This window comes from Salinispira sp. (assembly GCF_059431795.1).
On sequence record NZ_JBXWXS010000014.1, the window covers coordinates 115343 to 173013 of the forward strand.

At 52.4% G+C, this 57671-nt stretch carries 50 protein-coding genes (2 of these 50 running past the window's edge); 22 read left to right on the forward strand and 28 right to left on the reverse strand.

The genetic code is table 11. From position 1 onward, the window contains the following. The 8 genes from AC52PS_RS05550 to amrB form a co-directional block, all read right to left on the reverse strand. A protein-coding gene (locus AC52PS_RS05550) for a 2-oxoglutarate dehydrogenase E1 component (RefSeq protein WP_495562049.1) crosses the window boundary here: on the reverse strand, positions 1-1405 show its beginning. It extends 1499 nt beyond the left edge of the window; only the first 1405 of its 2904 coding nucleotides appear in the window; the start codon lies at positions 1403-1405; its stop codon lies beyond the left edge, outside the window. Between the two features lie 97 nt (positions 1406-1502). Continuing rightward, positions 1503-2372 (reverse strand): succinate--CoA ligase subunit alpha, encoded by an 870-nt coding sequence (gene sucD, locus AC52PS_RS05555; protein WP_495562050.1) that lies wholly within the window; start codon positions 2370-2372, stop codon positions 1503-1505. A gap of 30 nt (positions 2373-2402) precedes the next feature. Further along, positions 2403-3530 (reverse strand): ADP-forming succinate--CoA ligase subunit beta, encoded by a 1128-nt coding sequence (gene sucC / locus AC52PS_RS05560; protein WP_495562051.1) that lies wholly within the window; start codon positions 3528-3530, stop codon positions 2403-2405. 74 nt (positions 3531-3604) lie between these two features. Then, entirely contained in the window at positions 3605-4402 is a 798-nt protein-coding gene (locus AC52PS_RS05565; protein ID WP_495562052.1) for a succinate dehydrogenase/fumarate reductase iron-sulfur subunit, read from the reverse strand. Between the two features lie 29 nt (positions 4403-4431). Further along, a complete protein-coding gene (gene sdhA / locus AC52PS_RS05570) occupies positions 4432-6162 on the reverse strand; it encodes a succinate dehydrogenase flavoprotein subunit (protein ID WP_495562053.1) in 1731 nt (576 codons plus the stop codon). 438 nt (positions 6163-6600) lie between these two features. Next, positions 6601-7656, reverse strand: a complete 1056-nt coding sequence (locus AC52PS_RS05575; RefSeq protein ID WP_495562054.1) for a radical SAM protein — start codon at positions 7654-7656, stop codon at positions 6601-6603. Then, positions 7653-8297: an AmmeMemoRadiSam system protein A gene (amrA, locus tag AC52PS_RS05580; RefSeq protein ID WP_495562055.1), complete on the reverse strand. Its 645-nt coding sequence runs from the start codon at positions 8295-8297 to the stop codon at positions 7653-7655. The genes AC52PS_RS05575 and amrA overlap by 4 nt, the downstream gene beginning before the upstream one ends. Next, positions 8287-9357: an AmmeMemoRadiSam system protein B gene (gene amrB / locus AC52PS_RS05585; RefSeq protein WP_495562056.1), complete on the reverse strand. Its 1071-nt coding sequence runs from the start codon at positions 9355-9357 to the stop codon at positions 8287-8289. The genes amrA and amrB overlap by 11 nt, the downstream gene beginning before the upstream one ends. A gap of 124 nt (positions 9358-9481) precedes the next feature. On the opposite strand from amrB, the gene AC52PS_RS05590 reads away from it, so the two are divergent. Genes AC52PS_RS05590 through AC52PS_RS05600 form a run of 3 tightly spaced genes read left to right on the forward strand, consistent with a single transcriptional unit; the run spans position 9482 to position 11674 of the window. Further along, positions 9482-9778: a hypothetical protein gene (locus AC52PS_RS05590; RefSeq protein WP_495562057.1), complete on the forward strand. Its 297-nt coding sequence runs from the start codon at positions 9482-9484 to the stop codon at positions 9776-9778. Then, a complete protein-coding gene (locus AC52PS_RS05595) occupies positions 9778-10263 on the forward strand; it encodes a flavodoxin domain-containing protein (RefSeq protein ID WP_495562058.1) in 486 nt (161 codons plus the stop codon). The genes AC52PS_RS05590 and AC52PS_RS05595 overlap by 1 nt, the downstream gene beginning before the upstream one ends. A gap of 22 nt (positions 10264-10285) precedes the next feature. Next, positions 10286-11674 (forward strand): MATE family efflux transporter, encoded by a 1389-nt coding sequence (locus AC52PS_RS05600; protein ID WP_495562059.1) that lies wholly within the window; start codon positions 10286-10288, stop codon positions 11672-11674. On the opposite strand, the gene AC52PS_RS05605 is transcribed toward AC52PS_RS05600, so the two are convergent. After that, positions 11601-12764 (reverse strand): DNA-methyltransferase, encoded by a 1164-nt coding sequence (locus AC52PS_RS05605; RefSeq protein WP_495562060.1) that lies wholly within the window; start codon positions 12762-12764, stop codon positions 11601-11603. The two genes, AC52PS_RS05600 and AC52PS_RS05605, sit on opposite strands and share 74 nt — an antisense overlap. 352 nt (positions 12765-13116) lie before the next feature. On the opposite strand from AC52PS_RS05605, the gene AC52PS_RS05610 reads away from it, so the two are divergent. Beyond that, on the forward strand, positions 13117-13956 hold the full coding sequence (locus AC52PS_RS05610) for a hypothetical protein (RefSeq protein WP_495562061.1): 840 nt from the start codon (positions 13117-13119) through the stop codon (positions 13954-13956). Here AC52PS_RS05610 and AC52PS_RS05615 read toward each other — a convergent pair. Beyond that, positions 13926-14468, reverse strand: a complete 543-nt coding sequence (locus tag AC52PS_RS05615; RefSeq protein ID WP_495562062.1) for a gamma carbonic anhydrase family protein — start codon at positions 14466-14468, stop codon at positions 13926-13928. The two genes, AC52PS_RS05610 and AC52PS_RS05615, sit on opposite strands and share 31 nt — an antisense overlap. 94 nt (positions 14469-14562) lie before the next feature. Here AC52PS_RS05615 and AC52PS_RS05620 point away from each other — a divergent pair, with 94 nt between their 5' ends. Then, complete coding sequence (locus tag AC52PS_RS05620; protein WP_495562063.1) at positions 14563-15048, forward strand: hypothetical protein; 486 nt, start codon at positions 14563-14565, stop codon at positions 15046-15048. Positions 15049-15126: 78 nt separating this feature from the next. Here AC52PS_RS05620 and AC52PS_RS05625 read toward each other — a convergent pair whose 3' ends face one another. Next, on the reverse strand, positions 15127-15924 hold the full coding sequence (locus AC52PS_RS05625; RefSeq protein ID WP_495562064.1) for an N-acetyltransferase: 798 nt from the start codon (positions 15922-15924) through the stop codon (positions 15127-15129). A 15-nt stretch (positions 15925-15939) separates the two neighbouring features. Continuing rightward, positions 15940-16914 (reverse strand): AraC family transcriptional regulator, encoded by a 975-nt coding sequence (locus AC52PS_RS05630; protein ID WP_495562065.1) that lies wholly within the window; start codon positions 16912-16914, stop codon positions 15940-15942. A 161-nt stretch (positions 16915-17075) separates the two neighbouring features. On the opposite strand from AC52PS_RS05630, the gene AC52PS_RS05635 reads away from it, so the two are divergent. Continuing rightward, positions 17076-18059 carry a beta-ketoacyl-ACP synthase III gene (locus tag AC52PS_RS05635; protein WP_495562066.1) on the forward strand — a complete coding sequence of 328 codons (984 nt, stop codon included), beginning with the start codon at positions 17076-17078 and terminating at the stop codon, positions 18057-18059. 151 nt (positions 18060-18210) lie between these two features. Here AC52PS_RS05635 and AC52PS_RS05640 read toward each other — a convergent pair whose 3' ends face one another. The 5 genes from AC52PS_RS05640 to AC52PS_RS05660 form a co-directional block, all read right to left on the reverse strand. Then, the gene (locus AC52PS_RS05640) at positions 18211-18732 is read right to left on the reverse strand and encodes a gamma carbonic anhydrase family protein (RefSeq protein ID WP_495562067.1); all 522 of its coding nucleotides are present in this window, start codon (positions 18730-18732) and stop codon (positions 18211-18213) included. Positions 18733-18850: 118 nt separating this feature from the next. Continuing rightward, entirely contained in the window at positions 18851-19750 is a 900-nt protein-coding gene (locus tag AC52PS_RS05645) for a tetratricopeptide repeat protein (RefSeq protein WP_495562068.1), read from the reverse strand. A 111-nt stretch (positions 19751-19861) separates the two neighbouring features. Beyond that, positions 19862-20569 (reverse strand): Pr6Pr family membrane protein, encoded by a 708-nt coding sequence (locus AC52PS_RS05650; protein ID WP_495562069.1) that lies wholly within the window; start codon positions 20567-20569, stop codon positions 19862-19864. Between the two features lie 66 nt (positions 20570-20635). After that, on the reverse strand, positions 20636-22315 hold the full coding sequence (locus tag AC52PS_RS05655) for an L-lactate permease (protein ID WP_495562070.1): 1680 nt from the start codon (positions 22313-22315) through the stop codon (positions 20636-20638). Positions 22316-22366: 51 nt separating this feature from the next. After that, positions 22367-23377 carry a 2-hydroxyacid dehydrogenase gene (locus AC52PS_RS05660; RefSeq protein ID WP_495562071.1) on the reverse strand — a complete coding sequence of 337 codons (1011 nt, stop codon included), beginning with the start codon at positions 23375-23377 and terminating at the stop codon, positions 22367-22369. A gap of 354 nt (positions 23378-23731) precedes the next feature. On the opposite strand from AC52PS_RS05660, the gene fabF reads away from it, so the two are divergent. The 3 genes from fabF to AC52PS_RS05675 all read left to right on the forward strand — a co-directional run bounded on the left by fabF (position 23732) and on the right by AC52PS_RS05675 (position 25628). Further along, a complete protein-coding gene (gene fabF / locus AC52PS_RS05665) occupies positions 23732-24991 on the forward strand; it encodes a beta-ketoacyl-ACP synthase II (protein ID WP_495562072.1) in 1260 nt (419 codons plus the stop codon). A gap of 117 nt (positions 24992-25108) precedes the next feature. Beyond that, positions 25109-25336 (forward strand): hypothetical protein, encoded by a 228-nt coding sequence (locus AC52PS_RS05670; RefSeq protein WP_495562073.1) that lies wholly within the window; start codon positions 25109-25111, stop codon positions 25334-25336. Further along, the gene (locus tag AC52PS_RS05675; RefSeq protein ID WP_495562074.1) at positions 25317-25628 is read left to right on the forward strand and encodes a YbjQ family protein; all 312 of its coding nucleotides are present in this window, start codon (positions 25317-25319) and stop codon (positions 25626-25628) included. Before AC52PS_RS05670 ends, AC52PS_RS05675 begins: the two co-directional genes overlap by 20 nt. A gap of 213 nt (positions 25629-25841) precedes the next feature. On the opposite strand, the gene AC52PS_RS05680 is transcribed toward AC52PS_RS05675, so the two are convergent. Together AC52PS_RS05680 and AC52PS_RS05685 are read right to left on the reverse strand one after the other, a co-directional pair. Beyond that, the gene (locus AC52PS_RS05680; protein WP_495562075.1) at positions 25842-26600 is read right to left on the reverse strand and encodes a 5'-methylthioadenosine/adenosylhomocysteine nucleosidase; all 759 of its coding nucleotides are present in this window, start codon (positions 26598-26600) and stop codon (positions 25842-25844) included. Between the two features lie 18 nt (positions 26601-26618). After that, on the reverse strand, positions 26619-27773 hold the full coding sequence (locus AC52PS_RS05685) for an iron-containing alcohol dehydrogenase (RefSeq protein ID WP_495562076.1): 1155 nt from the start codon (positions 27771-27773) through the stop codon (positions 26619-26621). Positions 27774-27921: 148 nt separating this feature from the next. Between AC52PS_RS05685 and AC52PS_RS05690 the strand changes: the two genes are divergently transcribed. Then, positions 27922-28548, forward strand: coding sequence for a hydrolase (locus AC52PS_RS05690; protein ID WP_495562077.1), 627 nt, complete (start codon positions 27922-27924; stop codon positions 28546-28548). A 28-nt stretch (positions 28549-28576) separates the two neighbouring features. Here AC52PS_RS05690 and AC52PS_RS05695 read toward each other — a convergent pair whose 3' ends face one another. Beyond that, a complete protein-coding gene (locus AC52PS_RS05695; protein WP_495562078.1) occupies positions 28577-29044 on the reverse strand; it encodes a hypothetical protein in 468 nt (155 codons plus the stop codon). A gap of 175 nt (positions 29045-29219) precedes the next feature. Between AC52PS_RS05695 and trxB the strand changes: the two genes are divergently transcribed. Next, on the forward strand, positions 29220-30203 hold the full coding sequence (trxB, locus tag AC52PS_RS05700) for a thioredoxin-disulfide reductase (protein WP_495562079.1): 984 nt from the start codon (positions 29220-29222) through the stop codon (positions 30201-30203). A gap of 16 nt (positions 30204-30219) precedes the next feature. Here the strand turns inward: trxB and AC52PS_RS05705 are convergent, their stop codons facing one another. Next, positions 30220-31413: a MalY/PatB family protein gene (locus tag AC52PS_RS05705; RefSeq protein WP_495562080.1), complete on the reverse strand. Its 1194-nt coding sequence runs from the start codon at positions 31411-31413 to the stop codon at positions 30220-30222. A 112-nt stretch (positions 31414-31525) separates the two neighbouring features. Here AC52PS_RS05705 and AC52PS_RS05710 point away from each other — a divergent pair, with 112 nt between their 5' ends. From AC52PS_RS05710 to AC52PS_RS05730, 5 genes are all read left to right on the forward strand, one after another. Next, the gene (locus AC52PS_RS05710; protein WP_495562081.1) at positions 31526-32560 is read left to right on the forward strand and encodes an amino acid--tRNA ligase-related protein; all 1035 of its coding nucleotides are present in this window, start codon (positions 31526-31528) and stop codon (positions 32558-32560) included. A gap of 140 nt (positions 32561-32700) precedes the next feature. After that, positions 32701-33474: a hypothetical protein gene (locus AC52PS_RS05715; RefSeq protein ID WP_495562082.1), complete on the forward strand. Its 774-nt coding sequence runs from the start codon at positions 32701-32703 to the stop codon at positions 33472-33474. A gap of 42 nt (positions 33475-33516) precedes the next feature. Continuing rightward, entirely contained in the window at positions 33517-35133 is a 1617-nt protein-coding gene (locus AC52PS_RS05720; RefSeq protein ID WP_495562083.1) for a methyl-accepting chemotaxis protein, read from the forward strand. Positions 35134-35392: 259 nt separating this feature from the next. Continuing rightward, entirely contained in the window at positions 35393-35956 is a 564-nt protein-coding gene (efp, locus tag AC52PS_RS05725; protein WP_495562084.1) for an elongation factor P, read from the forward strand. Positions 35957-36304: 348 nt separating this feature from the next. Further along, the gene (locus AC52PS_RS05730; protein ID WP_495562085.1) at positions 36305-36772 is read left to right on the forward strand and encodes an RrF2 family transcriptional regulator; all 468 of its coding nucleotides are present in this window, start codon (positions 36305-36307) and stop codon (positions 36770-36772) included. Positions 36773-36905: 133 nt separating this feature from the next. Here the strand turns inward: AC52PS_RS05730 and gdhA are convergent, their stop codons facing one another. From gdhA to pyrF, 4 genes are all read right to left on the reverse strand, one after another. After that, positions 36906-38249 carry an NADP-specific glutamate dehydrogenase gene (gene gdhA / locus AC52PS_RS05735; RefSeq protein ID WP_495562086.1) on the reverse strand — a complete coding sequence of 448 codons (1344 nt, stop codon included), beginning with the start codon at positions 38247-38249 and terminating at the stop codon, positions 36906-36908. A gap of 180 nt (positions 38250-38429) precedes the next feature. After that, a complete protein-coding gene (locus tag AC52PS_RS05740) occupies positions 38430-41588 on the reverse strand; it encodes a PEP/pyruvate-binding domain-containing protein (protein ID WP_495562087.1) in 3159 nt (1052 codons plus the stop codon). Positions 41589-41710: 122 nt separating this feature from the next. Beyond that, positions 41711-42895 carry a mechanosensitive ion channel family protein gene (locus AC52PS_RS05745; protein ID WP_495562088.1) on the reverse strand — a complete coding sequence of 395 codons (1185 nt, stop codon included), beginning with the start codon at positions 42893-42895 and terminating at the stop codon, positions 41711-41713. A gap of 69 nt (positions 42896-42964) precedes the next feature. Beyond that, positions 42965-44416: an orotidine-5'-phosphate decarboxylase gene (pyrF, locus tag AC52PS_RS05750; protein ID WP_495562089.1), complete on the reverse strand. Its 1452-nt coding sequence runs from the start codon at positions 44414-44416 to the stop codon at positions 42965-42967. A gap of 221 nt (positions 44417-44637) precedes the next feature. On the opposite strand from pyrF, the gene AC52PS_RS05755 reads away from it, so the two are divergent. Next, complete coding sequence (locus tag AC52PS_RS05755; RefSeq protein WP_495562090.1) at positions 44638-45399, forward strand: SIR2 family NAD-dependent protein deacylase; 762 nt, start codon at positions 44638-44640, stop codon at positions 45397-45399. A gap of 91 nt (positions 45400-45490) precedes the next feature. Here the strand turns inward: AC52PS_RS05755 and AC52PS_RS05760 are convergent, their stop codons facing one another. Both AC52PS_RS05760 and AC52PS_RS05765 read right to left on the reverse strand, forming a co-directional pair. Then, on the reverse strand, positions 45491-46387 hold the full coding sequence (locus AC52PS_RS05760) for an EamA family transporter (protein ID WP_495562091.1): 897 nt from the start codon (positions 46385-46387) through the stop codon (positions 45491-45493). A gap of 385 nt (positions 46388-46772) precedes the next feature. Next, positions 46773-47840, reverse strand: coding sequence for a hypothetical protein (locus AC52PS_RS05765; protein ID WP_495562092.1), 1068 nt, complete (start codon positions 47838-47840; stop codon positions 46773-46775). A gap of 93 nt (positions 47841-47933) precedes the next feature. On the opposite strand from AC52PS_RS05765, the gene AC52PS_RS05770 reads away from it, so the two are divergent. Beyond that, complete coding sequence (locus AC52PS_RS05770) at positions 47934-49229, forward strand: patatin-like phospholipase family protein (RefSeq protein ID WP_495562093.1); 1296 nt, start codon at positions 47934-47936, stop codon at positions 49227-49229. A 76-nt stretch (positions 49230-49305) separates the two neighbouring features. On the opposite strand, the gene AC52PS_RS05775 is transcribed toward AC52PS_RS05770, so the two are convergent. Continuing rightward, complete coding sequence (locus tag AC52PS_RS05775) at positions 49306-49746, reverse strand: SRPBCC family protein (RefSeq protein ID WP_495562094.1); 441 nt, start codon at positions 49744-49746, stop codon at positions 49306-49308. Between the two features lie 207 nt (positions 49747-49953). Between AC52PS_RS05775 and AC52PS_RS05780 the strand changes: the two genes are divergently transcribed. The 4 genes from AC52PS_RS05780 to nifJ form a co-directional block, all read left to right on the forward strand. Beyond that, on the forward strand, positions 49954-52431 hold the full coding sequence (locus tag AC52PS_RS05780; protein WP_495562095.1) for an ABC transporter permease subunit: 2478 nt from the start codon (positions 49954-49956) through the stop codon (positions 52429-52431). Beyond that, positions 52428-54779 carry an ABC transporter permease gene (locus AC52PS_RS05785; RefSeq protein WP_495562096.1) on the forward strand — a complete coding sequence of 784 codons (2352 nt, stop codon included), beginning with the start codon at positions 52428-52430 and terminating at the stop codon, positions 54777-54779. Before AC52PS_RS05780 ends, AC52PS_RS05785 begins: the two co-directional genes overlap by 4 nt. Continuing rightward, positions 54776-56656: a dipeptide ABC transporter ATP-binding protein gene (locus AC52PS_RS05790; RefSeq protein WP_495562097.1), complete on the forward strand. Its 1881-nt coding sequence runs from the start codon at positions 54776-54778 to the stop codon at positions 56654-56656. The genes AC52PS_RS05785 and AC52PS_RS05790 overlap by 4 nt, the downstream gene beginning before the upstream one ends. Positions 56657-56861: 205 nt before the next feature. Further along, positions 56862-57671, forward strand: the beginning of a protein-coding gene (gene nifJ / locus AC52PS_RS05795; RefSeq protein WP_495562098.1) for a pyruvate:ferredoxin (flavodoxin) oxidoreductase. The gene runs 2772 nt beyond the window's last position; 810 of the gene's 3582 nt are visible here — the first part of the coding sequence; it begins with the start codon at positions 56862-56864; the stop codon falls past the right edge of the window.

A 57671-nucleotide genomic window follows, 5' to 3' on the forward strand; every position in this document is an offset into this window, starting at 1 on the left:
CCAGATCCATGGCCCACACAACCCCTTCAGGGTCGTCGCTATTTGCATGGAACACCGGTATGGAAATGGACCGGGCGATGTCCGTGGCAAAAAACGTGGATCGGCTGTCCCGGCTTGCGGTGGTAAACCCGATCTGATTATTTACAATAATATGAATGGTTCCGCCGGTCTTGTAGCCCTTCAGCTGGGATAGATTCAGAGTCTCGGAGACCACTCCCTGTCCGGAAAATGCCGAATCACCGTGAATGAGAACGGGAATCACCTTTTTCCGGTGCCGATCCTTCCTCCGGCGCTGTACGCCCCGGGTTTTTCCTTCCACCACCGGGTTCACCGCTTCCAAATGACTGGGGTTGGCAACAAGACCAATGTGGAGGCACTCTTCACGATCTTCCCGTCGGTAATCTGCTGAAAATCCGAGATGATATTTCACATCTCCGCTTCCCCCGTAGGTATGGGGCACATAATTATCCACAAACCTGGCAAATATATCTTTTGCCGGCTTTCCCATGGCATTTACAAACACATTCAACCGGCCCCGATGGGCCATTCCAAGAACGGTTTCTTCAACTCCGTAATCAAGCATGTGGTCAAAAAGATAATGGAGGGCTGGGATAAGCACCTCCCCTCCTTCCAGGGAGAAACGCTTTTGCCCGATGAAGTTTGAGTGGATAAATCGTTCAAATTCCTCGGCCTTGATCAGATCCTGCTGAAACTGCATTTTTTCCCTGTTTCCCCAGGGGGAGCGTGCTTTCTCACCTTCAAGGCGTTTTAAAAGCCAATTACGCACAGCCTTATTCTGTATGTGCAAAATTTCAGAGCCCACAGTACCGCAGTAGGTTCTGCGCAGGCGCTCAACAATTTCTCTGAGGGGCAGGCTCTCTTCGGGCATAAAACGCCCGGTGAGAAACGGAGTATCCAGATCTTCTTCAGAAAGCCCGAACTCCTCCAGGGTGAGGGTCTCATAGGTTCCCTCGATGGAAAACATCATGTACCACAGATCCGGGGTAATGTATCCTTTCAGTGGATTGAGTTCTGCGTAGAGATAGCCGATGTCCCGGTATGCCCAGATCATGGCGTTTACCCGGGACTGCTTATATGCCTGACTGTTGCGGCTGAGAGGAAGGGGCGTTTTCACCCCGGAGCTTGTAAGCCCCCGGGCGCCGGTATCCGGATTCTCGGGACTCAGAATTGCCGGCTCCCCGGCACCTGCAACGGGTCCGCTGCTATGGTTCTCCCGGGTATCGGGGAAGCCTTCACCTTCCAGAGCCGCATCCAACTGACCGTTGTGCAGACGCTGAAAGTATCCTCTCCAGTGTTCATCCACCGAATCGGGATCTTCCTGCCATTCACGATACAGCTCATCGATGAAATCAGCGTCGCTCAGATGTAGATAGTTTCCAATCATACTGCCATCCCTGTTTTTGGAGGGGTGCGGCCGGATACGCAGGAGGACATCCCCGTTCCGGCCTCAGTTACACCCGTCTCCGGCGGCCGCAGGCCGCTCAGGCCAGTTTTTCCTTCAGAATCCCGGGTATTTCACTGGGGGTATTTGCAACCTTTACACCTGCATCTTCAAGGGCCTTCACCTTGGCATCCGGAGTTCCCTTCCCCCCTGAGATGATCGCTCCGGCATGTCCCATCCGCTTCCCCGGAGGAGCGGTTCGGCCGGAAATAAACCCTGCAACGGGTTTTTTCATATTGGATTTAATGAAATCCGCCGCCGCTTCCTCGTCTTCTCCCCCGATTTCTCCGATCATCACCACTGCATCGGTGTCCGGATCCTCATTAAAGAGCTTGAGAAGATCAATAAAACTGGATCCCACAACCGGGTCGCCGCCGATGCCCACACACGTGGACTGCCCCATACCGTTGGTGGTAAGAGCATGAACCACTTCATACGTGAGGGTACCGCTGCGGCTGATCACCCCGATCCTGCCTTCCTTGTGGATTTTCAGGGGCATGATTCCAATTTTGGATTTACCCGGACTGATCACACCGGGACAGTTGGGTCCGATAAGTGTGAGTCCTTTCTCTTTCACATAATGATAGGTATCCAGCATCTCGTTCACCGGAACACCTTCGGTAATGCATATAATAAGGGGGATCCCGTTATCCGCAGCTTCACGCACAGCCGCATTCGCGAATTTCGGGGGCACGAAGATCACCGTTGCATCAATTTTTTTGGCAGCCTTGGCATCGGCCACACTGTTGTACACCGGCACTCCGTCCATCTCCTGACCGCCCTTACCCGGAGTGACCCCCGCAACAATATTGGTGCCGTCCTTCAGCATGGTTCGGGCATGAAAGCTTCCGTCCCTTCCGGTGATGCCCTGTACCAGTACGTTTGTTTTTTCATGTATCAGTATGCTCATTAATATATTCCTCCATGGCTGAATGCCGGATTATATGGCGGCGACCACACTCTTCACCGCTTCGTTAAGGTCGGTGGATGCCTTCAGACCCGCATCCTGTAAAATTTTCCGTCCCTCTTCATCGTTGGTCCCGATCAGCCTGATCACCAGGGGCACCTTAATATCCACCTCTTTCATTGCCATCAGCAGACCGTTGGCAATATCGTCACAGCGGGTAATACCACCGAAAATATTGATAAGTATGGCATCCACCTTGGGGTTGTTCAGGATAATTTTAATGGCGCTTACCATTTTATTGGGATTGGAGCTGCCTCCCACATCCAGAAAGTTCGCAGGCTCGCCGCCGAAAAGCTTGATAATGTCCATGGTTGCCATGGCCAGGCCGGCACCGTTCACGATGCACCCGATATTCCCGTCCATGCTCACGAAGCTCAAGCCAGCAGCCTTGGCGTCCAGCTCATCCTGGCTGTTCTCCTCGGGGTTACGCATCTGTTCAATATCTGAATGCTTGAACAGACCGTTGTCATCGAAGTTCACCTTGGCATCCAGGGCCATCAGCCTGCCGTCGTCCACAATGGCAAAAGGATTGATCTCCACAAGGGTACAGTCTTTCTCCATATAGATCTGAAACAGTTTTTCAACATGTTCACCGGCCTGCTTTGCCAGATCATCAGTTCCGAACACTTCCTTCAGCACAGGATTCAAAGCCTTCCAGTCAATTCCCCGGGCGGGATATATAGGAAATTTCTTAATGGCATCCGGGCGATCAACCGCAAGCTGCTCAATCTCAACCCCGCCTTCCGCGCTCATCATCAACACCAGATATTTGTTGAAGCGGTCCATGGTCAGACCCATGTAAAACTCTTTTTTAATATCCGATGCGGGGACAATGAGAACCTTCTCAACCTTCAGCCCCTTAATGTCCAGCCCCAGAATATCCTTTGCCCTGGCCTCGGTCTCATCGGCACTCTTTGCAACTTTCACACCGCCGGCTTTTCCCCGGCCGCCTACCAGAACCTGGGCTTTCACCACCACAGTGCCCCCCAGTTTCTCATATGCCGCTCTGGCTTCCGCCGCAGTTGTGGCAAGATACTGGGGTCCCACGTCTATGCCGTAAGACTGAAACAATTCTTTTCCCTGATACTCATGTATGTTCATTCAGCTCTCCAAAATGTGTATTGAAAAGAGGGCTGTCTGAGTTGGGAATCAGACAGCCCCGTATTTCCATGTTCTTAGTTTGATTTTTCCCTGGCGGCCTTCCGGGCAGCTTTTTGAGCAGCATCCTGGCCGTCATCGTTGATGCTCTCACCCCGCTCTTTACGGTACGCCTTAATCTGGCGTTTCGTCTGGTTGATCAGTTTGGTAATCGGGATTTCCCGGGGGCAGACTTCGGTGCATTTGAAGTTGTTTTCGCAGGGCCACACACCTTCAGGACTGTCCAGAACTGAAAGCCGGGGCTCCAGTCCTTGGTCTCTGCTGTCGTTCACAAAGCGGGCCGCCTGTACAATGGCGGCGGGTCCGATAAAATCGGGTTTTTTATCCAGCACCGGGCAGGCCGAATAGCATGCGGAGCAGAGGATGCACTTGGTGGGATCATCGAATGCGTCACGTTCTTCCACCGTCTGGGGCTGCTCCGCTTCGCCCTGCAGGTCATCCACGGCGGGAATAAAGAAGGGCTTTACATCCCGGTACTTTTTGAAAAAATCGGTCTGATCCACCATCAGGTCCCGCTGTATTGTCTGATGATTTAAAGGAATGAGCTTCACCACATCCCCGTCTCCGGAAGCAACATCCTGCACCAGGGTTTTGCAGGCCAGACCTTCTTTGCCGTTGATGATCATGGCATCCGAACCGCACACCCCGTGGGCGCAGCTGCGCCGGAAGCCCAGGGAACCGTCCTGGTTCCGCTTTACATCGATAATGGCATCCAGAACCCGATCGGTGGGATTCACCTCCACATCATACTTTTGAAAGAAGGGGGCCGAATCCTGCCCCGGATTAAATCGCTGTATTTCCAATGTTATTTTCATGCTCTGTATCCTCCGGTTTTTCTCTATTCCTAGTATTTCCGGGGCTTGGGTTCCCAGATGCTGGTATCCACTTCCTTGTAATCGATCTTCACCCTGTCGCCCTCAATCCCCGCCAGGGTATGTTTCAGCCACTGCTTGTCATCCCGGTCGGGAAAATCTTTCCGGCTGTGTGCCCCCCGGCTCTCTCTTCGGTTCAAGGCGCTTTCGGCCGTTATGAGGCTGATATCCAACAGATTTTCCAGCTCAAGGATGCCGAGAATGTCCGAGTTGAACTCAGCGGCAGGATCTTCCACCCGGAGTTCATGGCAGCGGTCCCTCAGGGACTGCACATCCTTCACCGCCTGAGCCATTTCATCTTCTGTGCGGTACACCCCGACGTTTTTCATCATGCTTTCCTGCATATCGGTGAAAATCGGACCCGGGTGGGCACCCTTCTTGCCGTCTTTCAGGCGGGCGAGTTTTTCCCGGAAGGCATCGCCGGCACCCGAAGGCAGAGCTGGCATATCGGCGCCTTTCACATACTCCGCGATGTGCTGTCCGGCGCGCCGTCCAAACACCACCAGGTCAACCAGACTGTTGGTTCCCAGCCGGTTAGCTCCATGAACGCTCACACAGGCGGCCTCTCCGGCGGCGTACAGCCCCTCATAGAGCTGGGAGCCGGTGGTAACCTGCCCGTGTACGTTGGTGGGGATTCCCCCCATGGCATAGTGTGCTGTGGGTTGAACCGGCATGGGTTTCTCCGCCGGATCCACATCCAGATAGGTTCGGCAGAAATCGGCAATATCCGGGATTCGCTCTTCCACTACTTCCCGACCAAGGTGGGTGGCATCCAGATAGACATAATCATCAATGCCCCGGTCGCCCCGGATTCCCTTGCCTTCGGCAATTTCGGTCATAATGGCCCGACTGACCATGTCTCTGGGAGCCAAATCCAGCAGGGTTGGAGCGTATTTCTCCATGAAACGTTCGCCCTTGGAATTACGAAGGATTCCTCCTTCCCCCCGAACACCCTCAGTTATGAGAATTCCCATCTTATAAATTCCGGTGGGATGAAACTGGAAAAACTCCATGTCCATGAGAGGAATTCCCGCACGGGCTACCAGGGCAGGTCCGTCACCGGTATTAGCCAGGGCATTGGAAGTGGTCTTGAACATCCGGCCGAAGCCGCCTGTGGCGAACATTACCGCTTTGGATCGGAAAATATGGATTTCTCCGGTTTTCAGTTCAAGGGCTACAATCCCCGCCACTTTGTTTCCGTCCATAATCAGTTCCACGGCTTGAAACTCATCGAAAAACGACACATCATTCTTAATACACTGCTGATACAGGGTCTGAAGAATCATGTGACCTGTTCTGTCCGCCGCGTAACAGGACCGGCGAACCGCAGCCTCTCCGAAATTTCTGGTGTGACCGCCGAAGCGCCGCTGACCAATCTTTCCTTCGGGTGTTCTGGAAAACGGAAGCCCCTTGTTTTCCAGATCGTACACCGCATGCACGGCTTCTTCGGCAAGAATCATGGCGGCTTTCTGGTCCACCAGATAATCTCCCCCTTTGACCGTGTCGAAGGCGTGCCACTCGGGTTTGTCTTCTTCATAGTTCCCCAGGGCCGCACCGATACCGCCCTGGGCGGCACCAGTATGACTTCTGGATGGATAGAGCTTGGAAATCACCGCTGTTTTGGAAGACTTGCTTGCTTCCAGCGCAGCATACAACCCCGATCCGCCGGCACCAATAATTACCGCATCAAATTCATGTATCAAGACGTACTCCTTACCAATATCACCCGCCCGGAGTCCGACCGGCCCGCGGCGGGCTGGGATGTCCTACTATTCAGCATACGACTTCTGCCCGGCGACGGCCAGAAAAAAACTCAAAAGACGCCGAAACACGCCATATATGCACCCGGGAACATAATTGAACCGTCGTTCATTTCAGTCCGTTTTCCGTGTTAAACACCGAGTGTTTTTGTCAGATATTTCTACTATAGGACGACATTGTGAATCTGGCAAACAGAAAAGTGTAAGAATTTATAAATATCAGCGTATCGATAAAAAACCGTTGATTCTTGAACACCGTTCGTGAATTTTCGCTGAATCGGGAGGTTCCGCCGGCCCTTCTTCGGGTTTCCAACGGCAATTTTTCAAAACCGGCGTCAACCGGCCTGGTGTTCCACGGATCCGTCAGGCTGCCCATTTTCCTCATCGGTGAATACCGTAGAGGGTAGTGCCGCAGTCCGGGCAAACGGCCGAATCTCTACCGCCTCCCCCCCTAATCCCGACACGGGACCGGACGGAGTATCCCCGGCGGCTGATCAGCTCCCCACCGCAGCCGGAGCAGAGCGTATCGACGTATCCCGCCACCCGGGCATTTCCCAGATAGATATGGGGAATCACGCCCCGCTGCCGGAATTCATCTATTATATCCGTTACAAATTCAGGAGCGGTGGGGGGGATATGGTTCATTTTATAGGCGGGATGAAACAGACTGAGATGCCACACCTTGACTCCCGCATCTTCCAGCTGCTTTCCGAGCTCTGCGATCTGATGCCTGCTATGAAGTTCCTGAACCACCAGGGTTGTAACCTCCAGAACATGGTCGGGGGAACGGGCGATTCTCCGAATATTCTCCAACACGGGCTTCAGCGTGCCTCTGCAGTATTGGGAATAGAATTCCCCGGGTCCTTTCAGGTCGATATTGAAGGCGGTGATCTGATCCATAAGTCTGCCACAGGCTTGGGGGGAGTAAAACCCGTTACTCACCAGAATGCAGCTGCCTCCCCGGCCATTCACCTTCCTGGAGACGGCGAACATGGAATCCTGCCATACAGCGGGTTCTGAGTAGGTGAACGCAACAGGTATTTCCCCGGCATCCTCCCAGAGGGAAGTGATTTCTTCGGGACTGTAGGCCCGGTACTGGCCGGAATGCCGGTACTCCCTGTGCACCAGCTGATAATTCTGACAGAAACTGCAGCGGAAATTGCAGCCGAAGGCCCCCAGAGAGAGACAGAGGCTTCCCGGGTAAAAATGGTATAGGGGCTTTTTTTCAACAGCTTCGCTTCTGGGCGGGAGAAACTCCATGGGGTAACGGCTGAAAACTTCCCCGCCCCGGCGGATTCGTACGCCGCATCGGCCTTCCTCCCCGTCGGCAAGCCTGCATTGGAAGGCACAGAAATCACAGGCAATTTTCTCTTCATGTGCGCCAGTACCACGGATCTCCGGGCCTTGATCCGAATCTTGAAGCTGCTCCCGGGTCATGATGGTGCCCCCGGGGAGATATCAGGATCGGATTCTGACATATGAATGGAATAGAACAGCTGGAAATTCATCCGGGGATCCTGCCAGGCATCCGAAGGCAGTCCAGCTTTCAGACACAGGCGTTGAAGGGTATGCTCGGCATTCCAGCCCTGTTCAAGGGCAACCTCCGGCAGAAACACCGCAGAACGGCCGGAAAGTGAGATGATAATGCCGTGTTCACCCACCCGAAACTCTTCCGGCCCCGTTGCAGCCTTCGGAGGACTGAGAAGGGAAAGGGAAATTTCGCATTCAGGGAGTTCACTCGGCTGAAGCGGGGAAAAACGGCGGTCATGGAACGCCGTATTCCGGCTCACCGCCGCCAGGCTGCGCTCCAGGGGTTGGTCGCTAACAATCCGACCGATGCAGCCCCGCAGCTCGCCGGAAATTTTCAGGGTAACGAATACACCGCATTCAAGCGGAAGAAACGGCCGGAGAACCCGCTTTTCCTGGGGAGAGAACCCCCATGGCCGGGCGTGAACAGCCCCCTCCCGATCATCGGCGTACAGATCATGGCGGAGCACCCGGCGGATGTATGCCAGCAGAAGAAGCTTCTGCCGGGTATCCGGCGAGGGAAGACCAGCCGCAGATTTTTCAGGACTCATACCACACCCCGCTGCAGTAGGAGACGGAGTTCTCACTACCGTCGTAAAACGGCTCCAGAGCATCTTCATCCCTCAGATTAAATATTGGATTATGCGCTCCGTCTTCCCCGGACAGCTGAGCATCCTGTTCTTCCCCGGACAGCTGAGCATCCAGGGCCGAAAGGGTCGCCGAACTGTAATAGGCACAGAGTTTTCCCCCCAGGCCACGGATTTGGGCGAAGCGCGCGAAAGCGAGAATTCCTGCAATACCGCAGATGCTGGGAGGTTGATCGGCCAGCATCTGCTCCAGAGCATCCTCCCACCTCCCTTCTGCGGCCGCAGCGGCAACGGAAAGGTCCCTGCCCCTGAGTCCGCGGCGGGTTTCCCGGTTCCCCAGTCGTCCAAGGGGAGTATGGGAAAAGCGGGGACCGTAGTGGCTGAAATCGCTGCTGATAAATACACGGATTCGTCGCCCTTGGGCCTCCACCTCTCTGATTCGCTCATCCAGCTGACGCCCCAGCTCCAGAACCTGATTTCGGGCAGTTTCCCGGTCATTCAATGCAAGACGGGGGGTGAGAAGGGGTTCAATGGGTGCCGAAGCAAGCCCCCCCTCCCCTGTGGAATGGGCTCCCGGAAGCTTGCCGCTCAATACTGCGGCGATTCCCGGAAGCAGCAGCTCCACGGCATGTTCATCTGCCAATGCCCTGGGAGCAAGGGGATAGCGCACAATACCCGCAGGATTCCGGGGCAGCTCGACGTTCACGTTTCCGTAGGGGGTTTCCAGCGCAGAAATATCTGCGGTGAAAAACTCCTCACCCTGTAGCAGCTGATAATGACTGGGAGCAATAAGAATTATGTGGGTGTTCTCCAACCTGAATTGCTGAAGTGCCGAAAGCTGAGCGGCGGCAGAGTAAACGAGACCCGCATGGGGGAGCACGGCTCCAACCGCCGTGCCGCCCAACGCCGCCGGTTCACGCTCAAGCCGGGAGGATATCTGGGCCTTCTGCCAAATTCGATTCAGAGATCGGGTATCCGCCGGGTACCAGCGCCCGGCAAATTTCATAACACGAATTCCTCTCATACTTTCAGTCTAATCCTCACAAGGCCATGGCACAAGTTACAAAAATACAATATATTGAACAGTGACACCCCCAATTCCCGCCAGGGAAGCCGGGTGTCCAACCAGAACCATCCCAGGAGTTCATATGGATATGAGTATTTTCGAAATTATCATGCTGGTGTGTTTCGGCATGGCGTGGCCTTTTTCCATCTACCGGTCGTGGAAGTCCCGGCAAATAGCCGGAAAAAGCGTGGTTTTTCTCTTCGCCCTGCTCATCGGCTATATTTCCGGTATCTTTCACAAGATTTTTTATTCCTTTGATCCGGTAATCTTTTTCTATGCCCTTAACGGTACAATGGTACTTATCGATATCTCGTTGTATTTCAGAAATAAATACCTGTATATTAAGGAAACAGGCGCAGCTAAGGAGACGGGGGAATAATGGTACTCATAGTATTTTCAAGTCGCGGCGGAGCGACCAAAGAGATTGCATTAAGAATTCAGGATGAATTGCGAAGCTCGGGAATTAAAGCGGATCTGGAAGATGTGAAAAACAAACCTGACATTTCTCCCTACTCCACCGTTATTCTGGGTGCGGGAATTCGAGCCGGTTCCATATCCGGTGCAATGAAACGCTATTGGCAGAGAAATGAGGACAAACTCACCGAGAAAGCATTGCTTCTCTATGTCTCTTCTATGGCAACCGGAGAAAAGGGCAAGGAATATGCGGACAGCAACTTCAGTCCCCGCCTCCTGGCCCATTCACGCTTCGCAGGAACCTGCGGAGGACGAATTCGTCTGGAAAATTTGAGCGGTTTTTCCCGCTTTATTTTAAAGAAGGTTGCCAATATCACCGAGAACCAGGAAAGCCTGGACAACGGTAGCATAGAAACCATCATTCAAACCGCACGAAGTGCGGAAAGCTGACAGCCAAAGATAGGCAGGCACATTGTCCCAGGAAAGCTTTCTCAAACCGGGAACCGGTATAGACAGCAGTGAAAAGCGTGATGTATACCATCAGCTGCTGCTCATCGCCGGCCCCATCATGCTCACGAATTTCCTCCAGACCCTTTACAACCTTACGGATACCTATTTCCTGGGGCAGCTTGGAAGAAATGAAGTAAGCTCCCCGGCCACCAGCTTCAACATTATATTTCTGCTCATCCTCTTCAGCGGCGGCTTCAGTCATGCGGGAAGAACCCTCATCAGCCAGGCAAAGGGAAGAGGGGATCCGGAACGCAGCGATTTCTACCTGGGACAGATTACCGGCATGATGCTTCTTGGCGGTCTGATTATCACCCCCCTAATACAGCTCGCCATTCCATCAATACTGCGGCTGATTGCAGTGCCCGAAGTGATCTACGCGCCCACCCTGGGCTACCTGAGGGTGGTGCTTGCAGGGCTGCCCTTCATGTTTCTCACCTTCGCCCTTCAGGCGGCGTTTCAGGGCATGGGGGACAGCATGACGCCCTTTATTATCAATATGATATCCGTGGCCGTGAACATTCTTCTGGATTGGCTTTTGATATTCGGAATCGGGCCCTTCCCGGCCATGGCGGTTGCGGGGGCAGCCTGGGCCACCTTTATTGCACGGGCGTTGAACGCCCTCATCGCCCTGGCCGTACTTCTAATCCGGGACAGCGGTCTGCAGCTCAAGCCGGTCAATCTCCGTCCCGATGCAAAGGCGTACAAACTGATCGTTCAGATTGGACTGCCGGCCAGCCTGGGCCAAAGTGCCGCAGCTCTGGGTTTCACGGTGCTCCAGGGCATTATTAACAGTTTCGGAACTGCGGTGATCGCCGCATTCAATGTGGGGAGCAGGATTATCAATCTCTTTATGATGCCCGCCATGGGACTGAGCCAGGCTACATCGGTTCTCGTTGGGCAGAAACTGGGGGCCCGCCGGCGGGATCTGGCGTTCCTTGCTCTCCGTCAGGCAAGTCTCACCAGTCTGGTGTTTATCGGTATATCCATGACCATCACCTTCTTCTTCGGCAATTCGGTTACCGGATTTTTTGTGCCCGATCCCGAAGTAGTCAGGTGGGGGGCAATTCTATTCAGACTGGTGAGTCCGTCTGTGGTGTTTTTCGCCCTGTTCACCGTGTTCAACGGAGCATTTCAGGGAAGCGGAGACACCAGACCGGTTGCAGTACTGAACACCATGCGGCTGTGGGGAATCCGCCTTCCCGTGGCATTTGTTTTGGTGACAGTGCTTGGCTGGGGGCCCGAAGGAATTTGGGTCGGGATGATTCTCTCGAACCTGCTTACCGCTGTATCCGCCCTGATTCTTCTGCTGAAGAGGCCGTGGTACGCGAAACTTGATCCTGATGATATTTAGCCGACGGTGAGTCTTCGTACCGGGCCCGGAAGGTGAAGCGCGGTTCGCCTCCGCTGCTTTGAACCGCAAACAGCTCCTCCAGAATCTGGAGTTTCAGCTTACGCTCCTGTGCGGTCATTACCGGAAATCCGTAGTGAATATTTTCATATTTCAGCTCTTTTCCTGATGTTTGTCTGTTGCGCACAAACTGGAGATGATCCTGAAGCCGCTGATACTGCAGCCCCATGAGGTAATCCCGGGAATTGGTAAAATCATCTTCCATGCTGTTAAGAATTCTCCCGTCCACCTCAAATCCCACCGAGTTGCGGCCGCTGGCGGCGGCGGCCAGACTGCTGGTGCCGGTGCCCAGAAATGGATCCAGCACCGTATCGTTTTGTGCACTGAACATCTGAATAAGCCGGAAAGGGATCTCCATGGGAAAGGCTGCACTCCGGGTACGCATAAACAGCTTGTCGCTCCGGAATTCGGGGATGCTCAGGTGCTGCCGGGCCCCCCGAATCTCCCAGAGATCTGAGAACCACAGGTTCCGTTCCTCCCAAAAGTAGGCGGAACGGCGCCTCAGCTCCTTTTCATCTTCGCCGGTGAAGCGGCGGTTTCCGCCCTTCCTGGCAAGAATGATATGCTCATGCTCCAGAGTCACGTACGCGCCTCCGGGCAGCATACCGCTGCCCATGAATTTATTGGGTGCGTTGGTGGGCTTCCGCCAGATGATCTGGGGAAGAATATGAAACCCCAGTCTCCTGAGGGCATGGATAATGCGGCTCTGGTTGTGAAAAAGCCGGAAATGCGCTCCCAGTTTACGCGTCGCATCTCCGACATTTATCGCAATCATCCCGCCGGGGATCAGAACCCGGAAGCATTCCTCCCAGACTGAGTCGAGCATCATGTGCATGCGCTCAAATGCCTCCGGTCCCTTATCGCCGGCAAGTACCGACCCCAGTTCGGGGTCAAAACCGCTGAACTGTTCATCCCACATCTGAATCATGGGATACGGAGGCGAGGTCACCACCAGATTCACCGATCCGTCTTCCAACTGCCCCATGCGTCCCGAGGATGCGTGGAAAACTCTATGTTCTGTTGCCTCAATCATTGTGTATCCTGATGCCCGCCCTGCAGGAAGGCTGCCCCGCTCTCTCCAACTTCTGGTAGTATACGACTACCTTCACAGTATGTCTAGTCCTGAAAAAAAAGTCTAGCGATTTTTCTCCGTTTTTCAGATATGCTTCCCAATGCGCCCCAAAGAGTGTTGAAATACTCTTTACGCAGATATCGGGGCGGATGGTATCCGCAGTGGCCTGAAATTGCGAAGCAGCGGAAAACAGCTGTGGGGCCTGCCCGCCGCCCCGTTTTCCAAACATGCGGAGCAAATTTAGAAAATACAGAGTGGCCCCCGGGGTCAAAACCTTACCGTGGGAGCTCGCCGCCATACACGAGGAAATGAAATGTCACAGAAAACCGTATTACTGAAAAACAGAATGGAGCAGCTTGCTGAGTCCCTGCAGAGAAACGAGAATGTTTTGGGACTGTTGGGGCTGGGCTCTGTGGGCCGGGGAATTGACAGACTGGACGATTATTCCGACCTCGATTTTTTTCTCATAGTCAAAGAAGGAAGCAAGGCAGACTTTCTCAGAGATACCCGCTGGCTCGGTCTGGATCAGGCCCGGGTGAGTTGGATATTTCAAAATACGCCGGACGGATTCAAATTGTTTTATGAAGACGGAGTGTATGCTGAAAATGCCGTGTTCACATCAGATGAACTGAAAGCTGCGGATTACGCCCCCGGCCGCTGGTGGTTCCGCAGAGAGGAGTTGGATGAGAGCCTGGAGCAGCCGGCCGGAGCTTCACAAAACGGGACCGGGAATGACGTAAATCCGGAGGAAGATCCTTCCCCGGAGACAGTACAGAGAGACAGTGTCTGGCTCATGGGTGAAATTCTGACCTGCATCTATGTGGGAATGTGCCGATTTCAACGGGGGGAGAAGCTTTCGGCCTGGAGATTCATCAGCGGCCATGCATACTCCATGTTTCTGGAGCTTTTGGAAATGACCGCCGGCCGGCGGAAAACCGCCTATGATCCTGCGAGGGGCATCCGTGATCCCTACTCCATTGAACGGCGCATGGAATTCAGACAGCCGGAAATTGAGGACTGCAGTTCATCCATTCTCCTGGGATACGACCGCATACCCGAATCCGCCGCAAATTTCCTGGATATCCTTGAGGATCAGTTTGAAATTCCCCGGGTACCCGCCGATCAGATCCGTGGGCTATCCAGGCTTTTCTGAGCATAGGCAAAGTAGCGATCGGCGCTGGCCGGCAAATCCTCTATCTCCTCGGGTTTCAGATCCCTCACCACCTTCGCCGGTATTCCCGCAACCAAAGTGCCCGAGGGCACACGGAACCCCGGCTTTACCACCGCTCCCGCGGCAACGAAGGCGTGTTTCTCCACCACCGCATGGTCCAGGACCACTGCGCCGATCCCTATGAGAGAATAATCGTGCACCGTGCATCCATGAAGGGTGACCTGATGCCCAACCGTAACACCATCTCCAATATTAAGGGGAGCGGTATCGTGGGTAACATGGAGCATGCAGTTATCCTGGATATTTGTACGCTTCCCTATGCGAATGTAGTGAACATCTCCCCGGATCACCGTGTTGTACCAGATCCCCGAGTCTCCCCCGATCTCCACATCACCGATAATCCGCACACCGTCTGCAATAAAGACATTTTCCGCAATTTTCGGAATTGTATCGCCATAGCTGTATATGCTGTAATTTTCTGATAAGGTTCTCATATTCCGTGAGTATATGACGTTCTCCAATGAAGGGCAAACTCTACACGGCGTAGTATTACAGTAAGAAACCCATAAGGATATAGAGGAGAAAAAAATGCTGGACATACTGTACATCGCTCTCACGCTATTCGTCTTAATCAGCGGAGGCTATACCCTGACCCGTTTATTGCTCAGGCTGATAAAAGCTCGCCGAACACAGCGGGCTGCTCTGGCAAATAGATTCCACATCAGAATTATCAGCCCTGCAGAACAGGAAGCCTTCCGGACAGTGTACAAAAAGGCAATCCCGAGTCTGAAAGAGCTGAAAGTGTACTCGGTAACCGGCCCCCTGGAGAGCACAGGCTTCAGAAGCCAGGGAAGGGATTATCATTACTTTTTTGCTGGAGGGGTTCGTCTGCATCAGGGCGCCACCTCCTTGGTGATGGATGCCATGAAGCTCTTGGAAACCATGGCCTCCCGGAATCCGAACCAGCCCCTGCCTGCGGACAGCTTTGAAATCGTGTTTCCGGGCAACAACAGGTCTAAACCAGGCTATCTTCTCAAAGCCAATTCGGTTCAGCTGGCCCATTGCATCGGCTGACGAAGCAGAAAATAGGGTTCCTTTGGAATTCCGGCAGGCTCGATACCGGAAACAGCCGGTGAGCCTGCCGCCTGCCAATCAGCTCTTCAGGAATTTATCGATCCGGGAATCCATGCAGGCACTCACATCGGTGGTAATAAATTGCCCGTTATAATAGAGAGAAAACAGCGTAGCCGGGGTACATGCATTTTGTGCCTGCTCCCGGCTTTCTATTTTACTGATATGCAGAGGGATTCCCCGCTTCTCCGCACTCTCTTTCAGAGAACGGTTTACATGATAGTCGGTAAACACACATCGATGTGAATAGAGCACGGCGATCCCCTCCCGTGACGGCGGAATTCCCCGGCGAACCGACTCCCGAAATGCAGGAGCGGCGCTGCCGGCGGGAGCGAAAGCTTCATCGTCCACGGATGCAGGCCCATCCGCAGGTAAAACCAGCAGCTCAAACCCGTCTTCTGTGGAATCGGACACGGTAAATCCCCGGCGTTTCAGCCATGAACCGTCGCTCATGAAGTGGAACTTCTTTTTCCCGGCAATGGCGGCCAGCCCGGCTTTCCCCTGCTTCCGGGCATCCTCAAGCGCCGATTCCAGCAAAGCCTTACCATGCCCGCTCTTTTTAAAGCGGCCGGACACCCAGAAACAGCCCAGCATCATATAACCCGGGGCATCCACCGGCACCCAGGCATGCTCTGCAGGACCGTACTCAATAAAAACTTTCGCCCGCTCATCCAACTTGCGAAATACGTATCCTTCATCAAAACGATCCCCCAGCCACGCCTTCTTCATGCCGTAGCTCTCCCGGCATTTCTTGTCGGATATTCCGCAGCAAATATGCTCGTTCGCCACATTGTCTTTGTCCAGGGTGATGTAACTCATTCGGACCTCCTTATCTTACAGTTTCCGAACAGGAATGCAGATTTCCACCGTTGTGACTCCCCGCTTCCAATCATGGCAGTCTGGATCATAGCTTTCGTACGCATATCCGTCCCGGGGTTCCAGTCTTCGCTTCGGCAGGATATTTCGGTACACGTCGCTCCAGGCCGCTCCGTACTCAAGGTTTCCCAGTTCGTAGCAGGCACGAATGGAGAGACCTTCTCCCAGCCGGATGATATCTATGTCCGGGTCAGCAGCCGCCCCTCCATCAATTTCACAGCCCATGGATACCCTGAGCTGTTGTTCACAGGTGATTCCCAGCGGATTATGGTAGATAACATAGATCCGTTTCTCCGTCAGAGCATTGCCATGAGTATCTCCGGACCCTGCCGAGAGCAGGGGCTCACTGGGACGACTCAAATTCGCATACAAGTCCTTATACAAATCCTGGAAAAACTCCGCATCTGCGGCAAACGCTCCCTGCTTCCGGACATACACTATGCTTCGCGCCGATTCCTCCTTAAGGTCCACCCGAAGGGGCGTTATCGCTCTCTTCCCGTTCATCTTATTGGAAAAATTATAGGACGCTTGGGCCGTGACCGCATGATCAATCTTGCTCATTTCACCGATTTCCTGACCTTGTCGCTTTTTCTGTCTCCAGCGAGAAGGGCTAAGCCCCAGGTGCTTTTTAAACGCCCGCGAGAAGGTCGCAGCATCGTTGAAGCCGCTGCTGTACGCCGCTTCGGTTATAGAAATGCCGCTAGTGAGCAAACGGGCAGCGGCCCCTTCGATTCTCAGCCTGATAATGCAGGCGTAGAGGGATTCCCCGGTTACGGCCTGAAAAATTCTATGAAAATGATAGGTGGAAATTCCGGCAAAGGAGGCAATTTCATGAATGCTCAGATCCCGGTTAACGTGTTGTTCAATAAAATCCAGAGAGCGGTTTACTTTAGAATTGTAGTAGTCGGCGGTTTGCCGCTTTCGGTTTACCACAGGGCATCCAATTGAGAAATACAAATCCCAGAAACCCTAATTATATCGTTGTTTTTTGCTATGGGAAAAGCCCCGCTGCAGTTCCGGGAAAATGCAGGAGGTGACAAATCCACAGCTTTGACCTGTTGTAGCCCAAACCCCTCACACCCTATACTTGGGACATGAATATCGGAATCAGTGAACTCAGCTCATATGTACCGCCCCGGATTCTGAGCAATGAAGAGCTCAGTAAACATGTTGACACCAGCGATGAATGGATTCAATCCCATACGGGTATTAAGGAGCGCCACATCTCCGACGAGGGCACCTTCGCATCGGATCTGGCGATTGTTGCAGGAAATGAAGTGCTTCAGCGTCGATCTCTTGCCCCTTCAGATGTGGACCTGCTGCTGGTTGCCACGTCCTCCCCGGATTACAATCCATTTCCCTCCACCGCCTCTCTGGTGCAGGAGGGACTGGGCTGTGAAAATGCAGGCGCATTTGATCTTCAGGCGGGATGCAGCGGATTTGTGTACGGTCTGGAAACTGCGAAAGGAATGGTGGCCGGAGGCAGCATGAAGCGGATCCTGGTAATCGGCAGCGAAGTGCTGAGCAAGATCACCAACTGGAAGGACAGAAACACCTGTGTGCTTTTCGGGGACGGAGCCGGAGCCGCCCTGGTGGAAGATACCGGTCCTGAAGGACACGTTATCCTGGATTCCTGGCTGAAATCCAAGGGTTCCGACGCCCAGGCACTGAAACGGGAGGGGGGAGGAACCAGGGTTCCTGCGGATCCGCAAGCTCCAGATCCCGAGAAGTTTACCATCAGCATGAACGGAAAGAAGGTGTATTTATTTGCAGTTGATGCCATTGTCCGAACCATTAAAGCGCTGTGCGAACGGCAAGGCATGGCTCCGGAAGATCTGGATTGGATTGTGCCCCATCAGGCAAATGCACGAATTATTGAAGCTGCAGCAGGCAGGCTGAAACTTCCCATAGAAAAGTTTTTTATGAACCTGGACCGCTTTGCCAATACATCGGCGGCATCCATCCCAATTGCGCTGGAAGAGATGAGGGAAAAATCCCTATTGTCTTCGGGACAAATGGTGTTGACAGTGGGGTTCGGCGCGGGGCTGAGCTACGGGGGCAACCTGATCCGCTGGTAGCATGTTGGTAACAATGCCCGCCGCCCGCCAGGGGTACTCAAGCGGCAGGGGCACTCCGAGGTCACTCCAGCGGCAGCGGTACTCGGCCGGCAAGGGCACTCCAACGGCACCCTGCGGAACTCAAGCGGCAGTTACCCGATGGAAGGGCTCACTATCCGATTGCTTCACAGCCTTCCTGATGATCCCGGGCCATGGTCACATACGTCTCGGCGTTTTCCCGTATCTTCACCAGCATCTGATCATCCACCTTTTTCACAGCCTTTGCGGGGCTTCCCACAATAAGGGAACGGGGAGGAAACTGCTTCCCCTCGGTCACCAGTGCGCCGGCGCCCACCACTGAGCCTTCACCGATTTTTGCCCCATTGAGAACGATGGATCCCATGCCGATGAGGCAGTCGTCGCCGATACTGCAGCCGTGGAGAATTGCGCTGTGACCGATGGTGACCCCGCTTCCGATCTCCAGAGGCATCTGGGTATCCACATGAAGGACCGCATTGTCCTGAACATTCGTCCGCTCCCCCACCCGGATGGGGGCCATATCTCCTCGAATGCTCGCCGAATACCACACTCCCGTATCCTTTCCCAGGCTCACATCTCCCACCACCTGGGCATTCCAGGCAATAAACCGACTTTCTTGGGTCTTGGGGCGGACTCCCCGTAAACTCTGTACCATTCCTTCTCCGTTGTTCCTGCTGTGTGTTTGTGTTTTCTTGTTCTTGAATTCTTATTGATTGTACCGGCACCAAACTTTCTCCGCTTCAAACGCTGTGAATTTGACTTTTTAACCGGGATTACTCAAGAGACTGCAATGCCCGTTCCACGTAATCCTGATCTATCTCATTGGGAAAATCTCGCAGCCGCAGAAAATACCGTCGAGCTGATTCCCTGTCACCGAGATTATAATAGACCCGGGCAATATTATTGATCACGATGTAATCGTCCGGCGACAGAGCTTCCGCTTCAAGAAGATAGGGAAGCGCAGTTTTCAATTCGTTTTTCACCAGATGGGATAACGCCATATTATTGTATCCATACGGATGCTCAGGAAATTCCCTCATTTGGATCTCCGCGGTGGAACGTATTGCAGCTATCGCACTGTCTCCTCCGTCATTGAACCAGTGGCCATAGTAATCCTGAATATTGCCGATAAAAAACGCTTTCCCGTCCTGCACCGCCTCATAATCAGACCAAAACCATTCATTGCCAATATTGGAGGAAACTTCTATGGCATGTTGCAGCGCCCGGCTTTCGGCCTCATAATCACCCATATCTTCTAAGGTCTTGATCTTCCCGAAGTGAATGTCCAGACGGTCAGGATACAATTCCAAGGCACGGTTTAAATATGATATTCCCCGCCCGACCATTTCAGGTTCATAATCTGTCCTCTCATACATGTATCCGATAACATCCCCTGTATCAGGATCGCTTATCGCCATGGAGCTGCCGGCCGGTTGATTATCCCGCTTTTCCATCACCATACCGCTTGAGCGCCCGGAGTTCAGGTAATAGTTGAACCAGGCGATGAACATTTCCGGGTCATTGGGATTCCGGGATTCCCAATCACGTAAATGAAGCTCAAGCTCTTCAAAAGACTGGGTATCCAGGAGTTCCAGATATCGGGATTTGTCATCGGCACTAAGGGGTGAGACCAGAAAGAGCAGCACCAAACAGCACAGGCTTACACGTTTCATAGCATATCCTCCCGATCAATTGTACCACCAGGGGAAAGGCGGATTCAATTCAAGATGTCCCGGTTTTGATCAACGCACCGGCACCTTGTGGTATGCGTGGCCTGCAGCTGCTCAGTGGATGTGCAGTTCGGGAACAAGCCTCCGGTTTATAAAAATAATCACCCAGGCAGCAAGCACAAATATCCCCACCACAGAAATGATCTGGACGAGATAAGAGGCCGGTTCTTGCGTAAAGTCCAGAAAAAAGTATCGAAAGGAACCGCTCACCGCACCCTCAACGCTGGCAAACAGGGCATAGCCGATAGGATAGATGAGCCAGAATCCCAGCTGACGCCATTGATGGGAACACCGGGGGCGGTTTACCAGCCAGTCCAGAAAGAACAGAAGGGGTGTAATGCTGTGGTTCAGATGAATCACCAGAAAATCGTAGCCGCTGCTGTTAACCGACGGGGCCAGCATGGTATTGAACACCAGACCGGTTATGAGAATGTAGAGAAGAACCGCTCCATGAATCCCGGAGGGGAGAAAGGAAACGGCCCCGCCTGCCGGTTTTCCTTCACCCGACGATGCTGCAAGTGCTGCTGCCGGCGAGGCACCCCGTAATTCCACAGATGCTTTCCGGCGGCGGTGGAGCAGCAGTGCGGTTTCGGCCAGAAGATACAGCCACACCATAATATTGCTCTGCACGGTGAAATATCCAAACACATCGGCTCCGCCGGAGAACGCCTGTGAAAGGATCAGCCGGGAAAAGGTGCCCAGGGTTGCGGATGCCAGGGCGGCGGCCCTTATAATTATGCCTGCAGATCTCAGTTGTTTCATCATACCTCCCCGCCTGGTTCTATTGATTCAGCTTACTATTCGTTCAGCCTACTATAGCACGGCGGCTTACGCCATGAACACTGACATGAGAGCCGCCACTGCGGCGTACACCAGCAATGCCCGGGCAGTCCGGGTAAGAATGTACCCTTCGCTTCGCTTCAAAGCCAGCACTGAGGATACCGCAACAATGTTGTTAATACACACCATATTGCCCATGGCGCCCCCCACTGACTGGAGAGCAAGAATGGTGGTACGGTTGAGCCCCAGGTTGGAGGCGATGGAGTCCTGTATGGGACCGAAGGTGAGGTTGCTCACCGTGTTGGATCCACTGAAAAAACTGCCCACCGCACCCAGCAAGGCCGAAAAGTAGCGCCATGCATCTCCGGTTGTCCGAGCCAGGGCATCTCCGATGAGGGCCACCGCTGCTGTGTCGCCTCCCATCATCATCAGATTAACAAATACCAGAGCTCCCAGCAGGGCTTTGGTGGGATTGATCATCTGCCGGACACTCTGTGAAAATACTTCGGTGACGGTTTCCTTGCTGCTCCGGTACCAGAGAAAGGTAAGACCCGCAACCAGGGCAAAGGGAATAATGCTGGGAACATACAGGATTTTGTGACTCCAGCTTACCCCGGTCCCGAAAATATTGTTCAGCCCAAGGGTGAGGGACGGACTGATTGAGAACACACCCAGACTTCCAAGTCCGGCGAATGCCGCAGGATCGGTGAGATTCAAAAGCCCCTTGAGTCCAAGCTGGGGAATCCGGGTGACAACAAGAATAAGAATGGTACCCCAGAGAGGAAACGTAGCTTTCAGCAGTGATCCGGATTGCTCAAGCTTTTCCCGGGAAGCTTCTTCAATCGGCGCGGCGTTCTGATACGTTTCCGGTGACTGCGGGAGTTCCTCTCCAGGGCCGGCCTCCTCGGCATGGAGCACATCCAGGAGATGTCCTTCATGTTTATCCAGACCCCATCCCATCTTTGCAAAGACAACCGAAAGCACCAGACCAATTCCGCCCCCCACGAGGGCGGGGAACTCATAGTTGAAAAATGCAACCCCGATGTACGGGAGCACGGTTGCACCCACACTGAGGTAAATAAAGCCGAGATTTTTTCTGATATGCTTCCATTTTACCAGAAAACTCAATGCAATTATCGGAATAATGAGACTGGCCACCCCGTGGATTGCTGCGGATTTCACCCCGATTTCCAGAATTTCTGCGGAGCTTAAATCGATTCCCGCAAACCCGAACCATGTGGGCGTTCCAACCGCCCCGAACGAGACGGAGACCGTATTCATAATCAGGGCCATAATGGCAACCCGCATGGCAGGAAAGCCTAGCCCCACCAGAACCGGAGCAGCCAGCGCGGCGGGGGTGCCGAATCCGCTTGCGCCTTCAATTAAAAACGGAAACGCCCAGCCCACGATCATCAGCTGTCCCACCTTGTTGGGCGTAACGGTGTTCAGCCAGCTGCGAATGGTGTTCATTGCACCGCTGGCTTCCATGGTGCGGAACAAGAAGATTGCACCCCAGATTATGAGGATGGGCGTCCATGCGGTGAGAAGACCGTCAAGAACATTAGCGTGCACCAGATTTGCATCCCGCCTGAACACCACAAGCATCAGGACATAGGTGATCAGTGCCGTAACGGGCAAAGCCTTGTGGCTGGGGGTGTTGTTTTTCTTGGTCATGAGAAATATGAGAAAAACAATGGGAAAAAAACTGAGAATTGTTTGAAGTATCATAAGGGTTCCTGCTTCCATGTATTGTAAGATTTCTGCGAAAGATTAGACGGGTCAGCCGCCGTAGGCCTGTTGGGGAACCACAGAATTCCCGCACTCCCCGGTCTCTTCCAACTCTTTCAGGTTGTTCAGTGTTGTCTGGGCAATATTATCCACTGCTTCCTTGGTAAAAAACGCCTGATGTGCGGTGATCAGTACATTGGGGAAGGTTTGAAGGCGTACAAAGGTATCATCCTGAATCACCTGGTCCGAGAGATCTTCAAAAAACAGATCCCCTTCCTCTTCATATACATCAAGCCCCAGATAACCGATTTGACCGCTTTTCAATCCGCTAATAACGGCGTTTGAGTCGATCAGGGGACCCCGGCTGGTGTTAATCACCGTAACTCCGCTCTTCATGGATTTGATGGCGTATTCATTAATAATGTGATACGTCTCATGGTTGAGAGGACAATGAAGACTGATAATATCCGACTGTTCATACAGCTTCTCCAGGCTGGTGTATTCTATCCCCTCACCTTTGAGTTCTTCATTGGGATATTTATCGTAGGCCAGTATGCGGCAGTTAAAACCCTTCATCATTCTGCAGAAGATCTGTCCGATCTTACCGGTACCTATCACACCGATGGTTTTTCCGTGGATGTCAAAGCCCAGCAAACCGTCAAGGGAAAAATTTCCCTCCCGGATCCGGTTGTACGCCCGGTGATAACGACGGTTGAGCGCCAGGATGAGCCCAAGAGCGTGCTCAGCAATGGCATACGGGCTGTATGCGGGCACCCTCACCACATGAAGTCCTTCCTCATGGGCGGTTTTCAAATCCACGTTGTTGAATCCCGCACAGCGCAGTGCAATAGTTTCCACCCCGAGGTTTTTCAGCTCTTTGATCACCGGAGCATCCAGCACATCATTTACAAAGACACACACCGCATCATGCCCTGATGCAAGACTGACGGTGTTCATATCCAACCGGGCTTCCAAATAGGTAAATTGGAAGCGTCCTGATTCATTCGCCCCGTCAAAGGACTGCAGCACCCAATTTTTGGTGCTGAATACTGCTATCTTCATATATTCTCCTCCCGAGCAGGCAATCCCGCCTCTGGTCAGTAGCTTGCGTGGTAATTTATGATTTGTTGTTCATACCATATTTCCAGTCTCACGACTGCGGGGAAAAATGTCCAGAGTGATCGATGAAATATGATTTATTTAATAAGAATATATAGATATTTATTTATCCAATCAAGCGGAATTCAGCCTTTTCGTGTTTTTTCCACTTTCCCCTTGGCGATGGAAAGATATTCCCCATTTTTCCTGAACGCCATTTGATTAAACACGCTTTTTGATTCATAATAAGCAGATCAAATTGCTTTTGCCGGGTAACACCAGAATTCAGCGGCGAATAAGACAGTGGAGAAATCTGCAATGGAAAAAAAACGAGTAGTAATTACCGGTATGGGTACCATCAATCCCCTGGCTCACAATGTGAAAGATACCTGGGAAAAAATATCCACGGGAACCAGCGGAATTGACAGCATATCTCATTTTGATGCTTCCCAGATCAGTTCCTGGATAGCAGGGGAAGTGAGAGACTTCTCCATTGAGGGGTTGTACAGCGAGAGCTTCAAGAAACAGGCGAAACGGATGGATGAGTTCACCCACTTTGCCATGGCCGCAGCCAATCAGACAGTGAAGGATTCGGGTCTCGATATTTCTGCAGACCCCTTTGGTACTGGTGTGGTGATCGGTTCGGGCATCGGCGGTCTTCCCAGCCAGCAGAGCAATGCCGCCAGCCTGGCTAAACGGGGTCCCCGGGGCGTTGGTCCCATGTATATTCCCGCAACAATCGGAAACATCGCCGCCGGCGTTGTCAGCATGGAATTGGGAATTATGGGGCCCAATATGGCCACCCAAACCGCCTGCGCAACGGCCAACCATGCATTTGCCGTGGGGCTGATGATGATTCAAAGCGGATACTGCAGCTCTGTACTTGCCGGTGGCACCGAGGACTCGGTGGTTGAGATCTCCGTGGCGGGGTTCGCAAGAATGCAGGCCCTCTCCACCAATTTCAACGATACCCCCACCAAAGCCAGCCGCCCCTACGATGTGAACCGAGACGGGTTCGTTGTTTCCGAGGGATCGGGATTGCTGATGCTGGAAGAGCTTGAGCATGCAAAGGCCCGGGGAGCCCATATATATGCCGAACTCGCATCGGTGGGAATGAGCGGAGACGCACACGATATTGTGGTTCCCCACCCCGAAGGAGTTGGTGCTCTGCACTCCATGCAGATGGCAGTGGATCGGGCGGGAGTCAACATAGATGAGATCGACTATATCAACACCCACGGCACTTCGACCCCCCTGGGGGACATAGCCGAAAGCAAGGCAGTGTATAATCTTCTGAAGGGCCGGGAGGAGAACGTCCACGTTGGCTCCACCAAGAGCATGCACGGTCATCTGCTGGGTGCAACCGCAGCCCTTGAAGCCATTCTCTGTATACAGGCCATTAATAATTCCCTGGTTCCAGCGAATATCAATATCGATGAATTCGACCCGAAGGTTGCGCTGAAAGAGGAAACGATCAACACCGAAGCGGTTGAGAAACCGGTTCGGGTCGCCGTTTCCAACAGCTTCGGCTTCGGCGGACACAACTCCACGGTGGTGCTGAAAAAATACGAGGAATAAATTTTTTCCGTAAATTTTTTGGATGTGTGTGAATAAATCCACTCCATGCCGGGTATAGCTAATGAATATCACAACCCGCCGGATCGTAAAATGCAGCCTGGCGGGCGGAGGACAGAGATGAAACGCTATCTGGCAGTAATCGTCATCATGATGATCTTTATTCCCCTGATTCTGGGAATGGGATTCTTTTACTACTGGGTGTTTACCCAGGTGATGCTGCACTGGATTTTCAGACTGCTCATTGTACTGGGAACCCTGGCCGTAGCCGGGGCATTCCTTGCAGTGTCCATACAGCGCTTTAAAGAGATCAAGGAGGAGGATTCGGATGATCTTAGTAAATACTGATTTTGTAAGCGGAAAAAACATCGAGACCATTGAGATGGTGCGGGGCTCAATTATTCAATCCAAAAATATCGGAAGGGATATTATGAGCGGGTTGAAAACCATCGTGGGCGGTGAACTGAAAGGCTATTCCCAGATGATGACAGAAGCCCGGGCCATTGCAACCCGCCGAATGGTTGAACAGGCTGAAGAACTGGGCGCAGACGCCATAGTAAACGTACGCTACGCCACAAGTTCAATCATGTCCGGCGCAGCGGAAATTCTGGTCTGGGGCACAGCGGTGAAATTTGTGTAAAATTCCCGCCTCCACAGATACAGCAACGGCCGAAATGAACGGCTGCACTGCAAAAAGGCTAAACCGCAAAGCTGTCTGGAAAATCCGGACGGCTTTTTTTTGCCCGGTTTGCTCTCTCCACTCAGATCTCCGCCCGGTTTTCTTTCCTCCCAGTCCTGCGCCCCAGATCGCGCCGCCGGTCCCACAACCTTCAATCCCCCAGCTGTGTGAATCTCACAATCGGGAAAGGATATGGATGAGCAGATTCAAACTATTCCTGCTGGCCCGGGGAAGAAACTCCCTGAACTTCACCTCAGCCTTCCCATCCGCCTCATCGGAAATGGTACGGACCAGAAGGAAGGGCACGGAGTTCACCGCTGCACAGAGGGCAGCCGCAGCTCCCTCCATTTCCACCCCGTCTCCCTCCAGCTCATCCCGCATATAGGCATACGCAGGATCATTCCGCCGGGCAATAAACTGGTCCCCGGTAAGAATCCTGCCCGTGTGAACCCTGCCGGCTTCGGGCCGGTACCCCTCTGCGGCATCCAGCAGCCGTAAATCGGAGCGAAGAAAACGGTAGGGGCTGTAGGGGACGGTTCCCCGTTTAATCCCCAGGGAAGTTGCATCCAAATCGTGCTGGATACAGTCTCCGGCAATGAGGGTATCTCCAACATGGAGTTGGGGATTAAGGGCTCCAGCCAGACCGGTGAAGATCAATGCCCGGGGCCTCGGGGCCCGGGTCGAGGGGGGCGTTTCTTCAGCTGATTCCCCGGATGAAATGTAGTCGAAGATGGCCTGGGTGCTCATGGCACACATGACCTTTCCAACACCGCTTTTCCCGAGAAAGACCGGCTGGTCTTCCAGAGTGCCCCGGTACGCCTTGAGCCAGCCGCCGATGGTGATCTCCTCCCTGGAGTTCATTGCATTTCGGATCTCTTGAATTTCGCCGTCCATGGCTCCTAAAAGCACAATGGGAGAATGGCCCGTGTTCATACGCCGCTCTCCGTCATTCTATGCCCGGAGCAGAAGAATCTGCTCCACCTCTTCGGGGCCGATATCGTTGTGTTCACCCAGCTTCCAGCCCTTTTTCCGAATGTTTTCCGCCGCTGCGGCAGCCGCTTCTCCGCGCAGCTCATAATCCCCCAGAGTGGTGGGTACCCCCATTTTCTGGAAAAACAGAACGGTTTTGGCAATGGCCTCGTCAATTTTCACATCTGCATCACCCTGGGTTATATTCCACACCCTCTCGGCATACTGAACCAGCTTTTCCCGTTTCTCCGTCCGTTTGAACTGCATTACCCCGGGAAGAGTTACCGCCAGGGTGCGGGCATGATCAATTCCGTAGAGGGCGGTGAGTTCATGGCCGATACCATGGCTTGCCCAGTCCTGAACCACACCAACGCCGATGAGTCGATTCAGAGCCATGGTGGAAGCCCAGAAAATATTCGCCCGCACATCATAATTGTCAGGTTCGGAGAGCAGTTTCGGCCCCTCCTCAATAAGGGTAAGAAGAATCGCCTCCGCAAATCTGTCCTGAATGGGGGAGTTCACCGGATACGTAAGGTATTGCTCCATTACATGAACGAAGCTGTCAACAACACCGTTGGCTGCCTGACGTTGGGGAAGGCTGAAGGTTGTTTCCGGATCCAGAATTGAAAAGCGGGGAAGCACATGATCACTGGACCACCCCCGTTTTTCCCCCCATTCTTTCCGGGATATTACCGAATTGCTATTCATCTCAGAACCGGTGGCCGGCAAGGTCATTACCGCTCCCAGAGGCAGCGCCGATTCCACCTTCACCTCTCCGCGAACTATATCCCAAGGATCAGCTTCAGGGAGAACCGCTGCAGCGGCAATAAACTTTGCCCCGTCCAGCACCGAACCGCCTCCAACTGACAGAATGAACGATGCCCCTGAGGATTTCACCTCTTTCACCGCCTTCATGCAGGTCTCATACTGGGGGTTGGCCTCGATTCCCCCAAATTCCTTGACGTCTTTTCCCTGAAGCGCTTTTTGGACCTGATCATATACGCCGTTTTTCTTAATAGATCCGCCGCCGTAGAGCAGAAAGATCTTTGTTTCATCCGCCAGCAATTCCTGCAAATCTGAAATAGTTCCCTTTCCGAATCTGATTTCCACGGGATTTTTGAATCTGAAATTATTCATAGCTTTCCTCTTTTCCTGTGCTCTGTTCCTCCGCCAACGCTCTGAGACAGCCGAAGTTCCCTATTCTGCCCGATTTCGGCGCCGGAGTCAGCGGAGTATCCGCCGGTATCACTGTACAATCAGATACCTGGCGGGTATTCTGATATGTATGAGCAGCGAACAGAATACTATATCACATGAACTGGGTCGTCAGGAATTCGGTTCTCCGGAATACAAGGGAGTTTTTCCTTCCCGACAAGATGCAATTTCTCTCATGAGGGACTGGGTGGATAATCCCCGCCTCCAGCTTCATATGATGCAGGTGGGGGGAGTGCTCAGGGCCTGGGCCGAAGAGAAGCTGTCTCTGTCCCCGCCGGAGGCAGAAATGTGGGAGACAGCAGGTATCCTCCATGATGCGGACTGGGACAAGTGGCCGGATGAACACTGTCGGAAAATCATTGAACACCTGGAATCCCAGGGCTGTGACCCTGAGCTTCTGCACGCCATTGCATCCCACTCGCCTTCGTTCTTCGGAGTTGTCCCGGTAAGCACCCTGGACCATATGCTGTATGCGTTCGATGAACTCAGCGGGTTTATCCACGCAGTGAGTCTGGTACGTCCAGGTGGATACGAGGGGATGAAGGTGAAATCGGTGAAGAAAAAACTCAAAGAGAAGAGCTTCGCCGCACAGGTGAACCGGGATGACATTCAGGATGCAGCATCCCGAATCGAGACCAGCCTGGATGAGCTGATTCAGTTTATTATCAGCCATCAGCCGGGGATCTCCCTGGAGTAAGGTTCAAGCACCGCGAAAGATTTTAGCGTCAACGATCTTCGCAGGGCAGATATATTTGCCCGTTTACTTTAATAATGACCACCTGCGTTTCCTCCCCGGCAAAATACTCCCAGCCGGTCACTTCCTCATGGGATGATTCCCCATCTTCAAGCAGCTCCTGGAGGCTGTAACGGTCGATGATGTTTCCTCCCCCGGGACAGATGCTGCTGCTTTCAAGTTTCAAAGGCCCTGTTCCCGGCGATGGAAATACTGCCCCGTGGGTATCCACCATGCAAATTTCCGCCGTGTATCCTTCAAGATCCCATCCTTGGTGATTGTGTACTTCCATGGATACAAGAGCATCCTCCAATCCTGAGCCACCATCCTCCGGGTAGAGTATTTTTGCAGTGAATTCGCAGTTCCAACCCGGCCATAGGCGAATATCGCAGGAGAAGATGGTAAAAAAAAGCGCTGCCGGCAAGAGGATGCTGAGTTGCATTCGTCGTAACTTATTCATATATTGATGACTGGATGAACATCCCGGCCTGATTGAAATCTCCGAATAATTTCAACTATCATGGCTTGACTCTATATATTATTTTCTTTATATATACATTTTAAGGATTAACCACCGCCGACCCGGATACTTTCAAAGCCGGCATGGACGGCGGATCATAACCCAAGGAGACAACATGAGCGATACAGTGGAAAAAGTGATTATTATCGGTAGCGGACCTGCGGGACATACCGCAGCTATATATGCAGCCCGGGCGGAACTCTCACCTCTGATGTTTGAAGGCTTTATGGCTGGAGGAGTTGCCGCCGGCGGCCAGCTTACAACCACCACTGAAGTTGAAAACTACCCCGGATTTCCCACAGGCATTACCGGCCCTGAGCTGATGGATCAGATGAAAGAGCAGAGCATTCACCACGGCACCCGGGTTGTCACCGAAACCGTGGAATCCGTGGATCTCAACAGCAATCCCAAGAAAGTATTTATAGGCAGTGGAGAAAAGGCACAGACGTACCTGGCTGAGACGGTAATTATCGCAACAGGCGCCACCGCCAAACGACTTCACATTAAGGGCGAAGATGTGCTCTGGCAGAAGGGCATCTCGGCATGTGCGGTTTGCGACGGCGCACTGCCCATGTTCCGTGAAAAGCCTCTTGTGGTGATTGGCGGCGGAGACTCAGCCTGCGAAGAAGCCAGCTATCTGGCGAAATTCGGAAGCACCGTACACCTGTTGGTGCGCAGAGATGAGCTGAGGGCCAGTAAGGCCATGCAGAAACGGGTCTTCGACAATGAAAAAATCAAAATACACTGGAACACCAATGCCCTGGAGGCGGTGGGCAGCGAACCCAACGCATTCGGGCAGAGTTTCCTGGAAGCGGTGAATGTGAAAAACAATCAAACCGGCGAAGAGAGCACAATAGAGGCCAAGGGGCTGTTTTATGCAATCGGCCACACCCCCAACACCGCCTTCCTGGACGGTCAGCTCCCCGTTGATGATTCCGGCTACGTGCTGGCGGAACCGGGAACAACCGCCACCTCAATTCCCGGGGTATTTGCCTGCGGGGATGTAAAAGACAAGGTGTTCCGCCAGGCGATAACTGCAGCGGGAACCGGCTGTATGGCCGCACTCGAGGCTGAACGCTACATCGCCGAAAACGAATAGTTCTCCGGCGGCGGCATCAGACGTCGAGCCAAGAGGCCAGCCGTTTCAGGCCTTCGTCCAGCAGAGGCCTGGGACAGGCGAAATTCAGACGGAAAAACCCGCTTGCCATGTGAGAATCCCCTGGAGCAAGGGGAGCAAACTGATAGCCCGGACTCAACCAGAGCCGGGCATTTTTTTTCAAATCCCGATAGCTGTCTCTTCCGTACAGCCCCCTGATCCGCTCTCCCTGTCGGAGATCCAGCCAATACAGATAGGTTCCCCCGGGTACCGGACTCTCTTCCAGTCCAAGGGGCCTGATGTTCCCTTCCACAAAATCTCTCACCCTGTTTCGGTTGGATTCAAGGAGTGCCAGAGTTTCATCCATCCAGTCGTCTCCATGAAGATACGCGGCAGTAGCAGCCTCAAGAGCAAGCACGTTGGGAAGTTCATGCCCCCAGGCGGAAGCCCGTGCTCCCAGACGTTTCAGCAAATCCCGGGATGAACTGATATACAACGCGGACGCAATGCCGGGGATGTTGAAGGTTTTGCTTGGGGACTGAATTGCCACCCCCGGGTGCGCGGGTGCCATCTCCCGGAGAATGGGAATCAGGGGAGTGAACGATGCATCGGAATACACCAGGTCTGCATGTATCTCATCTGAAATGACCGCCACTGAGTTATCGATACAAACTTCCAGCAGCCCGGCCAGTTCCTCTTGGGACCACAGCTTTCCCAGAGGGTTGTGGGGGTTGCACAACAGTAAAACGGTATTTTCCTTCACAGCAGCCAGTTCCGCCAGCCGTTCCAAATCCATATGGTATTGGCCGTCGCTGTGGGAAAACTGGAGATACCAGTCCACCCGCTTTCGGCCCCGGTCTTCGGGAACCTCCAGAAACGGATGGTACACCGGAGAGGGAACGATCACACCGTCTCCCGGGGAACTGAATTCATCAACCGCCAGACGCAGTCCGGCCATGACTGAGGGGATGAATTCCAGCCATTCCGGGGCCGGGCTCCAGCCCTGCCGCCGCTTCGCCCATTCGGAAAAGCTTTCATAAAAGCCTGGTTGAACCATGCCGTATCCCAGATATGGATGCTCCAAACGTTGCTGCAAACTGCGGATAACAACGTCGGGAACTGGGAGGTCCATGTCAGCCACCCACATGGGAAGCACATCTCTCCCGGCCAAATCCCATTTCACTGAACCGCTGCCCCGTCTGGTAAAATCCATACCGCACCTCCCCGTCTGCTCTCTGTATATCGGGTTCCCATTGCTGAGTTCACTCCAATAGATAATTCCCGACCGTATTGACATTTCCCTGCTCCCGTTGTTTGGTCTATGTATGACCAGGGAACTGTATACTGCCCGCATCAATATCATACAGGGAATGAGAGATTTCTTCAGCAAGCGAAATTACCTTGAAGTCCACACCCCACTGATGGCCGAACACTGCATCCCCGAATCCACCATTCCTCTGTTCCACGTCAAGCAATACCATCCCTGGAATGGAGAAACCCATCTGCAGCTGCTTCCCTCCCCGGAATATTATATGAAGCAATTGCTTGCATCAGGATGGGGGAGCATGTTTCAAATCTCCCCCAGTTTTAGAAACGGCGAGAATACCGGCAGCATTCATCTGAGAGAGTTCTCCATGCTGGAATACTACGCGGTGGATACCGATTATATGGGCAGCATGGATATCACCCGTGCTTTTATCCGCCACATGCTGCATCTTCCCTCCACCGCTTCCCGGGTCAAAGAGCGATGGAGCAATATTCAGTTCCGGAGCATTTCCATGCAGGAGGCGTTTTTACAGCACGCCGGTATGGATCTGCAGGCCATCCTTACCCCCGGCCCCCGGACGGAGCCAAGTGATCGCCAGGCTCTCATGCAGATATGCCGGGACAGGGACCTGGCTCCCGAAGAATCAGACAGCTGGGAGGTGCTATTCAACCGAATCTTTCTCAATCTGGTTGAGCCCGTCCTCTGCAGCGATCCGTCGCCGGTTTTTTTGTACAACTACCCGGCAAAACTCAGGAGCTTATCCCGCCTCACACCCGACGGATTGTGGAATGAACGCTGGGAGTTGTACTGGAACGGAATGGAACTTGCCAACTGCTTCACCGAAGAGAACCGCCGGGAAAACATCGATCTGTTTTTCAGGGAAGAGCTTAAGGAAATGGAACATCCGCCGCGGGCTGAACAAAGCATGGGCAAACCCGGCTGCCCGCCCACACGCCCGGACCCGGACTTCAGCGCAAAGATTTCCGGACTCCCGGAATGCAGCGGTACGGCTATGGGAGTGGACCGGCTGCTGATGATCCTCCTGGAAAAAGAGCGCATACAGGATGTGACCCTCTTCAGCTCCCCCGGCTAATCCCGGTACACGGAACAGCTTCCCATTCCCCAACGATTGATTGAGATGATTAGCTAAAAAGCGGAATAAATTTAATGCAAAATGCCTCCGGCTCTGATACTATACCGGCTATTCAACTTTTTTTGGAGACGCAGCAACAGATGAACAACTTCAGACAACTCCTCGGTTTTTCCGGCTTTCTCATTCTTTTAACGACGGTATCGGTTCTTTCTCTCTTTTTCCCCAATACGGTGAACCTTCCGGTAATGGTCCTGCTTCCTGCGGTGGTGTTTTTCTTTCGGGCCGAACCTTTCGAGAAGATCAAACTGGGAACCCTGATTATCGGGCGGCTTCTGATCACCCTCACAGCCCTTTCTCTCTTTCCCGGCAATATTCTGGTCATCATTGTTATATGGCTGCTGAGAATCAACATTCTTGAAGCAACCGTAAAAGACTTCATGAACCGGCGATGGGCAAATGGAGCGGCGGGTGTGGTACAAATCATCACCAGTTTCGGGTTTACCGGAGAATGGACGGGAACATACTACATCACCCATGAAACCGCGGCAATATTCTGGATCATTGCCTACACCATATGGAACTGGAATTTCATTAATCTGAATTTTGAACCCCAGATCGCGCTGTACCATGTCGCGGTTCTTGCAGCTCCCCTTATTTGGGTGGGGATCACCCATGTTTTCCAGCCTCCTTTCACAGGAAACGGTGCGGGGGTGTGGCTGGTTATGAGGGGTGCTACCCTCACCTTTGCTGTAAGCACCCAGATATTGTTCAAAAACCGGATTCGATCGTTTTTGCAGAATGAAACTTTTGGGCGTATGTCCCACAAGGCCAAAGGAACTGGGGCCCAAATCACCCTGGCCGGGACAATTATCGTTCTCTCCTTTATCACCTCTGCGTTAGTCTGGCAGATATGATCCGGAGGGCGGAAAATCTGAAACATACAATAGGATTGGTTCATGACAATTAAGAAAAATTTTACCGATAAATTCAGCACGGCAGATAAGGATATCGCTTCCAAGGCGGACAGTCTGTTTAGCGTTCATATTTTTCTCATCTCAGGCCTGGTTTTAGTCACCCTGATGTTCCTTTTCAGCGGGGATATACGGGGTTTGGCGCTCTCCGGGGTGTTGTTCATCACATTCATCACCAGCTTTGTCCTGGGGTTTGCCGGGCGCTACCAGGCATCATCCAACACCATATCTTTCGCCAGTTTCATCTTCCTGCTATCCATGGCATTAACCAATGATCTGGGGCATCCCTATGCTCTTCACATGACTGCCTTCTACTTAACAGCAGTGGTGATGATGACATCTCTCATAACTGTGGGGAAGTCGGGCACCATCATTACCTACGCTCTGGCGTTCAGCACCATTGCGGCGGTATTTTATGTGTTTTTTGCCGGCGTTATCCCGGCGAACCCGAACATGTCCGTTCTCAACCTGGCGGGTAAATATTTGGGGTTTGTTCTGGTACTGCTAGTCTTTATTGCACACTTTGTAATGAAGAAACAGCGGATTGCCGGAAAACTGATCCGGGAAGCCAGGGAGCTGGCAGACGAAAGCCGGGAAAAAAATGCCGCGGTAACTTCCATGCTCACAGAGGTGCGGAAGGGGATCGGAATTACCAGTAAGCTGATATCCGAAGTGGAAACAATCCAGGAACGGATGAGCTCGGCCAATGAAAAAACCGATACCATCCGCCGGGATATGGAAACCTTTCAACTGAATTTTCAGGAATCGGGAGAACAGCTGGACAGCATCGGTGACCAAATCGGAAATGTGAACAAGGTAATTTACAGTCAGTCATCGGCACAGGAGGAATCCGCTGCAGCAACCAATCAGATTATCAGTTCCATCTCCCGGGTTGCGGAGATCGCAGAAGAAAAGCAACAGAGCGCTCTGGAACTGAACAAAATCACCGAATCCGGCGGGGAACAACTCAGGGAAACGGTGGAAATTATTCAGGGTATATCCTCCAATGTGGATTCAATTATGGAGATGGTAACCCTGATCAACAATATCGCATCCCAAACCAACCTTCTTTCAATGAATGCGGCAATCGAAGCCGCCCATGCGGGGGACGCGGGTCGGGGATTCTCGGTGGTGGCGGAAGAGATCCGAAAGCTTGCCGAAGGTTCGGCACAGAACGCCGGCAATATAGCCCGGGTACTGAAAGAAGTGGTGAACAATATCACCAAAGGGCATGAATCGGGAAACAGTACCCTCAACGCCTTTATGCGGGTGCAACAGGAAGTGGAAAGTACCACCGCCTCATTTACCGAAATTGCAAAAAGAACCCAGGAGCTCAGCAGCGGAAGCTCGGAGATTCAGCACAGCCTGAAGGGGCTGAGCGACCTTACCAGGGATGTACGCCAGGGCAGTGATGATATTAGCGAATCACAAAAAGTGGTTCAGAAGCACCTCGCCAGCACCGGGGAACGGATTGAAAGCATTGTTGAGGATCTAGACGCCATCTCACAGGGAAACAGGGAAATTGAGTCGGCAATCAGCCATATTCGGGCAATAGCGGCGGATCTCAAAAGCTTGAACCAGGACTTGGAAAAACTTGGATAACCCCTGTCATCACGGGAGTTTGAAGCTGCTTTCCCCATCCGGCTTTGGCCACCGGTGTTGATAGTTTCCCGGATACAGGCTATTATCCATCCACTTGGAACTCCCCGGGGTGTAATCCCGGAAGAGTCCCGCTAAGCTGTGTGAATCAGTAGCCATCGGCGTTGAGGCCGGCTAATGATTTCCTCAGGTACAGGCAATTCCAACAGCATGATTTTTGAAATTGCCCAACATAACTTCTTATATATTCAGTAGGTAAAATATGATCAAAGCAGGCCAAGTAGCCAAGGGAATGTGTTTAATAATGAAAGGTGCTCCCCACCTTGTGGTGGAGCGGGAATTTGTGAACCCCGGAAAGGGCAGTGCATTCGTAAGGCTGAAACTGAAAAACCTTGTAACAGGTTCTTCTCTGAAGGAAACAGTCAAATCCAACGATAACGTGGAAGAGGCTGACGTATACGAGAAAAGCAGCCAGTTTCTCTACTCCGATGGAGAAGGGTATCATTTCATGGACGCGGAAACCTACGATCAGTTCATGGTTCCCACAGAGGGTCTGGAAGACAAAGGCCTTTATATGAAGGAAGGCGATACCTACCGCATCGTATTCTTCGAGGAAAAGGCAATAGACATTGTTCTTCCCACCAAAATGGTATTTGTGGTTACCGAAGCACCTGAGGCAATCAAGGGTGACACGGTAAACGGCGCTACCAAAGTGGTTACCTGTGAGACCGGTCTGACGGTAAAGGTTCCCATTTTTATTAAACAGGATGAAAAAATACTGGTTAATACCGAATCCGGTGATTATGTGGAACGGGTAAACAAATAACTACAAAGCATACGGACATCTAGTTCTCCGTCAAGCAGAAACCGGCTGTATCTCTTCCAGCCGGTTTTTTTGATATTGCCTCTGGGCCCCAGCCACCTCCGGCCCCCTCTATCGGCCGGACCCACTGCTTCCAGGACCGGCCACCTCCAGACCCCTCTACCCCACGGATCGGCCGCCTCCAGGGTCATATGGCTCATGGTCCGTCTACCAACAGGACCATCCAACGGCAGCTCCCTGTGTGCTGAAAATCCGGATAATCACCTGACCAATTATGACTTGCCAATTCAGGAAATCTAAAGTAGAGTTAAACGATAATAAAAAGAAAATACCCATAAGAAGAGACTATTTATGAGAATAACAACCAAAGGCCGCTACGCTTTACGGGCCATGACAAATCTTGCACTTTCGCCTCAGGATCGACCCAAAGCAATCAAGGTCATTGCCGCCGAAGAGGAAATTTCTCCAGAGTTTCTGGAACAGATTTTCTTCCGCCTGAAAAAGGCAGGGGTAATCAATTCAGTCCGGGGTCCGGGCGGAGGCTTTATTCTTAATCAGGATCCTGAAGAGATTTCGGTGAAGGATATTTTCGAAGCCGTGGACGAAGGCCTGGATCTCACCCCCTGCAGCACATGCAACGATAACGGCGAGTTTGAATGTGCCAAGGTGGATACCTGTCTGGTTCACGATGTCTGGCGGGAAGCAAGCGATCACATCAACCGCTTTTTCGATGGAATAACCCTTGCACGGGTAATGGATAAAGATTCCAGTTCACCCCTGAGCAAGGTCCTGGCCGGAGAAGAGGTTAAGCTGAGCTGAACTCAGCTATATGCCTCCCCAACAGCCCATCAGAATTCTCAGACGAATGACACATATAATTGTATGTATGCTTTACATGTGATTTTCGCCCGACTCATCAAAGCATCTCCCCGGGTATTTCCCGGGAAACTTTCTACACAACTCCCTGATCGATCATGGCATCCGCCACTTTTTTGAATCCGGCAATATTTGCTCCCACTACATAATTTCCCTCATAGCCCACTGATGCGGATGCTTGCCGGCAGCTCTCATGGATATTTATCATGACGCGGTGAAGTTTCTCGTCAACCTCTTCCCGGGTCCAGGCCAGACGCATGGCATTCTGGCTCATTTCCAGTCCGCTGGTGGCCACCCCACCCGCATTGGCGGCTTTTCCCGGGGCGAACAGTACATTGGCGGTAATAAATTTCACCCCAGCATCTGCAGTGCACCCCATATTGCTGGTCTCCACAACATATTTCACCCCGTTTTTAATCAACTGTTCCGCATCATCACCATCTAGTTCATTTTGAATTGCACAGGGAACGGCCATATCCACAGGAACCGTCCAGGGACGTTTTCCAGGAAAGAATTTGGCTGAAAACATTTCAGCATAGGGTTCCACCACATCATTATTGCTGGCCCGAAGTTCCAATAGATATTCCCATTTCTCTTCGGTATTGATTCCCTCTTCATCGAGAATAAATCCATCGGGACCGGAAATTGTGATAACTTTGGCACCCAGTTCGGACGCTTTTTTACAAACACCCCAGGCAACATTTCCGAAACCTGAGACAGAAATCCGCTTACCTTCCATGGAGTCTCCGCTTGCCTCCACCATCTCTTTGGCAAAATACATGGAACCGTAGCCCGTGGCTTCAGGCCGGATCAGCGAACCTCCCCAATCTCTTCCTTTTCCGGTTAATACGCCGGTGTTCTCAAGGCGAAGACGCTTGTATTGTCCGTACAGAAATCCGATCTCCCGGCCGCCAACCCCGATATCTCCCGCAGGTACATCAGTATTCGGACCGATGTGACGAAAAAGCTCACTCATAAAACTCTGACTGAAACGCATAACCTCCATTTCACTCTTGCCCTTGGGATCAAAATCACTGCCTCCCTTGCCGCCTCCCATGGGCATACCGGTCAGACTGTTTTTAAATGTCTGTTCAAATCCAAGAAACTTGAGAATGCTCAAATTCACCGAGGGATGGAAACGCAGCCCACCCTTGTAAGGGCCTAATGCGGAATTAAACTCAACGCGAAAACCGCTGTTCACTCGAATCTCCCCCCGGTCATCCACCCAGGGCACCCGGAACATAATAATTCGCTCAGGCTCGACTATTCGTTCGAGAATTCGGTAACGGGCATACTTGGGTTCTTCAGATAACAGAGGAGACAAGGTCTGCAAAACCTCTTCCACGGCCTGAAGAAATTCAGGCTCCCAATGATACTTACGGGTAAGCTGGTCAAGAACTGTCTGTGCATAGCTGTTCATGACCACAGTATAACCCCTGTTCCCCATTTTGATGGAAAAAATCCGGCTACAAGCGGAGCGTTATTACTTCTGTAGTAGTATTAACTCGTCAGGTGTGTAGTAATTTCAAGATGCTGACACCTTAGGAATTTTCTATTCACATACCAGCGGTTCCATCAACTATTCTGCGGTCCAATCAAATTATCGGCTTTCCCCGGAATGGGGAATGTATACCATGGATTCGCTGCTGCGACCCGCAAGAGCGGCGCCCAGCTCCCCGTTTGAACGAAAATGCCGCAGGAATACGTTATCCTTCTCCATAGATTGGGACATTTCATGAATCTCCTCAGCATTCACCAGGGTTTCCATTCGAAAAAATCCCGGCCCTTTGAGAGGAATGTGGGCATACCCAATATTCATGGCAATAAGATTATGCAGAAAATGGGACCCCTGGCTTGGATCGATATCGTAATTCTCAACTGCCAATTCCACCAGAATTCTTGCTTTACTGATCTCCGGCCATTGAACGGGAACCCCAAGGTATTTATCCCGGCTTCCCCAGCGACCTGGACCGATGAGAATATATTCTCTGTCCTGTGCTTTCATCTTTTCGTTAAAGGATGCAATCTCCGATCTGATCTCATCGGTCTTCAGCTGATCCCAGCGTTCAGGATCTACCACCAGGATGTCGTAAATATTGGATAGCCGACCGTTGCCCAGACTCTCATTACTGTAGAAAATTATCCGCTTACGGTCGGCAGGAACATCCGAGGGGAGTCCATCTCCGGCCTGAACATTCAGCGGTCTGACCTGAAGCAGATAAAAGCGGGGGAGTCTCCGGGGAGGCCCGGATCCGAAACTCCGCTGCGCAGGTTCTGCAAATTTCTGTTCGCCGGAGAGCGCCGGTCGAGGAATTGAAGATTCCTCTCCGCCGAGACGGTTCCCCGGAGGCAAAACAACGGCAAACTCAATTTCAACATGGCTTCCCAAGGCTTTTTTCAGCAGTTCCATGAGGTCCTTGAGAAGTTCTGCCAGGGGAATGGCTTCATACTCAATAATCCCCCGGAAATTTACAACCTTCGGTCCCGGATGGGAAAGATCGTCCGAAAGACTGTTAAGTGAAGAATCATATACGCTTACAATATGTTTTAAAGTTCCGTGTTTTTCCGCATCACGGAGGGAAAGCTTCACAAGACTTTGTGTTTCACCGGCCAGAATTGTTTCCCTATTGCAGTCCATTTGTAAGGCGTAAAACCGCGTTTGACTATACTTTAGCGAATCCTCAAGAGGATGATATGGCACTCCGGGCCAATCGGGACAGAAACGATAACTTCTGTTCCCCCCCGCCACCTCATGGCCCATTCCCAGAGCCAGGCTACAGAGCTTGTCGCTTGTACTCATGGGCCCCACGGGATAATAGTTCCAGCTCTGCGCCACTCCGGAGACTTGAGGATAATAATAGTCCCCGTGTATTTCTCCGGCTACCTCCTGAATGATGATGGCCATCTTTTCTTCTTCAGGACTGAATTGAAGATTCTCTATGTACTGCACCGCATGTTTCAGAAACACCGAGGCATACACCAGCCGTATTGCCAGGGTGAGCTGATCAAGCCTAGGCGAGAGCTTCTCACCTGAATTGGGAATCATATAGGTTTCGTACACTCCACTGAAAGGCTGGGCCTGGCTGTCCTCCAAAAGACTGGATGATCTGACGGCCAATGGCCGTACGCTATGTTGCAGGAAGGTTTCCATTTGCACTTCAATATCCCCGGGAAGCCGGGATGAGGCAAAAATCATACGGATCTCGTCATCGCTTCTACCGGACAATTTCGTGCGTGATACATGGTTCAGATCGAGAAAATCATCAAATACATCTGTGGCAATAATCAGGGTACGGGGAACGGTTATTTCCATGCTTGAATACATGCTGCTTAAATCCATGGTGGAAAGCAGTGCATTCATAAACGCCAGCCCCCTTCCCTTCCCTCCCAGACTTCCCTTCCCTATGCGCACCACCACATCTGGCTCATCTAGAATTTCCTCGCTGAAATCTACGATATTTCCAAGATTCTGATTCTTCCGGATGGCAATGAAACTGTTGATGAGAAAGGATCTGATATCCTCCACCGAGGTGAATGCCGATGCATGCTTCCCCCGCATTTTTCGACCGGTTTCAAATTCCCCATGGGCCATAAGCCAGGTGGAGAAATGATTTCTGCGGGCATGGTAAAGAATAGATTCATCGGGAATGTCCCTAATAATTCTTGCAAAATCCTTCAGATTGGAAGCCCGGCGGATCTCGGTTTCCTTCTCGGTACGGAAAATAAAATCTCCGAATCCCAGGTTGAACCGGAGAAAATGCCGGAGTTCGTCACGTATGCCCGGGTCTTTCTTGGAAATAAACGGAATTTCCCGAGACAGGGCTTCGGACCTCCACTGACCTTTCATAGACTGAAGCAGAATCGGTATATATCGATCTTCTGTGCGTATTTCATCGGCCAGTTTAAAGCCCGCCGCCTCGTCCGTACTTCCGTGAACCGGAAATTCAATATCACTGATCACCCCCAGCATACTCTTTTTAAACGTACGATAGATGCTCATGGCCTCTTCATAGGTTCGTGCAATGAGAATCTTGGGGCGGGTACGCATACGAAGGTATTTTTTATGATTGTTCTGCTCATGGGCGATCAGAGTCTGAATCTGCTCCATAAGTTCGGTGTACAGCATGGGCAGGAAAATTGAGCTGTACTCTATGGAATCATCCACAAAGAGAAGTACGCGAACCAGCCCCTGCCGGATATCGTTGCGCACATTATAATAATCCTCCACCGATTTAATAATGGAGAGAAAAACCCTTGGACCGCCGGTCCACAGAAAAATCTCATCGAAGACACCGTTCCACGCCTTCCACTCCTCGCCGCTTGCGGAAACGATACTTCCCGGGGCGGGGGCGGGACGGGAGAGCAGATCCTTAATGAGAGAAATCTCCGTCTTGTTGGTGAGAAGAAGTACCACCGGCATATTGGGATACAGTTCCCGAATCCGTTCGGCCAGTTCAAAACAACCGGTCTCTCCGCTGCGCATGGTGGTGATCACGATGTCAAAATTTTCCTTTTCCAGGAGTTCTAGGGCATCCTCGGCACCGGGAACGGAAATCATTCTGGGTATGCTCGTAAGATTCAGCTGATGGTACTCCCCCACCAGCTGATCCGAGAGAAGGGAGTCGTGTTCAAATATATATGCATCGTAAAATGTGGAAACCAGCAGAATTCGGCGGATTCGAAAACGCATGAGGTTGTGAAAATTATCTTCCCCGAATTTGAACTTCCGGTAATAAAAGGACAGATCCTTGAATTTCATCCTTCAAGTGTATGCGCCCCCCGGCCCAGCCGCAAGGAATAGTTTCGGGAAAAGCCCAGCCGCAAGGAATAGTTTCGGAAAACCGGAATTACCGCCGAACCGCCGAAGGGGGCCCGGCGGGGCTATTCTGTTCCTGGAGGGAGGGTTTTCACATAGAGATCCATCTGAGGGTACGGAATCACTATGCCATTCTCCTTGAAGCGGCGCCATATCATCTTCCGAAGCCACGCCATGGCCACAATGCGCTCCGGAGCATAGAGAATCCGGGTATACAGTACCACCTCAATGCCGGAACTGTTGAAGCTGGCAACCCTCATTGTGGGGTCGGTGCTGCCGGTCCAGTACGGGCATTCCCGGCCCACTTCCACCAATACCTTCTCAACCAGATCCAGATCGCTCTCATAATGCACTTCCACCTCAGCTGGAACGATTACCTCCTGGCTATCGTAGCTGTAGTTGTGCACAGGTTTTCCGATAATTTCCGAATTCGGAATGATGATGGTCTCATTGAGAAGGGTATTAATTACCGAGTGAAGAAGGGTAATTTTCACCACCCGTCCCTCCAGGTTTTGCCCTGATGTGGTTGCAAGAATAAAGTCCCCTTCTTTAATAGGCCTGGTGAGAATGATAATAGCGCCGGCGAAAAAGTTAGAGACCATGCTCTGCAGGCCGAACCCGATACCGATACCCAGGACGCTGAACACCAGTATCAAACTGGAAAAATCGATACCGATAAAACTCAGGCCCATAATGAGTACCAGGAGCATGACCGTGTAGCGGGACATATTGGCAATGCTGAACTTTCTAGATTCATCCACCGGCAGCCGCCGAAGCACCTCACGTTCCACAAGGTTCCGGGCACCCTTGCCTGCAAGACTGGCAAGGTAAAACACCGGCACTGCAGTGAGAAGGGTCATCACTGAAATCTTCAGATCCCCGCTGGAATAAAAAGGGTCATTAAGAATCGTACCCAAAGCAGAGAGAACAGAGAAGAACTCGGCCCCCAGCAGAAGGGTTGTAATGAGGATCAGATACACCAGGCCCAAAACCCGAAAAAGTATCCGGTTCCAGCGTCTGAGCTTCTCCTTCATGGGATCTTTGAGTTTGGACTTCTCAATGCTTGCGGTGATCAGTTTTTTGAGAAAACGCAGGATAAATATCCCCGCGAACAGGGGGAGCAGAAATTCAAGAATAAATCCGGCGATGGAAAAGGGCAGAGCCAGGCTTCCGATACTCAAGGGTTCTTTGAGAATCCCCCATATTCCTGAAAGAATTTCTCCCAGACTGCCGCTTTCAAGTTCTTCCATGGTGCGTCCCTTTGCAGTTTCCCTGTATAGGTTCCCGGATCACCGGGGGTAAACGATTCATGTGTAGCCTCAGCTGCGGGCGTATTGGATGAGCGATTCCAGCTCATCCTCTTGAATAAGACCTTTCCGGACACAAAGGGGAAGGAATTCATCCAGCCGGGCAAAACTCCGCAGATCGATTCCCGCACCGGTCATGTCCTGCCTCCCCTGCTCTCCCCGTTCAATCAGTACCGCCAGATGCTCAACCTGCAGACCGGCATCTTTGAGGATTTTCAGTGCCTCCATTTTACTGGTACCTTTGGTAATTAAATCATCCAGAAGAAGGACCCGGTCTCCGCTGGCCCAGCTTCCCTCAACTGTGTTGCCGGTACCGTGGGATTTTGCGTTCATCCTGGGGAAAATCATGGGAATACCCGTTTCCATGCTCACCGCCGTTGCCAGAGGAAGGGCCGCAACAGGGATCCCTGCAATATGATCAAAGTCTTTCCCTTCCCGGCGCAGCTGATGTATGAGTCTGGCATATGCTCTGGCCACATCTTTCAAAAGGCCGGGATATGACATAACCCGACGCAGATCGATATAGAAGGGAGATCGTTCACCGGATTTCAGGGTGAACTCACCGGTCTGAAAACAGCGGGCGTCAATAAGTCCGCCCAGCACCCGGTCCTTAAGCAGGTCTCCCCGGCCGAGTTCATCCCCGGACCTGTCTGCCTTCCTTCCGGCCAATACTTTCTCAACGGCCTCATTCAACTGTGCCACAAGGGCTGCAGCCGCGGCTTCGGGATCTTCCGCCTGGGAGATACCCCGGGCAACCACCGGGATAATACCGGTTCCCCGGGAGTTAACACCCGCTTCCACCGCTTCCAGCATACTTCCCCCCTGGGCGCCGATTCCCGGGCTGAGAAACCACATTTCAGGATGCCTGGCTCTGATAGCCCTGAGCGCATCGCTGTCATTGCCGGCTACCACAAGGCCCACATTCTGTCCCCAGGATCCGGCAATATCCGCAACCCTGAGGTAGAGAGGATCACCGTTATTCTGGCTCAGCAGTTGAAGATCTCCGCTTCCCGGATTGCTGGTTTTACACAGAATGAAGGCAGCTGTCTTACTGTGATTGATAAACGGCTCAACCGAATCCCTGCCCATATAGGGGCTCAGAGTTACCGCATCGGCATTCAGATGCCCGAACACCGCCCGTTCATAGGCCAGAGCCGTTGCTCCAATATCACCCCGTTTCGCATCCAGAATCACCGGGATTTCATCGGGAATCAGTTCCAGGGTAATCTCCAGGGCCTGAAGTCCCGGCGCTCCCAGGGCTTCATAAAAAGCAATATTGGGCTTGTACGCCAGAGCGTACCTGCTTGTAGCCTGGATTATCCGCTTGTTCTCTTCTATCATGCCTGAGACGCTGTCGGCTGCGCCCATATCCGGCTGAATTGCATGCCGGGGATCCAGACCCACGCACAATAAACTGTTAATTTTCCTGCTTCGCTCTTCCAGTCTCTGAAAAAAATCGGTCATAGTGATAGTGTAATCCTCTTGTACGAATCTGATACGGAGGGTTCTAACAGCAACCCCTCGAGATACGCACAGAAACCATGTATACTGTGCATTGTAACATGCACCCGGGTGCCCCGGGCTGAAGTATAGCTGAATCCCGGGAGCTTGGCAAAGCGAAGCGAGGCGGAACGGGAAGAGAGAAAAACTGCAGGGTGCAGGTCACACCGGCGTAAGGAGTTCACATGCCCCACAGCAGCATACAAGAGGCAGCCAGGCGTATAGCCGAAGCCCGATACCTCACCGCATTCACCGGAGCAGGAATTTCGGTGGAAAGCGGGGTACCTCCCTTCAGGGGGGAAAATGGCGTGTGGAACCTGTATGATCCCCGGATTCTGGAACTTGATTACTTCTACCGCAATCCCGGGGAATCCTGGTCGGTAATCAGAGATCTATTCTACCGGAACTTTGCCAAGAGTAAGCCCAACGACGCCCACAACTGGCTGGCAGAGCTGGAGCATGAGGGGAATCTCAAAATGCTTATTACCCAAAACATCGATGACCTTCATTACCGGGCCGGAAGCCGAAACGTGGTTGAGTATCATGGTAACTGTCGCCGTCTCCTCTGTACCCGCAGCGGAACATATATTAATGCAGACAGCATCAATCTCCTCGAAATGGGAGATGATGAAATGCCGCCCCGCAGTGCTGAAGGCGGTGTATACAAACCGGATTTCATATTCTTCGGGGAAGGAATTCCCCAGGAAGCCCAGCGGCGCAGCCTTGTGGCAGTTGACCGCAGCGATGTAATGATAGTGATCGGCTCAACCGGTGAAGTGTATCCCGCAGCCTCAATACCGGTGATGGCCAGCCGCAGGGGTGCGTATATTATCGAAATAAACCCCCAGACTTCGGCGTTCACATCTGAAATTACCGACATCCACCTTCAAATGACAGCCGGTGAAGCCGCAAGGCTGCTGAAGGGGGAGTTGAATTTGAACCAATAGGGCCAAAAGCCGACCATAGCCCGTGAAGAGCTGCCGTTTCAGGCGGACTGGATCATTGTTTCCCCGGCCGCCCAATAGCACAGCTGCCGGGCTACAGCAGCAGAAGCAGAGTTATTCCCGTGAGGGAAAGCAGGGTGCCGGAAACGCCCCAGAGAGTGACTTTACGGCGAAACAGAAGGTGTTCAACAGGGAAGAGAAACAAAGGGGTGGTTTGCATAAGAACCGCAGCCAACCCCACAGGGATAAACATCACCGCATAGAGACTTCCCATGACACCCAGGGACGGCCCAACAACCGCGGCAAAGGCAATGAATCCCAGGGCGCGGCGGTCTTTCATCTTCCGAAAATCCTGAATAAGAGTTCCACGGAACCCCACATAGACCAGCAGTCCCAGAAGTCCTGCCAGCAGTCGCACCACATTTATCTCCACCGGATTGTCTCCCGCATTAATACTGAACTTGGATGCCACAATGCCCAGGGCTTGGGCCAATGCTCCCCCCGCGGCAAACAGCACTCCAAGGACCTTTCTGTTGCCCCGGGGTTCTTCGGTCTTTGCGGGGGAGGTATCTCTCACCACCAACGCGATTCCTGAGAGAATAAGCAGAGCCGCAGCTCCGGTACCCGGAGCCAGGCGTTCTCCGTACATGAGCCAGGAAAACAGCGCTGCAAAGAGGGGACTGCCTGTCATAATCAACATCGTATCCCGTGGGCCGATTTCCAGAAATGCCCTGAACAACAACAAATCGGCAAGCACGTAGCCAAACAGCCCCGACACCGCCGCCGCTGCAAATGAAGCGCTGCCGGAAAGCGCAGGGAGGAAGCTTCCGGTAATCATCAGTTGGATCATCAGGCTTACCGGGAGGGCTATCCACAGTCTGATATGGGCGGTGGTTCCCGATCCAACCCGTTTACCGGAAAATGTATAGAATATTGAATTGTGGGCCCATGCGCCGGCAGCGCCCAGGGCAAGTAGAACTCCCCAAATCACTAGCTGCTCCTTTTTCCAGGCGCAGAATTTCAGGAACCGGAACTTCTGACCGGGAAATCCTGCGAATAAGACAGAATGAAGCTGTACCACAAAGGGTGAAAGGAGGACAAGAGTCACGGCAGCTCAGGGGGCAGAAGAAAACGGCCCGGGGCACATGATCTGATTTCCCGGAATAGGATGCATCACGAGCCTAAATGCGCCACAAATTTGGCTGGGGTGAATCCGGTCAGCAGGGGGTGCATCCGGCCAATTAGTTTCTCAGGTGGTTTCTAATGGTGGCCTCTTCGGGAGGTTTTTTATTGGCGGCTTGTTCTGGTGGTTTTCTCTGGTGATTCCCCTGGTGATTCCCCTGGTGATTTCCTTTGGTGTTTTTCTCTGGTGGTTTTTAAAATTCCGGGTGTATGTATTTGTACTCATCAAGCCATAGATCGGCATAAAGATCCTCCAGAGGAGCGGCCTGGGAGGTAAAAAGAAGATCCCAGCTTTCCAGAAAATCATCCTGGAGATTCCCGGAATTCGGACTCCAGAGGGCATTTTTGCTGATCTCAGGGGTTTCCAGTCCCATAGGGATTCTGAGAAGCAGCGCCGCCGGTTCCAATAAGCTTGGGAACGATCCCGAAGGTTCCAGAGGGATATATACCGCCAGATCTTCCGGGGAAAAACCCGGGTACCCGCCGGGGGGGTAACTCAGAGCATATATTTGCGCGCCTGTCCCGGTTTCACTCCCTGAATTCAGACTGATATCCGCCTCTCCAAGGACGACCAGTCCGGGATCGGTGGCTGTATTTGGATCCCCTGCACTGGTAGACTCCAGGGGCAGTATTTCGGCAATACGCTGAGCAGAGAGCCGGAAGGATATTTCTATTCCTGTCCCGCCGTTATACTCACCTGTCAGCACGTAGCTGCCGAGATACTCTCCAGTATGACGGTGCTCCGGAGATCCGGCCGGCCAGGCTCCTCCGGGATCATCAGGGTATTCGGCGGGAATAGTGGTAACCACCGCCCCCTGGAACACCGGGTCGGAAAAATTTGACTGGTTGAAACTGTATTGGGCTCGAATATCATAGCTTCCCGGGGTATTCAGCAGCAAGTTCACCGGATTCCTGGGACCGCCGACCCCCTGATTGAGAGCATCCAGAGGGCTGAATTCCTGCTCTCCCGGCATGCGTACCGACCAGTATATGAGCTGGGGAACCGAAGACTCCCTGGATTCCAGCTGCAGCGCAACCCGGCTCCCCGGATACACGGTGTTGCCCGATCCGTCGCCGCCCTCCCGAACGTACCAAGCCAGTGATGGTCCCCCAAGATCAAACACATTACAGGAAACGGTGAAAAGAGGAAGAGAGAGTACCAGGATCAGCAGGAGGAGTAATGGAATATTTAATACCAAGCACCCGGCTCCCGCTTCTTTCGGTGAAACAGCACCGGCTGAGATAAAATGAAATCGCCTCATGTAGTAATCATACAACTCAGAAAAGGGGAATACCAGCATGAAGAATGAATAAATCCCCTTGCCCGGATTCAGTGGTGGAAGCATACTGTTGATATGGGAATCTTCAGAACAGGAAAAACATCGAAACGGAGCTATCACTCAGGACTGGTGCTGGCAGGCGGTGCCGCACGTGGGGCATATCAAATCGGGGTTTGGGAAACCCTGCGGAAGCACGGCTTCCGTTTTGACGGGTTTACCGGAACCAGTGTGGGGGCTTTGAATGCAACCCTCATGGCTCAGAATGACTGGGATTTTGCCGTCGAGCTGTGGTCCAACCTGGGCATTCAGGATGTATTGATTCTTCCCGAGTCTCTTCAGGGGGAAGACTTCTCCAAACTGTCCTGGCGGAAAACCGTAACCCTTCTCCAGGAGGTGAGGCGATCAGGCGGTCTAGATTCATCTCCTCTGCTGAAAATGCTCCGCGAACGGAGCAAGGAGGAAAAACTCCGGAAGTCGGGTGTGGATCTGGGCATTGTTACCTTCGGGATTTCAAAGTTCCGGCCTCTGAAGATTTTTCTGGATCAAATGGAACCGGGGAGTCTTCCGGAGTATCTCTATGCCAGTGCGTCGTTTCCCCTGTTCAAAATGGCAAAGATTGAGGAAAAGCGTTTCACCGATGGCGGGGTGTGGGATAATCTGCCGTGGTCCATGCTTACTGAAAGGGGTTACAGAGATTTAGTGATCATAGATATCTCGGCCTACGGCATGGTACGCCGACCGGATCCGGAAAACCGCCGGATTCTCTACATTAAAAACAGCCTCCCGCTGCCCCATCTTATGGATTTCAGCAGGAAAAGTCTTGATTACTCCCGTAACCTGGGCAGATTGGACAGCATGCGGATTCTGGGAGATGTGAGCGGGCTGGAATATTATATTGATCCCGCCAAAGATTCAAAAAACCGGATTGCCAAGATTGAGGATCAGGGAAAAGCCATCATCTCCGATGCTCTTCCGGATACCCTGAGAAAGATACGCTCAGGAGGCATAGCAGTGTTTGAAGCTGTGGCAAAAGCGTACGGAATTCCCCGGACTGAATACTACACGGTGGATTCCCTGTTCCGGGAAATCCGGGAGAAGGACCGGAAACTGCTTCAGGGCATTCAGACCGGAAAAGAGGAGGGAGGCCTGAGCCCCGGTACCATTCGGGATATTCTCTTCGATATCGCAAAACATAAGATGGGTGACCATGAGCGCTTGAATGAAAACCCTCCCATCCTGTGGCTCATGGGGGGAAAAATCCTTCTGCCGAAGCAAAGCGGCTACATTCACAGCATGCTGAGAGTACTTTATCCTGAACTTGAGGCTGCCCTGCAGTTCAGAAAATTATTTAAGCTCCCGGAATTACACTAAGCGACGGAATTACACCAGGAACCAGGACCGGAATTATCCCAGGAACCTGGCATAATGTCCTCAGCGCATATGGGTCTCAGCTGCCAAGGGATTCCGCATATACCTTGAACCGTTTCATATCCTCTTCAGTCTGCTTCCTGAAGGCCCCGGGTGCAAAAAACGCCATGAGTTTCATGAACCCCCGCATGCGGAATTCATTAACCTGAATCCACCGGGTTCCTCCATCTTCAAGGGATTGGAATTGGTTTTCACAGCTGTTTTCCACACCCCGAACCCTGAATAGGTACCGTATCCGTTCCGGAAGTTCTTCGCTGAGAATTTCTTCTTCCATCTCCAGCTCATCCTTCCCCAGTTTGTACTTAATCCTGGTGCGCGATCCAGCCTTGCCGGGCTCCCCTTCAAGATGATCCCGCCGCTGAAAACCTTCCTGCCACTGCTCCATATGGGCAGGGTCACTAAATATCCGGATCACGCGCTCCCGGGGGAGATCTATATATATTTCATTCTGATATTTCACTGCTGCTCCTTGGCCATGAGACGTGAACAATCCTATTGAAAATAACCGGATGGAAAAAGCCGGGTTACAGCTGAAAAGCCATTTTTTCGTTGACCCGGTTCTCTTTGAAAGATAATCTGTTGAAACTTGGGGCTTTTTCCAAAATCGCTGATTCTTGAAATCCCCTCTTTACTTCGCAAGTTTTACACCAATAGAGGCAAACACTCAATGAAGCACCGAAAAAATTTCTCTCGGGATCATCTTCAGCTGATATTTTCAGTGATCCTGCTTAGCGCCGGAGTATCATTTCTGCTTGCACTTCTGCTGTTCCCGGATATTAGCAAGGGATACAATCTGGCTGAGAGCGTCGACATGTCCAGGACCGTCCGTCATATAGAAGTTCTCAGCTCAGGAGAACATGCGGGCAGGCTCAGCGGCAGTCCGGGAAACCGGGCTTCTCTGGAATACATTTCCCGAGAGTTCAGTTCAATTGGGCTCCTGCCAATGGGGCAAGAGAACGGCTACCTGCAGCAATTTCCAGCGGTTGTACCCCATTTGGACGAATCCCCGGAGTTCAGTATCACCATTCCCGATTCTCAAGAGAAAATTCAATTTTTTCTGTATGAGGATTACAGTGTACACAGCAGCTTCTTCTCCAGGTCTATCGATTTTTCTGGCGATATTCTTATTTGCAGCAGAAGTTTGAACAGTTATCCCCCTCAACTGCTGAAAAATCGGCTCATCATTGCCCCCCGGCCCAGCTATATGATTCCCAGTCTTGAAACCGCCAGAGCAGCTGGCGCTTCGGGATTATTTTTTACTGCTGCAGCAAACTGGTACGGAGCCAGGGAAGTTAACAAGCCTTCAGAAAAGCAAATTGCGATTCACGATAAACTGGCTGCAGATTTTTTCTCTGGAGATATGAACCCCGCTGCAGTTGCAGAAGTAAAAAAGCTCGCCCGGGGAGAGGAGGATCCACTTCTGATCCCCGGTGCATCCATCTCCGTGGAGATGCACTTTCCCGTTGTATCCAGCGCAAACATCCTTGGGGTTCTCCCGGGACGTTCCACCCGTTTCAACCCGGGTAAAGGTGAGCTGGAACCGGAGAAGGGAGCGTTGATAATTTCCGCCGATATTGACGGCAGAGGGAGAGGACCTGAGGGAATTCACTTTCCTTCGGCATCAAAACAAGCATCCTCTGCCGCACTGCTTGTTGAATTGGCCAGGGCGGCAGCTTCGGCACCGGTCTCTCCAAAGAGAAGCATTATATTCGCCGGATGGAATTCCTCCGAAACCGATGCCGCCGGAGCCCGGTTCTTCAGCAGAAATTCCGGAATTAATCTGGAGAAGAGCCACATTATTCATCTTCAAAACCTGGGGACAGGGGGCATTCAATCTTCGGTGGTGACCGACGGTCGAAACGCAGGTATTCTCAGCAGTCTTTTTTCCCAGTATGGAGCGAACAGAGCAGTACCGGTATCCAGATCCACTGTGGATTCCTCCGGCAGTGTCGTTCCCTTCATGAACCTGAACATGCCCGCATTGATATTCAAAGCTTCCGCCTCCGCTCCGGACGGACTTCAGAACAACTTTGCGTCAGTTGATCTCCATGCATTGGAACAGCGGGGAAAAATCGCAGCCGACTATCTGGAATATGAGCTGTATGAGCCTCCATTTCTGAGCCTTCTGCCCCGCTCCATGCTGCTGACGGTCACTGTGCTGATTATCCTTATACTTATTGTCCGTATTGTAGGCCGGCTCAGCGGAATGCCCGGTTCACGAAATGTATGGGAAAATATCTATTTCCACCCGCTGATGAGCTTTATCCGTCATGCTGGCGCGTATCTTCTTCCGGCTTCTCTGGCAATGTTTTTGTTTATTCTTATTATTCAGCTGCCCCCGGACAGCCAGGTTAACCGAAGCACAGGGGAGAACAACATTTCCTTTCCGCTGCTTATGAAGATGGGCTGGAATTTTGTACTGGATTTCGCAGGGGGAAATCTTCGCACCAGTGCCGACAGCGGCACCATCCTGGGTATTCTGTTCTCCTCGGGACTGCAGAGTCTGAAATTGATCGCCGGAGCACTGGGTGTCTCAGCCCTGGTTTCATTTCTCGCCGCCCGCCGGAGCGTACTGGGCAGGAATGCTTTCTCTCCCCAAAGAGACTCGTTATCTCTTGGGGGCATTCTGGGAGCATCCGTACCGGACATTGTAGTGATCCTTGCCATGCTCTCTCTGTACGTCGCCTTCTCAAAGATCCATCCCGAATTAAGCAGAAATCTGCAGCTTCAGCAGGGATTCTTTCCCCTGATCAGTATCAGCATTCTTCCCGCCGCCTACAGCGCACGAATGACAGGCCTCCGGATGGACCGGGAATTGCAACGCTCCTATATTCTTGCAGCCAGGGCCCGGGGCTACAGTCCGGGCAAAATATTCCGAACCCAGCTGCTCCGTCCGCTGGCAGGAAGTTTCGGCGAAAATCTGCCCTCCCTTATGGCATTGATTCTTACGAACCTGATTCTTGTTGAATACCTGTTCAACTATAAGGGACTGGTATTTTACCTCTTATATTTTTACCAGCGCCACGATGCGTCAAGCTTCATCAGCGTATCTCTGGCCCTCCTTGTACTGTACTCTCTGGTATCGCTCATTGGGGGCGCCATGGCCATGGTCTTTCAGCCTATGAAATCACGGAGGCTGGTATGAAACGAGACATCCGTGCCGTCGTCTTCGTGAGTGCATCGCTTATTCTTCTTTCTCTGCTTCTAATAATGATTTTTGCCGGCCAGATCGCACCCCGAAGCCCGTATACCATGCAGAGTATCAGATCCTGGACCGAGGATGGGCGGCTGATATTTCAAAAAGCCCCCTATCCGCCGTCTAAACGTTTTCCGCTGGGAAGCGATGAATTCGGCAGGGACATTCTTAGCAGAATTATCCACGGTAGCCGGATTACCATTCCCCTGGCATTCTGCATTGTCCTGCTCCGCTTCGCCCTGGCCGTCCCCTTGGGAATCAGAGCCGCCCTGGGGGGGAAAATCGCCGCCGGGCTGATACATCAGTTCAGCCTCATATTTAACGCCATCCCTGCTTTGCTTATCAGTCTGATAATTCTTAAACTTGAACTTTTTCAGAGCATGGACACCATGGCTTCTGCACTTGCGTTCACGGTGGTTCTGGCCGGGGTTACCTGGTCCCGAACCGCTCACATCATTCTGGAACGAAGCAGCAATATTCTCTCCATGCAGTTTATCCGCAGCGAAATTGCCATCGGAAAGTCTCCCTGGATGATCACCCGGAAAAACCTTATCCCCCATCTTCTGCCTGAGACACTGGTCCTCTTTTTTATGGAAATCGGCTCGGCCCTGACCCTGCTGATGCAGTTGGGAATTTTTGCCGTTTTTCTGGGAAATCTCAAGATCGTCAGGGATACCACCAATGGAGTAATCAGCTATTTCAACGTGAGCTTCGAACCCGAATGGGCCAGCATGCTTGGAACCGCCCGTAATATGATTTCCACCGCTCCCTGGATGGTGGTTTACCCTGCACTGGCATTTTTTATTACCGTACTGGGATTCAATCTCTTTGCCGAGGGTCTGCGGAGGTTTCTTCCCGGCCCAGGACAGTCGCCCTCCCAGCGGGTCCTGTCTTCCCCCGGAAATAAGGGGAAGAAAAACCCCACGGGGATCCGGCGGCGGATTCTCGTCGGCGCAGGAACGGCTGCCGTTCTCATGCTCATGTTTCTGATCCCGAATCCAGTGCCGGAATGGCGCCTTCAGAGCTTTTCTGAACGGCTCACCACCCCTGTGCTCCCCGGAACTCCGGAGGCTCTGGAGCGGGCCCAAAATATCCGGGAATATTTCCGGGAGCAGGATCTTCTTCCCGTTTTCGGGGATTCATACCAATGGCGGCAGGAACACCCGGCGGAATACCACCAGGGAGAAAGAAAGCTCCGCATCACCCTGCCATCAGCCAAGCGGAGATCCTTTACCATGGAACCCGAAACTTCTTCCACAATGCTGAGAAAGTTTTCCGTTCAGGATGCCGGGGACTCGGGCTCGCTCTCCTATGAAAATATTCCGCTCCTGGACGCCAGAAGCATGGATCTTTTCAACTTTTCCCGTCAGGACGTTGATGGAATGGAAGAGTCCTTTCTCCTGGTGGATCCATTAATCTATCCGGAGCGGGCATTTGACTCCGCAATTGAGAGGATCGCCGGTTTTCCGGAGATCAAGGGATTTCTGGTTCTGAAAGATTCCCGCCGCATCTCATCGAATACGGCGGTGGAAGCAGCAGAATATACTGAAATCCTGATTGACCGTTCACTTATTCCCTCAAGCGCTGTGCTGTCCGCTTCAGCACCTGAGGGGAGGGGCACACTTTATCTGGAGTTTACAGCGCTAAAAGGGGAAAGCGCCCCTGTTTTCCTAACAGGAAGAATCCAGGGTACCGATCCGGGACTGGAAGGTAAGGCCATAATGATCACCATGGACTATCTTTCAGCATCGGCCCGGCCTGAACTTGCGAATTGGCAGTTGAATCTCATCAGCGCCTTATCCGGTCCCTTCCGGGGCTCCAGATCATATGTAATCTGCCTTACTCCGGGCAGCGGTCAGCCGGGTTTCAACGGACTGGCAGAATATATTGATCAAATGCCGGTAAATTACAGTGATATTGAACTGCACATCAACCTCAGCGGGATGGGTCTCTCCGGGGAAGAGGGCATGGGGTTCAATCGACAACAGGCCCCGGTAACCCGTACCTATGCCTGGTCAATTGCCAGGCTCATGGAGGAAAAATTACAGAATTGGAGCCGGAGGGGACAAATTCCCCTATATTCCATGGAATCTCGGCTCAAAACAGGGCAGTACTATTTTCCCCACAACCCGGAAGTAAATGCTCACTTCTGGGAACACGGAATAGCCAGCATCTTCCTCCAGAGCAACCGGAATTTTCTTGAAAGCGAAGGCAGAGAATTGGCAGAAATTATCCTCGAGAGTCTGTATATGAATAATCACCCCTACGATGAACCCCCAGGAGAGAGCGGATCATGACACATGCAAACGATGAAGGGCAGCCGGTTATACAGATAGAAAATCTCTCGCTGCGCTTTCCCTCTGCCGAAGGAAGCGTGCCCGCTGTTAGGGAATTAAGCTACGCCATCTCCCCTGGAAGCATTAACGGTATTCTGGGAGAATCTGGAAGCGGCAAGTCGGTAAGCAGTCTTTCTCTGGCAAATCTGGTATCGGGAGGAATTCGGGATGCCGATTGTCTTGAATTCCGGGGCAGAAATCTCATGCGAATGGGAGAAGCTGAGCTGAGCAGCCTGCGGGGAGAGGAGATCGCATATATCTTCCAAAACCCCCGGGAAAGCCTGAACCCCTATGCAACTATCGGCACACAATTCCGCCAGCTGCTCAGGGGTGAACAACTGGGGAAGGACGAGATGAACCACCGTATTCATCGGGCATTACAGGAAGCCGGTCTCCCTGAGGCCGAACAAATTCTTGAGATGCACCCCCATCAACTCAGCGGAGGACAGAATCAGCGGGTGAATATTGCCATGGCACTCCTTCTCAGGGCGGATGTAATTATTGCAGATGAACCCACAAGTGCGGTGGACAGCCATCTGCGTGGTCAAATTCTCTCACTTCTGGAGCGTATTAACCGGGAACACGGCACTACCATGCTGGTCATCACCCATGATTTTGCGGTGATCCGCAGGCTGTGCAGCAGGGTGCTGGTGATGTACGGCGGCCTGCTTGTGGAAGACGGTCCGGTGGAGGAAATTATGACCGCCCCCCGGCATCCCTACACCCGGGAGCTCCTTCAATGCAGCGCATCCCTGGAATCTGCAGCGGGCAGCCTGACCCCGGCAGAATCATCCGCTAAGAGGGTGTACAGCCTGAAGGGCACCCCTCCCCGGCCGGGAGACTACGGCGACCACTGTCCCTTTGTCCCCCGCTGCAGGTACGCCCGGGATATCTGCAGCTCAGCCCTGCCCGGTATGCAGGAGACCGGGAATGGAGGGCATGGTTTCCGTTGCATACATTCACAGATTCCCGCCCCCGCGCTGGGAACCGAAACCCTCAATCCGGCACATCACAGAGCGGTAGCAAGCGCTCCGGCTGAAGCGGCGGGTTCTGCCGGTCTACCTTCAGCCGGAGCACCCGCTGCTTCAGAAGCCCATTCTCCGTCGGCTTCCGGTTTGGACCGGAGGGAACCCGTACTGGAAGCACGGGGCATATCCAAACACTTCCTCATTCAAACCAATCCGTTCCGCCCCCCGGGACGGATTGATGCACTGAAAGATGTGAATCTCCGGCTTTACAAAGGAGAAGTTCTCGGTCTGGTAGGGGAAAGCGGCAGCGGGAAATCAACCCTGGGAAGCATTCTGACCGCTCTTCAGACACCTGACTCCGGAGAAGTTCTTTTTAAAGAGCGGGATATCTTCGCTCTGCGACCCCATGAGCTGAGAAATATCAGAAAAGATCTGCAGCTGATATTTCAGCAGAGCGGAAGCGTGCTGGACCCACGGATGACTACCGGAGCAATTCTTTCGGAAGCCCTGAGCCTTCATAATATCTGTCCCCGGGAAAATCAGAGAAATGAACTGGAAAGACTTCTTTCGTTGGTGGGGCTTCATGAAGATACCCTCCGGCGATATCCCGGGGAGCTCAGCGGAGGCATGCTCCAACGGGTGATTATCGCCCGGGCAGTGTCCACCAGACCTTCGGTGATTATCTGTGATGAACCGGTGTCCGCCCTGGATGTCTCGGTGCAGGGACAGGTGCTGAACCTTTTGAAGGATCTGCAGGAAGAGCTGGGGTTGAGCTATATTTTCATTTCCCATGATATAGATGTGATCGCTCATATGGCCGACAGAGTCGCCGTTCTTGAGTCCGGTACACTGAGAGAAGAGGATAATTGACTCAGCGCTCTTCACGGATGATTGTTGCCATTAGCTTCAAGAAAGAGGTAAATAGTTGACGAAACTACCAGAGTTTATGTGATGAATATCACATAAAACCATAATTCTGACACAATTACTCTCTTGCAAACTCCCTTCCCACGGTTTATTATGAGGAGGTACCAACAAATAGTGCCATCAAAAAACCACGAAAAAGAGGATCACTATGTCAGATAAAAAAATGGTGATTGTCGACGGAAACGCCGCAGTCGCCCACGTTGCACATGCAACCAACGAGGTAATCGCCATATACCCGATTACCCCCTCCTCTCCTATGGGTGAGCTCTCAGATGAGTTCTCTGCCAAAGGCAAGGAGAATATATTCGGTACTACACCCCATGTAGTAGAGATGCAGAGCGAAGCAGGAGCCGCCGGAGCAGTACACGGCGCGCTGGCAACAGGTGCCCTTACCACCACCTTCACCGCCAGCCAGGGCCTTCTTCTGATGATTCCCAACATGTTCAAGATCGCAGGTGAACTGACCCCCACAGTCTTTCACATTGCGGCACGGGCCATCGCCGCCCAGGGATTGAGCATTTTCGGAGATCATTCGGATGTAATGGCAGCCCGTTCCACCGGTTTCGCAATGCTTGCTTCCAACAACGTACAGGAAGCCATGGATAATGCCCTTATTTCCCAGGTGGCAACCCTGGAAAGCCGGGTGCCATTCCTGCATTTCTTCGACGGTTTCAGGACCAGTCATGAAGTTCACAAGATCGAGGAAGTTTCCTATGAAACCATGAAGGAAATGATCGATATGAAGCTTGTTCAGGCTCACCGTGCACGGGGTCTGGATCCCGAACGGCCCAGCATTACCGGTACCAGCCAGAACCCCGACGTGTACTTTGCAAGCCGGGAAACGGTAAACAAGTACTACGATGCCACTCCGGATATTGTGCAAAAGGCCATGGACAAGTTCGCGAAACTTACCGGCCGCCAGTACAGAATTTTCGACTACTATGGTGCGCCGGACGCT

Excerpts from the sequence above, each read along its gene's own strand:
- sucD (WP_495562050.1), bottom strand. The coding sequence starts at position 2,372 with ATGAGCATACTGATACATGAAAAAACAAACGTACTGGTACAGGGCATC.
- sucC (WP_495562051.1), bottom strand. The coding sequence starts at position 3,530 with ATGAACATACATGAGTATCAGGGAAAAGAATTGTTTCAGTCTTACGGC.
- AC52PS_RS05565 (WP_495562052.1), bottom strand. The coding sequence starts at position 4,402 with ATGAAAATAACATTGGAAATACAGCGATTTAATCCGGGGCAGGATTCG.
- AC52PS_RS05575 (WP_495562054.1), bottom strand. The coding sequence starts at position 7,656 with ATGACCCGGGAGCAGCTTCAAGATTCGGATCAAGGCCCGGAGATCCGT.
- amrA (WP_495562055.1), bottom strand. The coding sequence starts at position 8,297 with ATGAGTCCTGAAAAATCTGCGGCTGGTCTTCCCTCGCCGGATACCCGG.
- amrB (WP_495562056.1), bottom strand. The coding sequence starts at position 9,357 with ATGAGAGGAATTCGTGTTATGAAATTTGCCGGGCGCTGGTACCCGGCG.
- AC52PS_RS05590 (WP_495562057.1), top strand. The coding sequence starts at position 9,482 with ATGGATATGAGTATTTTCGAAATTATCATGCTGGTGTGTTTCGGCATG.
- AC52PS_RS05595 (WP_495562058.1), top strand. The coding sequence starts at position 9,778 with ATGGTACTCATAGTATTTTCAAGTCGCGGCGGAGCGACCAAAGAGATT.
- AC52PS_RS05605 (WP_495562060.1), bottom strand. The coding sequence starts at position 12,764 with ATGATTGAGGCAACAGAACATAGAGTTTTCCACGCATCCTCGGGACGC.
- AC52PS_RS05610 (WP_495562061.1), top strand. The coding sequence starts at position 13,117 with ATGTCACAGAAAACCGTATTACTGAAAAACAGAATGGAGCAGCTTGCT.
- AC52PS_RS05615 (WP_495562062.1), bottom strand. The coding sequence starts at position 14,468 with ATGAGAACCTTATCAGAAAATTACAGCATATACAGCTATGGCGATACA.
- AC52PS_RS05620 (WP_495562063.1), top strand. The coding sequence starts at position 14,563 with ATGCTGGACATACTGTACATCGCTCTCACGCTATTCGTCTTAATCAGC.
- AC52PS_RS05625 (WP_495562064.1), bottom strand. The coding sequence starts at position 15,924 with ATGAGTTACATCACCCTGGACAAAGACAATGTGGCGAACGAGCATATT.
- AC52PS_RS05635 (WP_495562066.1), top strand. The coding sequence starts at position 17,076 with ATGAATATCGGAATCAGTGAACTCAGCTCATATGTACCGCCCCGGATT.
- AC52PS_RS05640 (WP_495562067.1), bottom strand. The coding sequence starts at position 18,732 with ATGGTACAGAGTTTACGGGGAGTCCGCCCCAAGACCCAAGAAAGTCGG.
- AC52PS_RS05645 (WP_495562068.1), bottom strand. The coding sequence starts at position 19,750 with ATGAAACGTGTAAGCCTGTGCTGTTTGGTGCTGCTCTTTCTGGTCTCA.
- AC52PS_RS05650 (WP_495562069.1), bottom strand. The coding sequence starts at position 20,569 with ATGAAACAACTGAGATCTGCAGGCATAATTATAAGGGCCGCCGCCCTG.
- AC52PS_RS05655 (WP_495562070.1), bottom strand. The coding sequence starts at position 22,315 with ATGATACTTCAAACAATTCTCAGTTTTTTTCCCATTGTTTTTCTCATA.
- AC52PS_RS05660 (WP_495562071.1), bottom strand. The coding sequence starts at position 23,377 with ATGAAGATAGCAGTATTCAGCACCAAAAATTGGGTGCTGCAGTCCTTT.
- fabF (WP_495562072.1), top strand. The coding sequence starts at position 23,732 with ATGGAAAAAAAACGAGTAGTAATTACCGGTATGGGTACCATCAATCCC.
- AC52PS_RS05670 (WP_495562073.1), top strand. The coding sequence starts at position 25,109 with ATGAAACGCTATCTGGCAGTAATCGTCATCATGATGATCTTTATTCCC.
- AC52PS_RS05675 (WP_495562074.1), top strand. The coding sequence starts at position 25,317 with ATGATCTTAGTAAATACTGATTTTGTAAGCGGAAAAAACATCGAGACC.
- AC52PS_RS05680 (WP_495562075.1), bottom strand. The coding sequence starts at position 26,600 with ATGAACACGGGCCATTCTCCCATTGTGCTTTTAGGAGCCATGGACGGC.
- AC52PS_RS05685 (WP_495562076.1), bottom strand. The coding sequence starts at position 27,773 with ATGAATAATTTCAGATTCAAAAATCCCGTGGAAATCAGATTCGGAAAG.
- AC52PS_RS05690 (WP_495562077.1), top strand. The coding sequence starts at position 27,922 with ATGAGCAGCGAACAGAATACTATATCACATGAACTGGGTCGTCAGGAA.
- AC52PS_RS05695 (WP_495562078.1), bottom strand. The coding sequence starts at position 29,044 with ATGAATAAGTTACGACGAATGCAACTCAGCATCCTCTTGCCGGCAGCG.
- trxB (WP_495562079.1), top strand. The coding sequence starts at position 29,220 with ATGAGCGATACAGTGGAAAAAGTGATTATTATCGGTAGCGGACCTGCG.
- AC52PS_RS05705 (WP_495562080.1), bottom strand. The coding sequence starts at position 31,413 with ATGGATTTTACCAGACGGGGCAGCGGTTCAGTGAAATGGGATTTGGCC.
- AC52PS_RS05710 (WP_495562081.1), top strand. The coding sequence starts at position 31,526 with ATGACCAGGGAACTGTATACTGCCCGCATCAATATCATACAGGGAATG.
- AC52PS_RS05715 (WP_495562082.1), top strand. The coding sequence starts at position 32,701 with ATGAACAACTTCAGACAACTCCTCGGTTTTTCCGGCTTTCTCATTCTT.
- AC52PS_RS05720 (WP_495562083.1), top strand. The coding sequence starts at position 33,517 with ATGACAATTAAGAAAAATTTTACCGATAAATTCAGCACGGCAGATAAG.
- efp (WP_495562084.1), top strand. The coding sequence starts at position 35,393 with ATGATCAAAGCAGGCCAAGTAGCCAAGGGAATGTGTTTAATAATGAAA.
- AC52PS_RS05730 (WP_495562085.1), top strand. The coding sequence starts at position 36,305 with ATGAGAATAACAACCAAAGGCCGCTACGCTTTACGGGCCATGACAAAT.
- gdhA (WP_495562086.1), bottom strand. The coding sequence starts at position 38,249 with ATGAACAGCTATGCACAGACAGTTCTTGACCAGCTTACCCGTAAGTAT.
- AC52PS_RS05740 (WP_495562087.1), bottom strand. The coding sequence starts at position 41,588 with ATGAAATTCAAGGATCTGTCCTTTTATTACCGGAAGTTCAAATTCGGG.
- AC52PS_RS05745 (WP_495562088.1), bottom strand. The coding sequence starts at position 42,895 with ATGGAAGAACTTGAAAGCGGCAGTCTGGGAGAAATTCTTTCAGGAATA.
- pyrF (WP_495562089.1), bottom strand. The coding sequence starts at position 44,416 with ATGACCGATTTTTTTCAGAGACTGGAAGAGCGAAGCAGGAAAATTAAC.
- AC52PS_RS05755 (WP_495562090.1), top strand. The coding sequence starts at position 44,638 with ATGCCCCACAGCAGCATACAAGAGGCAGCCAGGCGTATAGCCGAAGCC.
- AC52PS_RS05765 (WP_495562092.1), bottom strand. The coding sequence starts at position 47,840 with ATGAGGCGATTTCATTTTATCTCAGCCGGTGCTGTTTCACCGAAAGAA.
- AC52PS_RS05770 (WP_495562093.1), top strand. The coding sequence starts at position 47,934 with ATGGGAATCTTCAGAACAGGAAAAACATCGAAACGGAGCTATCACTCA.
- AC52PS_RS05780 (WP_495562095.1), top strand. The coding sequence starts at position 49,954 with ATGAAGCACCGAAAAAATTTCTCTCGGGATCATCTTCAGCTGATATTT.
- AC52PS_RS05785 (WP_495562096.1), top strand. The coding sequence starts at position 52,428 with ATGAAACGAGACATCCGTGCCGTCGTCTTCGTGAGTGCATCGCTTATT.
- AC52PS_RS05790 (WP_495562097.1), top strand. The coding sequence starts at position 54,776 with ATGACACATGCAAACGATGAAGGGCAGCCGGTTATACAGATAGAAAAT.